Source organism: Patescibacteria group bacterium (assembly GCA_018900835.1).
GTDB lineage: Bacteria > Patescibacteriota > Minisyncoccia > Minisyncoccales > PEYH01 > PEYH01.
This window is the reverse complement of record JAHIFQ010000004.1, coordinates 1-56,895: the sequence shown is the minus strand read 5'-3', so window position 1 is coordinate 56,895 and position 56,895 is coordinate 1. Positions and strand designations below refer to the sequence as shown.

General features: G+C 37.4%; 62 protein-coding genes and 1 tRNA gene (1 of these 63 only partly in view). 17 read left to right on the top strand and 46 right to left on the bottom strand.

Annotation, left to right across the window (positions count from 1 at the left end):
- From KJ562_00605 to KJ562_00565, 9 genes are all read right to left on the bottom strand, one after another.
- On the bottom strand, positions 1–36 hold the start of the coding sequence (locus KJ562_00605) for a Nif3-like dinuclear metal center hexameric protein (protein ID MBU3964226.1). The gene continues 912 nt to the left of window position 1, outside the view; the window shows 36 of its 948 coding nt (coding positions 1–36); the start codon lies at positions 34–36; the stop codon falls past the left edge of the window.
- Complete coding sequence (locus tag KJ562_00600; GenBank protein ID MBU3964225.1) at positions 36–248, bottom strand: hypothetical protein; 213 nt, start codon at positions 246–248, stop codon at positions 36–38. Before KJ562_00600 ends, KJ562_00605 begins: the two co-directional genes overlap by 1 nt.
- 15 nt (positions 249–263) lie before the next feature.
- Positions 264–1,700: an RtcB family protein gene (locus tag KJ562_00595; protein MBU3964224.1), complete on the bottom strand. Its 1,437-nt coding sequence runs from the start codon at positions 1,698–1,700 to the stop codon at positions 264–266.
- Between the two features lie 21 nt (positions 1,701–1,721).
- A complete protein-coding gene (locus KJ562_00590; protein ID MBU3964223.1) occupies positions 1,722–3,032 on the bottom strand; it encodes a UDP-N-acetylmuramoyl-L-alanyl-D-glutamate--2,6-diaminopimelate ligase in 1,311 nt (436 codons plus the stop codon).
- Positions 3,029–3,598 (bottom strand): Holliday junction branch migration protein RuvA, encoded by a 570-nt coding sequence (gene ruvA, locus KJ562_00585; protein ID MBU3964222.1) that lies wholly within the window; start codon positions 3,596–3,598, stop codon positions 3,029–3,031. Before ruvA ends, KJ562_00590 begins: the two co-directional genes overlap by 4 nt.
- Positions 3,599–3,891: 293 nt before the next feature.
- Positions 3,892–4,923, bottom strand: coding sequence for a hypothetical protein (locus tag KJ562_00580; GenBank protein MBU3964221.1), 1,032 nt, complete (start codon positions 4,921–4,923; stop codon positions 3,892–3,894).
- Between the two features lie 397 nt (positions 4,924–5,320).
- A complete protein-coding gene (locus tag KJ562_00575; protein ID MBU3964220.1) occupies positions 5,321–5,521 on the bottom strand; it encodes a hypothetical protein in 201 nt (66 codons plus the stop codon).
- Positions 5,518–6,135: a nucleotidyl transferase AbiEii/AbiGii toxin family protein gene (locus KJ562_00570; GenBank protein MBU3964219.1), complete on the bottom strand. Its 618-nt coding sequence runs from the start codon at positions 6,133–6,135 to the stop codon at positions 5,518–5,520. The genes KJ562_00575 and KJ562_00570 overlap by 4 nt, the downstream gene beginning before the upstream one ends.
- A complete protein-coding gene (locus KJ562_00565; protein ID MBU3964218.1) occupies positions 6,084–6,386 on the bottom strand; it encodes a hypothetical protein in 303 nt (100 codons plus the stop codon). Before KJ562_00565 ends, KJ562_00570 begins: the two co-directional genes overlap by 52 nt.
- A gap of 168 nt (positions 6,387–6,554) precedes the next feature.
- On the opposite strand from KJ562_00565, the gene rpsT reads away from it, so the two are divergent.
- Positions 6,555–6,809, top strand: coding sequence for a 30S ribosomal protein S20 (gene rpsT, locus KJ562_00560; protein MBU3964217.1), 255 nt, complete (start codon positions 6,555–6,557; stop codon positions 6,807–6,809).
- A gap of 6 nt (positions 6,810–6,815) precedes the next feature.
- Here the strand turns inward: rpsT and holA are convergent, their stop codons facing one another.
- The 7 genes from holA to tsaE all read right to left on the bottom strand — a co-directional run bounded on the left by holA (position 6,816) and on the right by tsaE (position 12,704).
- Positions 6,816–7,754, bottom strand: a complete 939-nt coding sequence (gene holA / locus KJ562_00555) for a DNA polymerase III subunit delta (protein ID MBU3964216.1) — start codon at positions 7,752–7,754, stop codon at positions 6,816–6,818.
- A gap of 65 nt (positions 7,755–7,819) precedes the next feature.
- Positions 7,820–8,215: a response regulator gene (locus KJ562_00550; protein ID MBU3964215.1), complete on the bottom strand. Its 396-nt coding sequence runs from the start codon at positions 8,213–8,215 to the stop codon at positions 7,820–7,822.
- Positions 8,216–8,232: 17 nt separating this feature from the next.
- A complete protein-coding gene (locus tag KJ562_00545) occupies positions 8,233–8,616 on the bottom strand; it encodes a response regulator (protein ID MBU3964214.1) in 384 nt (127 codons plus the stop codon).
- Positions 8,617–8,720: 104 nt separating this feature from the next.
- Complete coding sequence (locus tag KJ562_00540) at positions 8,721–10,280, bottom strand: PAS domain-containing protein (protein MBU3964213.1); 1,560 nt, start codon at positions 10,278–10,280, stop codon at positions 8,721–8,723.
- Between the two features lies 1 nt (position 10,281).
- Entirely contained in the window at positions 10,282–11,226 is a 945-nt protein-coding gene (locus KJ562_00535) for a hypothetical protein (GenBank protein MBU3964212.1), read from the bottom strand.
- A gap of 88 nt (positions 11,227–11,314) precedes the next feature.
- A complete protein-coding gene (locus KJ562_00530) occupies positions 11,315–12,241 on the bottom strand; it encodes a hypothetical protein (GenBank protein ID MBU3964211.1) in 927 nt (308 codons plus the stop codon).
- 1 nt (position 12,242) lies between these two features.
- On the bottom strand, positions 12,243–12,704 hold the full coding sequence (gene tsaE, locus KJ562_00525) for a tRNA (adenosine(37)-N6)-threonylcarbamoyltransferase complex ATPase subunit type 1 TsaE (GenBank protein MBU3964210.1): 462 nt from the start codon (positions 12,702–12,704) through the stop codon (positions 12,243–12,245).
- Between the two features lie 34 nt (positions 12,705–12,738).
- On the opposite strand from tsaE, the gene KJ562_00520 reads away from it, so the two are divergent.
- From KJ562_00520 to KJ562_00485, 8 genes are all read left to right on the top strand, one after another.
- A complete protein-coding gene (locus KJ562_00520; GenBank protein ID MBU3964209.1) occupies positions 12,739–13,830 on the top strand; it encodes a hypothetical protein in 1,092 nt (363 codons plus the stop codon).
- A 10-nt stretch (positions 13,831–13,840) separates the two neighbouring features.
- The gene (locus tag KJ562_00515; protein MBU3964208.1) at positions 13,841–15,142 is read left to right on the top strand and encodes a GspE/PulE family protein; all 1,302 of its coding nucleotides are present in this window, start codon (positions 13,841–13,843) and stop codon (positions 15,140–15,142) included.
- 135 nt (positions 15,143–15,277) lie between these two features.
- Positions 15,278–16,333: a Holliday junction branch migration DNA helicase RuvB gene (gene ruvB / locus KJ562_00510; GenBank protein MBU3964207.1), complete on the top strand. Its 1,056-nt coding sequence runs from the start codon at positions 15,278–15,280 to the stop codon at positions 16,331–16,333.
- Between the two features lie 68 nt (positions 16,334–16,401).
- Positions 16,402–17,025 carry a lamin tail domain-containing protein gene (locus tag KJ562_00505; protein MBU3964206.1) on the top strand — a complete coding sequence of 208 codons (624 nt, stop codon included), beginning with the start codon at positions 16,402–16,404 and terminating at the stop codon, positions 17,023–17,025.
- Positions 17,026–17,074: 49 nt separating this feature from the next.
- Complete coding sequence (locus KJ562_00500) at positions 17,075–17,794, top strand: YebC/PmpR family DNA-binding transcriptional regulator (GenBank protein MBU3964205.1); 720 nt, start codon at positions 17,075–17,077, stop codon at positions 17,792–17,794.
- Between the two features lie 9 nt (positions 17,795–17,803).
- Positions 17,804–18,298, top strand: coding sequence for a crossover junction endodeoxyribonuclease RuvC (ruvC, locus tag KJ562_00495; GenBank protein ID MBU3964204.1), 495 nt, complete (start codon positions 17,804–17,806; stop codon positions 18,296–18,298).
- Positions 18,299–18,380: 82 nt separating this feature from the next.
- A complete protein-coding gene (locus KJ562_00490) occupies positions 18,381–18,572 on the top strand; it encodes a hypothetical protein (GenBank protein ID MBU3964203.1) in 192 nt (63 codons plus the stop codon).
- Between the two features lie 39 nt (positions 18,573–18,611).
- A complete protein-coding gene (locus KJ562_00485; protein MBU3964202.1) occupies positions 18,612–20,540 on the top strand; it encodes a PBP1A family penicillin-binding protein in 1,929 nt (642 codons plus the stop codon).
- 20 nt (positions 20,541–20,560) lie between these two features.
- Here KJ562_00485 and KJ562_00480 read toward each other — a convergent pair whose 3' ends face one another.
- From KJ562_00480 to dnaA, 5 genes are all read right to left on the bottom strand, one after another.
- Complete coding sequence (locus KJ562_00480; GenBank protein ID MBU3964201.1) at positions 20,561–21,013, bottom strand: HEPN domain-containing protein; 453 nt, start codon at positions 21,011–21,013, stop codon at positions 20,561–20,563.
- Positions 20,985–21,566: a nucleotidyltransferase domain-containing protein gene (locus KJ562_00475; protein ID MBU3964200.1), complete on the bottom strand. Its 582-nt coding sequence runs from the start codon at positions 21,564–21,566 to the stop codon at positions 20,985–20,987. Before KJ562_00475 ends, KJ562_00480 begins: the two co-directional genes overlap by 29 nt.
- Before the next feature lie 134 nt (positions 21,567–21,700).
- Entirely contained in the window at positions 21,701–21,994 is a 294-nt protein-coding gene (locus KJ562_00470) for a DUF721 domain-containing protein (protein ID MBU3964199.1), read from the bottom strand.
- On the bottom strand, positions 21,994–23,127 hold the full coding sequence (dnaN, locus tag KJ562_00465) for a DNA polymerase III subunit beta (GenBank protein MBU3964198.1): 1,134 nt from the start codon (positions 23,125–23,127) through the stop codon (positions 21,994–21,996). Before dnaN ends, KJ562_00470 begins: the two co-directional genes overlap by 1 nt.
- Positions 23,128–23,388: 261 nt before the next feature.
- The gene (gene dnaA / locus KJ562_00460; GenBank protein ID MBU3964197.1) at positions 23,389–24,744 is read right to left on the bottom strand and encodes a chromosomal replication initiator protein DnaA; all 1,356 of its coding nucleotides are present in this window, start codon (positions 24,742–24,744) and stop codon (positions 23,389–23,391) included.
- A gap of 207 nt (positions 24,745–24,951) precedes the next feature.
- Between dnaA and rpmH the strand changes: the two genes are divergently transcribed.
- Genes rpmH through KJ562_00440 form a run of 4 tightly spaced genes read left to right on the top strand, consistent with a single transcriptional unit; the run spans position 24,952 to position 26,639 of the window.
- Complete coding sequence (gene rpmH / locus KJ562_00455) at positions 24,952–25,086, top strand: 50S ribosomal protein L34 (protein MBU3964196.1); 135 nt, start codon at positions 24,952–24,954, stop codon at positions 25,084–25,086.
- Between the two features lie 9 nt (positions 25,087–25,095).
- Positions 25,096–25,446 carry a ribonuclease P protein component gene (gene rnpA / locus KJ562_00450; GenBank protein MBU3964195.1) on the top strand — a complete coding sequence of 117 codons (351 nt, stop codon included), beginning with the start codon at positions 25,096–25,098 and terminating at the stop codon, positions 25,444–25,446.
- A gap of 4 nt (positions 25,447–25,450) precedes the next feature.
- Positions 25,451–26,179 carry a YidC/Oxa1 family membrane protein insertase gene (locus KJ562_00445; protein ID MBU3964194.1) on the top strand — a complete coding sequence of 243 codons (729 nt, stop codon included), beginning with the start codon at positions 25,451–25,453 and terminating at the stop codon, positions 26,177–26,179.
- A gap of 1 nt (position 26,180) precedes the next feature.
- Entirely contained in the window at positions 26,181–26,639 is a 459-nt protein-coding gene (locus tag KJ562_00440) for a KH domain-containing protein (GenBank protein ID MBU3964193.1), read from the top strand.
- On the opposite strand, the gene KJ562_00435 is transcribed toward KJ562_00440, so the two are convergent.
- From KJ562_00435 to KJ562_00405, 7 genes are read right to left on the bottom strand one after another with little or no spacing between them, the layout of a single operon-like run.
- Positions 26,640–28,184, bottom strand: coding sequence for a pilin (locus KJ562_00435; GenBank protein MBU3964192.1), 1,545 nt, complete (start codon positions 28,182–28,184; stop codon positions 26,640–26,642).
- Positions 28,174–30,738: a pilin gene (locus KJ562_00430; GenBank protein ID MBU3964191.1), complete on the bottom strand. Its 2,565-nt coding sequence runs from the start codon at positions 30,736–30,738 to the stop codon at positions 28,174–28,176. The genes KJ562_00435 and KJ562_00430 overlap by 11 nt, the downstream gene beginning before the upstream one ends.
- Before the next feature lie 4 nt (positions 30,739–30,742).
- Entirely contained in the window at positions 30,743–31,045 is a 303-nt protein-coding gene (locus KJ562_00425) for a hypothetical protein (GenBank protein ID MBU3964190.1), read from the bottom strand.
- Positions 31,038–34,637, bottom strand: a complete 3,600-nt coding sequence (locus tag KJ562_00420) for a hypothetical protein (protein MBU3964189.1) — start codon at positions 34,635–34,637, stop codon at positions 31,038–31,040. The genes KJ562_00425 and KJ562_00420 overlap by 8 nt, the downstream gene beginning before the upstream one ends.
- Before the next feature lie 12 nt (positions 34,638–34,649).
- The gene (locus KJ562_00415; protein ID MBU3964188.1) at positions 34,650–35,288 is read right to left on the bottom strand and encodes a hypothetical protein; all 639 of its coding nucleotides are present in this window, start codon (positions 35,286–35,288) and stop codon (positions 34,650–34,652) included.
- 12 nt (positions 35,289–35,300) lie between these two features.
- Positions 35,301–35,717, bottom strand: a complete 417-nt coding sequence (locus KJ562_00410) for a PrgI family protein (protein MBU3964187.1) — start codon at positions 35,715–35,717, stop codon at positions 35,301–35,303.
- Between the two features lie 38 nt (positions 35,718–35,755).
- On the bottom strand, positions 35,756–36,172 hold the full coding sequence (locus tag KJ562_00405) for a hypothetical protein (GenBank protein MBU3964186.1): 417 nt from the start codon (positions 36,170–36,172) through the stop codon (positions 35,756–35,758).
- A gap of 444 nt (positions 36,173–36,616) precedes the next feature.
- On the opposite strand from KJ562_00405, the gene KJ562_00400 reads away from it, so the two are divergent.
- Complete coding sequence (locus KJ562_00400) at positions 36,617–37,561, top strand: hypothetical protein (GenBank protein ID MBU3964185.1); 945 nt, start codon at positions 36,617–36,619, stop codon at positions 37,559–37,561.
- Between the two features lie 78 nt (positions 37,562–37,639).
- On the opposite strand, the gene KJ562_00395 is transcribed toward KJ562_00400, so the two are convergent.
- Together KJ562_00395 and rsmA are read right to left on the bottom strand one after the other, a co-directional pair.
- The gene (locus KJ562_00395) at positions 37,640–39,988 is read right to left on the bottom strand and encodes a hypothetical protein (protein ID MBU3964184.1); all 2,349 of its coding nucleotides are present in this window, start codon (positions 39,986–39,988) and stop codon (positions 37,640–37,642) included.
- Between the two features lie 35 nt (positions 39,989–40,023).
- Positions 40,024–40,848, bottom strand: a complete 825-nt coding sequence (gene rsmA / locus KJ562_00390) for a ribosomal RNA small subunit methyltransferase A (protein ID MBU3964183.1) — start codon at positions 40,846–40,848, stop codon at positions 40,024–40,026.
- Positions 40,849–40,955: 107 nt separating this feature from the next.
- On the opposite strand from rsmA, the gene KJ562_00385 reads away from it, so the two are divergent.
- Positions 40,956–42,011 (top strand): M23 family metallopeptidase, encoded by a 1,056-nt coding sequence (locus KJ562_00385; protein MBU3964182.1) that lies wholly within the window; start codon positions 40,956–40,958, stop codon positions 42,009–42,011.
- A gap of 41 nt (positions 42,012–42,052) precedes the next feature.
- On the opposite strand, the gene KJ562_00380 is transcribed toward KJ562_00385, so the two are convergent.
- The 3 genes from KJ562_00380 to KJ562_00370 form a co-directional block, all read right to left on the bottom strand.
- Positions 42,053–43,600 carry a YifB family Mg chelatase-like AAA ATPase gene (locus KJ562_00380; GenBank protein ID MBU3964181.1) on the bottom strand — a complete coding sequence of 516 codons (1,548 nt, stop codon included), beginning with the start codon at positions 43,598–43,600 and terminating at the stop codon, positions 42,053–42,055.
- Between the two features lie 195 nt (positions 43,601–43,795).
- On the bottom strand, positions 43,796–44,296 hold the full coding sequence (locus KJ562_00375) for a hypothetical protein (GenBank protein MBU3964180.1): 501 nt from the start codon (positions 44,294–44,296) through the stop codon (positions 43,796–43,798).
- A gap of 216 nt (positions 44,297–44,512) precedes the next feature.
- The gene (locus tag KJ562_00370) at positions 44,513–44,728 is read right to left on the bottom strand and encodes a hypothetical protein (GenBank protein ID MBU3964179.1); all 216 of its coding nucleotides are present in this window, start codon (positions 44,726–44,728) and stop codon (positions 44,513–44,515) included.
- 138 nt (positions 44,729–44,866) lie between these two features.
- Here KJ562_00370 and KJ562_00365 point away from each other — a divergent pair, with 138 nt between their 5' ends.
- Complete coding sequence (locus KJ562_00365; GenBank protein MBU3964178.1) at positions 44,867–45,235, top strand: type II toxin-antitoxin system RelE/ParE family toxin; 369 nt, start codon at positions 44,867–44,869, stop codon at positions 45,233–45,235.
- Positions 45,228–45,512, top strand: a complete 285-nt coding sequence (locus tag KJ562_00360; protein MBU3964177.1) for a helix-turn-helix domain-containing protein — start codon at positions 45,228–45,230, stop codon at positions 45,510–45,512. The genes KJ562_00365 and KJ562_00360 overlap by 8 nt, the downstream gene beginning before the upstream one ends.
- A gap of 124 nt (positions 45,513–45,636) precedes the next feature.
- On the opposite strand, the gene KJ562_00355 is transcribed toward KJ562_00360, so the two are convergent.
- The 13 genes from KJ562_00355 to KJ562_00295 form a co-directional block, all read right to left on the bottom strand.
- The gene (locus tag KJ562_00355) at positions 45,637–46,074 is read right to left on the bottom strand and encodes a hypothetical protein (protein ID MBU3964176.1); all 438 of its coding nucleotides are present in this window, start codon (positions 46,072–46,074) and stop codon (positions 45,637–45,639) included.
- A 136-nt stretch (positions 46,075–46,210) separates the two neighbouring features.
- Positions 46,211–46,405: a hypothetical protein gene (locus KJ562_00350; GenBank protein MBU3964175.1), complete on the bottom strand. Its 195-nt coding sequence runs from the start codon at positions 46,403–46,405 to the stop codon at positions 46,211–46,213.
- A 144-nt stretch (positions 46,406–46,549) separates the two neighbouring features.
- Positions 46,550–47,224, bottom strand: coding sequence for a DUF3800 domain-containing protein (locus KJ562_00345; protein ID MBU3964174.1), 675 nt, complete (start codon positions 47,222–47,224; stop codon positions 46,550–46,552).
- Between the two features lie 78 nt (positions 47,225–47,302).
- Entirely contained in the window at positions 47,303–47,680 is a 378-nt protein-coding gene (locus tag KJ562_00340) for a TraR/DksA C4-type zinc finger protein (protein ID MBU3964173.1), read from the bottom strand.
- Between the two features lie 39 nt (positions 47,681–47,719).
- Positions 47,720–48,088: an N-acetylmuramoyl-L-alanine amidase gene (locus KJ562_00335; protein MBU3964172.1), complete on the bottom strand. Its 369-nt coding sequence runs from the start codon at positions 48,086–48,088 to the stop codon at positions 47,720–47,722.
- A complete protein-coding gene (locus KJ562_00330; GenBank protein MBU3964171.1) occupies positions 48,042–50,726 on the bottom strand; it encodes a hypothetical protein in 2,685 nt (894 codons plus the stop codon). The genes KJ562_00335 and KJ562_00330 overlap by 47 nt, the downstream gene beginning before the upstream one ends.
- Positions 50,727–50,823: 97 nt before the next feature.
- Positions 50,824–52,926 (bottom strand): polyribonucleotide nucleotidyltransferase, encoded by a 2,103-nt coding sequence (locus KJ562_00325; GenBank protein MBU3964170.1) that lies wholly within the window; start codon positions 52,924–52,926, stop codon positions 50,824–50,826.
- Positions 52,927–52,953: 27 nt separating this feature from the next.
- Positions 52,954–53,463: an NYN domain-containing protein gene (locus KJ562_00320; protein ID MBU3964169.1), complete on the bottom strand. Its 510-nt coding sequence runs from the start codon at positions 53,461–53,463 to the stop codon at positions 52,954–52,956.
- Entirely contained in the window at positions 53,460–53,729 is a 270-nt protein-coding gene (gene rpsO, locus KJ562_00315; GenBank protein MBU3964168.1) for a 30S ribosomal protein S15, read from the bottom strand. The genes KJ562_00320 and rpsO overlap by 4 nt, the downstream gene beginning before the upstream one ends.
- 551 nt (positions 53,730–54,280) lie before the next feature.
- Positions 54,281–54,353, bottom strand: a tRNA-Lys gene (locus KJ562_00310).
- A gap of 43 nt (positions 54,354–54,396) precedes the next feature.
- Positions 54,397–55,047 (bottom strand): hypothetical protein, encoded by a 651-nt coding sequence (locus KJ562_00305; GenBank protein ID MBU3964167.1) that lies wholly within the window; start codon positions 55,045–55,047, stop codon positions 54,397–54,399.
- Positions 55,044–55,706 carry a hypothetical protein gene (locus KJ562_00300; protein MBU3964166.1) on the bottom strand — a complete coding sequence of 221 codons (663 nt, stop codon included), beginning with the start codon at positions 55,704–55,706 and terminating at the stop codon, positions 55,044–55,046. Before KJ562_00300 ends, KJ562_00305 begins: the two co-directional genes overlap by 4 nt.
- Positions 55,707–55,973: 267 nt before the next feature.
- A partial coding sequence (locus KJ562_00295; GenBank protein ID MBU3964165.1) for a hypothetical protein occupies positions 55,974–56,895 on the bottom strand: 922 nt, incomplete at its 5' end.

The following is a 56,895-nucleotide window of genomic DNA, read 5'->3' as shown; positions in this document are numbered from 1 at the left end:
CTGAACTGCTAAATCATGAATGTCTTGTATTTTCATTATTCAGAAACTTTTACTGTTTTAGGTTTTTTTAAAGTTTTTGATTTTTTCAATATCTTTGGAGCCACCTCTTTTTGCGCTGTATTATCAAATTTGGCATACAACTGTTTAATCATATCTTCTCTTTTACTAATATCTGAAGTCCCCCGGCGAATACGAGCTTTTTCCTGACGGATATGTTTGCGAGCGCTTTTATTTAATTTTTTATTCATAAAATTTTTCAATTTTTATTCTCCCTTTATAACTGCCAATGGTTTCAATCGAGCAACTTTTCTGGCAAGCCCTGCTCCCTGAACTACATCTACTACATCATTAATATTTTTATAAGCCAAAGGTGCTTCTTCGGCAATATTCCTCGCTGAATGACACTTTACCAAAATTCCCTGTTTTTGCAAGTGATTAACAACATCTTCCCCCCTGATTTGGTTAATTGCCGCATGCCTGGACATTGCTCTCCCTGCCCCGTGATTTACTGTATGCCAGGCCTCTTTTGACTTTTCCGTGCCCACGCAGACATAAGAAGATGTTCCCATAGAACCAGGGATAAGAACCGGCTGTCCAGCCGACTTATATCTTTCCGGAATCCCGGAATGCCCAGCTGGGAAAGCTCTTGTTGCACCTTTGCGATGAACTATTAACTTCATAATTCCGCCATTAACTTCGTGTTCCTCAATTTTAACAATATTATGAGCCACATCATACAAAAGAACAAGGTCATTGGAATTGCCAATTATTTCCTTAAACGCCTTGCGGGCATAATGGGTGACAATCTGCCTATTTGCCCAAGCAAAATTACAAACAGCATACATTGCTTTCAGAAAATTTTGACCTTCTGGAGAATTAAACGGGGTGCAAGCCAATTCCTTGTCTGGCACACTAATCTTATACTTTGGCATTGCTTGTAAAGCAGATTTTAAATAATCAGAACAATTCTGATGTCCCAAACCCCGCGAACCAGTATGAATCATTGCCACTATTTGTCCGGTAAATAATCCAAATGTTTCAGCTACTTGTTTGTCATAAATTTCTTCCACTGTTTGAATTTCTAAAAAATGATTTCCGCTTCCCAAGGTTCCGAGCTGGTCTCTCCCGCGATTTTTTGCTCTGTCTGAAACGAATGCGGAATCAGCATCGCGCATACATCCCCCTTCTTCACAATTTTCAATATCTTGTTCTACGCCATAACCCTGCTCTACTAACCATGGCACACCATTATCAAGCACTTTATTTATTTGGTTAATGCTTAATTTTGTTTTTCTGCCTCTGCCCAATCCCGAAGGAATTTCCTTTTCAATTCTGTCTGCCAACTTTTCTAAATATGGCTCAATCTCCTTTTGATTAAGTTGCGATTTAAGCAAACGCACCCCACAATTTTCGTCAAACCCTACAAATCCAGGAGAAATTACTCCTTGGCTTATCTCCATTGCTCCAACTCCTCCAATCGGCGGACCATAACCAGAATGGATATCAGGCATACCAAAAGCGTAACCAATAATTCCCGGCAAAAAAGCGCAATTCATCAATTGCTCTAAGGACTCTTCTTCTATTTGCGCCCATAATTTATCAGAAGAATAGATTCTAACGCCCACCCTCATTCCTTGCCTAAAAGACGCTGGTAATTCCCATAAATATTGGTCTATTTTTTTGAATGCATCTTTAACCATATTTAGAAATTATTTCAAAAATTACATTTCCTCTCTTGCTACCTGCCTGTCATCCCAGGAAATCTTTTTCCCTCCAGCCGCACAAATCCAGGGCTCGCCCCCTTTGCCTGTAATCGCCACTGTGTCCCCGGGGTTGGCTAAGGACAGCGCCCTCCTAATCGCCTCTCGTCTGTCAAAAATCTTCTCGCAATTAGCGCTCTGGGGAACGCCTGCCTCAACTTCTTCAATAATTTGAATCGGGTCTTCGTCATAAGGGTCTTCATTGGTTAAAATAATCTTATCGCAATATTGGCCTGCTAAAGACCCGAAAGCCGGTCTTTTCCATTTATCCCTACCGCCCCCGCAAGAACCTAAAACACATATTAATTTCTTTTCTGCGTTCTGCTGTTTTCCCATAGAAAGCGTTTTATATACGCTTTCAAGAGCTTTAGGCGTATGGGCATAATCAACCACTACTTTAAACGGCTCTTTTATCACGAATTCCATCCTACCCGGAATAGATTCTGTTTTCTTCAAGGCCTCTGCCATCACATTTAAATCTATACCCTGGGACATCCCGAAAGAAACAGCTGCCAGAGCGTTATAAATATTAAACTCTCCGACCAAAGGAATGAAAAATCCCTGTCCTTTTACAGAAAATTCCGAATGGTCATCAAATAATCTTATTGCTTCTCCGCTTACAATATTTATTCCCTTTGTTTCTGTTTTTGGCTTTTGGCTTTCTGTTTCTAGTTTTTGGCTTTTGGCTTTTGGCTTTATCATATATCCCCATTTCTCCTCAATTGGAAATTTCAGAAAACCATTGGCATACCTGTCGTCTAAATTAACTATAGAGCTCTTAATCCCGCGGACTTGGAACAACTTTTCTTTGGCTTGTTGATATTTTTCAAATGAACCATGGGATTCAATATGTTCTTTCTCTAAATTGGTGAAAATCACCGCGTCAAAATTGATAAACTTATGACGAAACTGCTTGATTCCTTCAGATGTTACCTCCAGCACAGCGTATTGACATCCTTTATTTACCGCTTGTCTTAAAAAATGATGCATCTTAAGCCGGCCCGGCATTGTCATTTTAAGTTTATTCTGTCTTGTTTTATCTCCTATTTGGAAACGAATTGAAGAAAGCGAAGCAACCATAAATCCCGCTTGCCTTAGAATATCCGAAATTAGCTGAATTGTCGTGGATTTTCCATTAGTTCCAGTCACTCCAACCACCACTATTTTTCTTGACGGGAATCTATATAAAACAGCGCCTAATAGAGGAAAAAACTGGTAATACCAGTTCAGAAGAAATTGCGGAAAAATCTTTTTTAGGATTCTTTTTATCATTTCTTTGTGAATTGTCTTAACGCCTGTTGGACTCTTTGACTCGTGTCTTTGACTTCCATTGGCACATTTGATAACGCCTCTTTCGCTTCTTTTTGAGAAAACCCTAATGCTACCAAGCCCCTGAATGCCTCGTCTTGTTGCGGACTTTTATCTTTTATTTCCTCGATTCTTTTTATGCTGCCCCCTAATTCCAAGATAATCTTCTGAATTTTCTTTTTCCCGATTCCTTTAATTTTGGAGAAAAAACCAAAATCCTGGATTTCTATGGCTTCTTTAAGCTCGTCAAATGTTCCCAATGAGGCGATAAGCATTGCTCCTTTGGGCCCGATTCCTGAAACTTTTTCTATAATTTCAAAGACCCTTAATTCTTCCTGCGTCAAAAGCCCGTATAATTCCGGCTTTTCATTGCGAATAGCGAAAAAAATAAAAAACTCTACTATCTCTCCTATATTTAATTTTTCCAAGGTCTTTGGGGAAACAAAAACCTTAAAACCAATATCATTGTTTTCAACAATAACAAATTCTTCATCTTTTGCTTTTATTTTACCCCTGATAAAAGAAATCATTGTTTAATATTACCCTATTCCCCGCCTGTTTTCAACTACCCACTCGCTATCATTTTCAAACAATTATTTTCAAAATTTGACTTTATATCACGCTCAATGTAAAAAAACCGCACACAAGGAGGCGACATAATGTTTTGCGCGGGATGGACCAATTGAAAAAGTTCTAACATCCTACGCCAAATGATTCAAAAACCCTCATGAATAGAGGGTTTTTGGAACAGCTCCCCTTGTTGAACGCATTCAGTAAAATGGGTAAAATGGTACACGTCTCTAATTTGCCTAATTTGCTATAACTATTGACTAATTGTAAACTCGTTAGAGTATACAGCATGGCTATCTTGCATTTCTTCGTTACGTGAATAATAAAAAAAGAGTCTATAGGTGCCAACTTCTATTTCATCTTCCCATTCTGGATTTGTTTCTAATATTTCAATAATTTCTTCCCCAGATTCTATCTTGCTAGGAATCCTTTCGAAGTCTACGCCAGGTGGAGCTTGGGGTGGTGATAGGCATGGTGATATATCTACTACTCTAAATCTTCCATTTATAGTTTTTTGAGCAAAGCAACACTCTGGTTGACAAAGATTGGGCTGATAAAAAATAGGCGTACCTTGATTGTGTATTTTTATTATAATTTCTTCGCCTTGTACATACTCTAATTTATTTGTTGAAACAGTTGGTTGTTTGTTAAAACTCATTTTCTCATCTCCTTCAATCATAAACTCGTTAGAATAAGACACATTGCCGTCTTCTGAAGACGAATAATACCATCTAAATCCAATTCGATAAATGCCAGCTGGAGCTTGAATTCTTGATCCTTCGACTTGTACCAACATGTCCGATTCTATTTGTATTTGTATCTTTGGTTCTAGCAAGAGCCAGCCCTCATTCATTCTTTCTTCTGACGAAGATGGTCCTATTCGTGGCTCAGCAATTGAAGTATAAATACGTTTCCATACATTTTCACTATTCTTTTTATCTATAAAAACACCGCCGCAACATGGCGAGAAACTTGGACTATATTCAATATTTTTCGTTGTTAAATTAGAAATATCAATTTTCACGCTTTCACCTTGAGCATATTCTGTCTTATCTGTGACCAAGGTTACTTTTTCTTCGCCTTGAGAGTGTTCAGTCTTATCCGTGCCCAAGGATACTTCTTCAATTGACGAGTTTATATCAAGAGGCGTTTTATTGCTCAGTACTTTCCATGCTCCTATTGAAATAATTAAAATTAATATAACAATGCCAGTTATCCATACATTTTTTTTATTGCTAGTTAATTTTTTGATTTGTGCTATTAAATAATTTTTAAAATTATTCATATTTATTTTTAACAATTTAAGTAAAATGCTACACGTCCCTAATTTCTCTACTTCTTCCTGTATTTTATTCGGTAGCAGCCCATTAATAAACTCAGGACATCTACCATAGACAGAAGCAAGCAGTATCTCCTCAAGACAACTCGCTCTTGAAAACCGTAGTCGTCAAGATTCTGGTTGTTTTTTCTCTTTCTTTATTGAAGAGAGAGTTCGGCGATAGCAATCCGTAAACTGCTATACATTAGCCTATACTCATTTATCAGTATATCAAATCTATACATATTTTAAAAGAGGAGGAGGGCTGTCCACCATGTGTGGCCAGCCCTCGTTCATGTTTTTCGCTCCGGAGACAAGGAATCAAACCCCCAAAAGGGTTCAAAAGTCTCAAGAGTACAAAGCGCTACTGCGGGAGAAAGCCGGACGCCGACCCACAGTGCTGATAGGCATAGCCGACCCTGTACGCGTCGAACCCGACCTCTCCTATATTTAATTTTTCCAAGGTCTTTGGGGAAACAAAAACCTTAAAACCAATATCATTGTTTTCAACAATAACAAATTCTTCATCTTTTGCTTTTATTTTACCCCTGATAAAAGAAATCATTGACTCGTTTTTACTTTTTCTTGAAAAAATCTCTTAACCTGTTCCCACATAACGGGAACTAACATTTTTGGCATAGGGTCATTGTGAGCATCATCAAAAAAGACCAAACTTTTCAAAATATGCACCATATTATAATCAATGCTCTTATATTTCTTTTCAAACAATACTAATGCCTGTTTTAATGAAATGCCCTGCTGGCAAATAAAGTATAAATCAATAAAGTCCTTCTTGCTTCCACGGGAAGAAATCGCAGAAATTTTCATACAAGCGATATCTTTTATGTCAGCAACATTAATATTGCCAATTTTTTTCAACGGAAAAAGAAGCGGATAATCGTATGTCAAAAAAGCGATTTTTGTGTCATTAAAAACTCCTGTCAAAGTATTTTCTGATTCTTTTGCGATTGAAAATTTACCTAACTTTTTAATCTTCTGAATCATTGATTGGCTGTTGAACTCTTTTTTGCTGAAAAAATCCAAATCAACAGAAATGCGATGCTTTAAATATAAAGCCAACCCTGTGCCGCCAACAAGATAAAAATTTGCAATCAGGCCTGATTTTTTTAATATCTCCAGATTGCTTTGTGTTTTTTTTGAAATGATTTGTTCAAGCATAAAATTTTATTCTTATCTAAATCAAAAATAAGCTGCCAAAAATTGGCTGATTTTTGCGAAAGGTTTTTGGAAATAGAAAGGGTATTTTTAATTTCTTCTGAAGGAAAATTATCTTCCATCCATTTTATTGATTTTTTGTCTCCATATTCTAAAATCCTCTCAATAACAAATTGTGAGTGCTTTTTTATGTCCAGGGTTAAAAATTCCACATCCCAAAAATATTTCTGCAAAAATTGGGGTATTTTTTCCATATCTGCTTTAATATTACCCCATTCCTCGTCTCTTTTCAATCATTTGGACTTGAAACAAAAATCAAGATATGATATTGTATCAATCACAAGAAATTATAAGGAGATATCTTGTTTCTATTTTTCATTTTTCATTTTTCATTTTTCATTTTTAATTTTACTAAAAAGAATATGCCTATTAAAAAAGCAGCCATCAAGTCACTAAGAAAAGAACGCAGGAACAGGGCGTCTAATTTGCGTTATAAAAAAACAATTAAGGACTTGCAGAAACAAATCCTTTCTTTAAAAAAAGAAAACAAAATAAAGGAAGCGTTAGAATTGCTTCCCAAGTATTACAAAGCAGTTGATAAGGCGGCAAAAGAAAATGTCATCAAGAAAAATACTGCTAATAGAAAAAAATCCAGCGTCACCCGGATTCTAAAGTAAAATCCTCTAAATATCTGCAATCAATAATTCCAGAGCTGTCTCTGGTTTTATTTTTCCTGTTTTAACTGCCAAATCCATTTTAAAAATTTTTAAATAAATATCTTTCAGTTGAACCAAAGAAAACTCGTTGGCAAGCCAAGAGCTTTTTTTTACAACAAAAGGATGCATGGGCCTTAAAATCTTCACTTTTTCCTCAAAAGAACTGCTCTCTAATTCTTTGACAATCAATAAATTTCTAAATTGATATATTATCATTGAAAAGATATAGAACGGGGAATCGCCTTTTCCCAAATGTTTGTATAGCAAATCAAGCGCAATTTTTTTGTTTCCCGAAGCAATTGCATCAATGGTCTTAAAAATCACGGCTTCAATGTTCGGTCTTACCAATAATTCCACATCCTTTTTTTCAATGCTCTTTTTTTCCGCCTTATAAGCAACGAGCTTTTTGATTTCTGATGATAATCGCCACAAATCGCCACCTGTTGAATTGACCAATAAAACAAGCGCATCCGGCTTAATGGTCGCTCCAAGTAAAGATAATTCTTCTTTAATCCATTTTTTTGAATCCTCTGCTTTTAAAAGGTCAAATTTATAAACAGTGCCTTGTTTCTTTAAAAGTTTTAGAAAATCCGCATCAATAGACGCATTGCCTTCTTCATAAAAAATTATTGAGACATCTTCGTTCCCTGATAAGCTTTTAATTTCTTTTATAATTCCTTCTTTAAAATTCGCATTGCCAAGAACATTCCTTAGGATAACTATTTTTTTCTTTTCAAACATTGAGCTATGCCTTAACTCGTTTTTTAAATCTTCTATTGTAACAACTTCATCCCCAAGCGAATCCAAAGACAAAGAAATCTTATTTTCCTTTTCAAAAGCGCTAACTATCTCTTTTAGTTTTTGCCATGCCCTATAAGTATCTTTTCCAAAAATTAAAACAAGCATATTGCGCGAAGAAAAGTCCTTGCTCAGGACTTTCCTCGAGATTATTCTTGCCAAGACCAATGGAACTATTCGCTTTTGCTGGGCGCGGATTTCTTCTCAAAAATGTTTTTAATCTTTTCCACTATTTCCTCTGGTGTAAAATGCGCCTTTACCAGGAAATCAACTGCCCCCAATTTCAGCCCCCTCTCTATCTCGTCTCTTTGCCCCAGATTTGAAAGTATAAGCACAGGCACTATATTTGTGCTCGGATTGTCTTTTATCCTCTCTAACACCTCAAAGCCATCAAGTCCCGGCAGAATGAGGTCAAGCAAAACCAAGTCCGGTTTTGCCTCCTCTATTTTTCTCAAGCCCTCTTCTCCGTCTATTGCTTCATCTATTTTAAATCCCTCGCTTAAAAGCTTTCTTGATATAAGCTCTCTTAGGAATTTATCATCTTCTATAACGAGAATATGTTCTTGCATAATTTTACTCAATTAACTTAATTATTGTTGCTGTCTCCGATTTGTTTTATAACTTTTTCCACCACTTCCACTGGGTCAAACTCTGTTTTAACAAGCCAATCATTGGCCCCTAATTGTTTCGCTTTTTCCAATTCCACCGGCTGTCCAGAGTTGGAAATAATAATCACTGGGATATTTTTTATGGAATCGTCTTCCTGTTTTTTCTCCAAAAGCTCAAATCCTCCCATTTTTGGCATAACTATATCCAACAATATTAAATCAGGCACAATTTCTTTAATTCCTTCCAGTCCTTGCAATCCGTCAATAGCCGTAAAAACCTCGTAACCCAATTCACTCAACTTCTTTTTTAATAGATTCAAAAGCAATTCTTCGTCTTCTATAATTAAAATTTTCTTAGCCATATTTTTTGGATTTTAATTCTATATCTATTTTAACCATTTGACAGGGACTGTCAAACGCAAACCCCTTTTTCTTATTTTATAACGAACACATTATTTTTACCATCTTATCCTATGGCTGGCAGAAAAATAGTAAATGTGGTGCCTTTTTTCTCTTCTGAAACGAATAAAATCCTGCCCTTGTGTGATTCTACAACATTCTTTGCAATAAATAAACCTAATCCAGTGCCTTCGGTCTCTTTTCTCACAGCATTATCAGCCCTGAAAAATTTGGTAAAAACTCTGTCGTGTTGGTCTTTGGGAATGCCTATTCCGCTGTCTTTAATAGACAACTCTACTTCGTTTTTCTTTCTGGTCAGGGAAATTTCTACGCTACCTCCCAAATCAGTATAAAATATAGCATTTTCAATAATATTTTTGACAGCAAGGGTCAATTTTTCAATATCCGCCCTAATGACTTTCGGGGCTTTGGTCTTAGAAGTTTTAAAAATAAACTTTACGCCTTTCTTTTGCGCTAATGGCTTCAGCGAGACAATCATTGACTCTACAAGCTCCCCAAAATCTATTATTGTCGGTTTATACATAAATCTTCCTTCTTCTATCCTAGCAACATTTAATAAATCATTAATCAGGCGAATCATTCTTTCATTCGTCTGATTAGCGCGGGACAACATCTCTTTTTGTTCAGAATTAAGAGTTCCCATCTCTCCCTCCAAAATCATAGATAATGACCATTTTATAATTGAAAGAGGTGTCCTTAACTGATGGGCTGCCACTGAAACAAACTGGCTCTTTAAGCGCTCTATAACCTTTTCTCTGGAAATGTCATGAAGAATAACCAAAGTAGAAGCGTCTTCTTCCCCTGGATTCAACGTCTGTGTCGTAACCTCTACAACCAATTCTCCTTCTTTGAAAGGCAATTCTTCCCTAAAAACATCTTTCTTCCTAGCTTCAAGTATTTTTGCCAAATCTTTTGCCTGCGACCAATTTGCTAATTCAGCGATTGTTTTCCCAATAAGAACATCTTGTTTTATTTTTAAAAGTTCCTCTGCCCGCGGGTTCAACAACTCCAATTCTCCCGCAGAATCAAATATCAACAATCCGTCAATAAAATTGTTAAAAATTACCTGACTTCTATTTTTTGTTTTTTCTATTTGCTGTTTAGCTGCTTCGGTATCCTCAAGCATATTAAGCAAGGCGGTTCTTGAGTTCTCTAAATCCTTTGTTCTCGCTTTGATTCTTTCCTCTGTCTTAGTTTGCAGACCCTTCAAAATGGTAATATCTGTAATCCCTACAAAATATCCTGTCAATTCCCCCTTACTGTCTCTCTTCGCTGCGAATGATGCGCTCACCGGTATTTTCCCTTTGCCTTTAACTATCAAAGATAATTCTTTATTCTTGACCACGCTATCTTGTTTTGACGAATTAAGACACTCATTAATATCGCTTTTTTCAGTAAAAAAACTATATAAATATTCTCCAACCACCTCGCTGAAGCGAAAGTTAGTTAGTTTTTCAAATGCCTTGTTAATATTGCTTATCATCCCGGTCGGGCTTACATCGCAAATTGACAAAGGCAAAAAAGCAAGAAAATCATCCAAATAAGCAGTCACCTCATTCAGGTCTTGCTTCAATCTCTTTATCTCTTTTTCTGCCTGTCGAACCATTTTATAATTTTTTCATTAATTGTTCTTTTAGGCCGCTTATCTCTTCCTTGAGTTCAATCATCTTTAATTCCCGGCCAACAGTAAGTTTATGGAATGTCTCTAATTCGTCTATCCTTTCCTGTAATTCTCTGGTTCTCAATTCAATGTTTTCCTCTAATTTTTCGGCAAATTCTTTCAACTCCCTGGTTCTTGCAGCAACCCTGATTTCTAAAACATTTTTCGCCTCACCTAATTCTTCTGATTTTTTCTGCAATTCTATTGTCCTTTCTTTCACTTTTTCTTCAAGTCCAACATTTATGTCCTTGAGTTCAATGTTCGCCCTGCTGAACCGCCCCCAAAATTGGTCTATTGAACTTCTAATTATTAAAAAAACGAATAGCGCAATAGCGACAGGGATAATCGCCACACGCAAATGTTGGAGAGGGCTCTCAAGAATAGGATAGTTAGAATAAGCAGGATACCTACCCGTATATTCCAATATTGACAGGGTGATTAAAATTGCTAATGAAAAAAGGTAGAAAAAATCATTTACCCTCTTGGAAATAAGCAAGGGATGAATCAAAACAGCGTATAATAAGAAAAACGGAATAGAGATAATGGAAATGCGCATTTGATAAAAAACAGCAACCGGCATAAAGAGGTATAGAACTGCGCTCAATGCCATTAACTCTGCGAAGACCATAAGCCCCACAATCAATCTGGCCATCTTTAGTCCTATATTGGGACGGTTGCTTAAGTATGATGTAATTGGGATTATTAAAAAAAGAACTATCAAATAACCGCCAATTATATGATAAAAATAAGGGAATGGTTTGAGTATGATTCTCATTACTAAAAAAAGCGCAATTACCCCCAAAATAATATATTTTCTGCGCTCCTTCTCTTTGCCCAGGTTTTCTAATATAGTTGACTTAATTTGGCTTTCTTTTTTAAGCTCTTTTGCCATCAATATTTTTTTAATTCATTTATTATAACAATTTATTCCATTGAAAGGAATTTTGATTGAGAATATAAAGTGATTTGAACCGTTAAAATCAAAAATCTCCTAATTTTGTCTGATGCGACTCTGGTAATCTTTTAATCAAACTGTAAAATCCAAGCTCCTGAAAAATTTTTATTATTTTTTCTCTATCCAGCGGTCGGCATTGGCATTGCTCAAGAACAAAATCAATCGGAACATCGGTGTTTATCTCCGCCAGCGCCCTTGAAAAAAGCGCTTGCTCTTTATAGGCAATAAGTTTTTCTTTAATGCGAAGCGAGATTAAATCCTTGCTTTCTCCGCTCTCAATCGCTTTGTAGATATTGTCCACAGACCCAAATTCTTTTAACAGCCCTATGGCTGTCTTTGGGCCAATGCCTGTCACGCCAGGTATATTGTCAGATGGGTCTCCCCTCAATGCGCGATAATCTGTCAATTGCTCGGGGGCTAATCCATCGTACCTTTCTCTGACTAATTGCTCATCATAAATCACTGTATCAGAAAGGCCCCTTTTAAGAGTATAAACCTTTGTATTTTTATCAACCAAACGCAAGGCATCCAAATCTCCGGTAACAATAATCACTTCTATCTCTGGGATTATCTGCTTTCTTTTGGCATGCTTTGCTATGGTGCCTATCACATCATCGGCTTCAAATCCTTGTTTCTCAAAAACAGGAACTCCAAACGCCTCAAGCACTCTTTTTATTATCGGAATCTGGTTATAAAGCTCATCCGGCGCTTTTACTCTTTTTGCCTTATATTCCTCGTATATCTTGTCTCTAAAAGTAGGGCCTGGCAAATCAAATGTCGCAGCCACGCAATCAGGCCTCATATCTTTAAGCGCCTTCAAAAAGACCAAGAGAAATCCGTAAACAGCATTTACTAACTCCCCCTTAGGAGAGGTAAGGGGAGGTAGGGCATGAAACGCCCTATGAACCAAGGCATTGCTGTCAATTATAACTAATCGTTTTTTATCCAACATTTTATTTGCTTTTAATAATAATTTCTCGGATATTCTTATGCTTAAACTCAAAATTAATAATTGTAATATATTTTGGCAGGGCTTTTTCAATCTTTTCTGCCCATTCAATAATAATTATATTTTTCGGGTCAGAAATTATTTCTTTGAAGCCCAAGTCCTGAATTTCTCGCGAATCATTTATTCTATAACAATCAATGTGATAAAGATATTGAAATTCAGAGTTTGGAATTTGGAATTTTTTAAGAATTACGAATGTTGGACTCAAAATTTTATCCACAACCCCCAGCCCTTTTGCAAAGCCTTGAGTAAAAGTCGTTTTTCCGCTCCCCAAGTCGCCATGCATAGCAAAAACCATCGCTTGATTATTTTCAAAATCAGGACCAGTTTTAAGGCATTTTTTAGCGATATTCTCCGCTAAATGCTGGGTTTTGATATGGGAATTTGTTTGTATCTTTTTTCTCATTGACTTTTAAATTGATAAAATATAGATTGAATTAATGACTGAAGGCCTATACCAAGCAAAAAAACTTATTGATGGCGCTAAAAATATTTTAGTGCTCACTTCTCAAAATTCGAACATTGATTCATTGGCATCGGCTGTTTCCCTCTCTTATACTTTAAACAATAAAGGCAAGATTGTAAATTTGCATCCTCATGCAATACCCCAAAAATATGCCTTACTGTTTCCTCAAACCGCTAATCCAAATAGGTTTGTTATTTCTATCAAAGGCAAAGAAATCTCCGAGTTGTATTATGAAAAGGAAAAACAGATACTCAAAATATTTTTGAGTCCACGGGGCAAAAAAATTACCAAGGATGATATAATATTTGACGATTTTCAAAAATTGTCAGAAACAGAGCCAGACCTCCTGATAACAATAGGGATAGATAGGTTAGAAAGATTAGGGGACTTCTATGAAAAAAATTTCAAGCTTTTTTATCAGACCACCATACTGAATATAGATAATCAAACGACAAACAACAAGTTTGGCAACATAAATCTAATTTCTGAAAACCTGCCAATGGCCTTAATATCCAACCAACTGCTTGAATTGCTTCAGGGTCAAATAGACCAAAATATTAAAACATGGATTTTGGCTGGAATAATCGCTTTTTCCAAAGACAATGGCTTTAATCAAGAAATAATGGACAATGTTTTAGAGCTGATAACGCCTAATATTCAATATAAAGAATTGCTAAATCTTTTTGCGAACAATGGCAGCGCTCAACAGCTTAAAATCCTAGAAATCGCTTTGAAAAAAATCGAATTCCGCAGAGACAAACGACTTCCTTCTATTTCTTTGATGAAAAAAGATTTTCAAGAATCAGGAGCTAATGCGAGGGACTTAATTTTTATATTAAAAGAACTCACAAGCAATCTCCTGCAATTTCCTTCTCTTCTCCTTCTGTGGGAAAGTCAAGACAACCAAACCACCATAAGTGGCGTTTTTTATTCTTCCAAGCCCTACTCTGGGAGCAAGATACTTGAGGCATTTAATGGAGAACGCAAGGGCAAGGGTATTATATTTAAATCAAAAAATGGTAAGATAAATGATATAAAAGAAAAAATAATGGAAATCATTTTTTAGCATTTTATTTATGGTAAAAATCACTGACAAAATCATAATACCTCTTCAAATATCCGAACAAATGCAAAAAGCGATAAAATCAACGGCTGATTTTAAGGCAGAATTAGAAAAAAATATAAATGAAGAGACAACAAAAATTATTGAAAAGGTTTTGTTAGGCGCAATTTCTTTATCTGCTTCTGATATTCATTTTGAGCCCAGAGAAGAAGATATCCGTCTGCGGATACGGTTAGACGGCATGCTCCATGATGTAATGTTTTTTCCCCCAGAAACATACCGCTTACTTCTTTCCAGAATAAAACTTCTTGCAGGCCTTAAACTAAATGTCCATAATAAGCCGCAAGACGGGAGCTTCTCTATCGCCATACAAACAAAAACAAATAAAGAGCAGGAGATAGAAATCAGAACATCAGCCCTGCCAGCGGATTTCGGAGAATCGGTTGTGATGAGAATTCTAAATCCAGAAAGTTTAAAAAGCATGGAAGAACTTGGGTTAAGGCAGGATTTGTTGGAGTCGTTCAAAAAAGAAATCAAAAAACCAAATGGGATGATAATTGTTACAGGACCGACCGGGTCTGGCAAAACCACCACTCTTTACGCTTTTTTAAAATATATTCAAAATCCAGAAATCAAAATCATCACCATTGAAGACCCTATTGAGTATCGGCTTGACGGCACTTCTCAAACAGAAGTTAATCCTAGCCAAGGATATGATTTTGCGAGCGGACTGCGTTCTATAGTAAGACAAGACCCTGATGTAATCTTGGTCGGAGAAATCAGGGATTTAGAAACAGCAAAAATATCCCTTCAAGCAGCCCTCACTGGACACCTCGTTTTTTCTACCCTGCATACAAACGACGCAGCTGGAGCCATCCCCCGCTTGATATCTTTGGGGTCTGACCCTATTAATATCGGCCCAGCCATAAATATGGTAATCGCCCAGCGATTAGTTAGAAGGGTTTGTAAGAAATGCGCTGGGATAAGAGAGGCAACACCGGAAGAATCAGAAGAAATAAAAAGGGTGATGAAAAATATTCCTAATTCCATTGTTCAGGAGCCGATAAAAATGGCTGTTATAAAAGGATGTAAAGAATGCAGTTTTACCGGATACAAGGGCCGGCAGGGTATATTTGAAGCATTTTTAATCAATGACCAGCTTGAGTCCCTTATTGTGAAAAAACCAGCTGTTCCTGAAATTAAAAAAATCATTGCCGAAAACGGAATGATTACGATGTTCCAAGATGGAATGATAAAAGTTCTCGAACAAATAACCACAATAGAAGAAGTGAAAAGAGTCACTAGTGAAAACTAAATCCCTGACTACATATCTTCGTAGGCAACAAAGACCAGAATTTTTCCGAGGAATAACCCAGCCGGAGCCAGTTTACCCGGGCTAAGAAAAACCCCTAAGCAGCCAGGGATCGCTTTTATTATAACAAATAACAAAATGATTGTCAACCCCTCTCGTGAATTTGCTCAAAAAAAGAAAACATTGCTTAACAATGTTGATTCAAAAGAAGAAGAAACATTAGACCAAACTCTGCGACCAAAACAATGGGGGGACTTTATCGGGCAAGAGAGAATAAAAAAAAATATCCAGATTATCCTGCAAGCAGCCCAAGAAAGAAAAGAAGCGGTTGACCACCTTCTTTTTTGCGGCGGACCTGGTCTTGGAAAATCAACTTTATCGCGCTTAGTTGCCAAAAGTATTGGCTCTAATATAAGAATTATAACCGGCCCTGCGATTCAAAGGCCAGGTGACTTGGCAGCAATTCTAACATCTCTATCTGAAAGAGATGTTCTTTTTGTTGATGAAATTCACCGTTTAAATAAAACATGCGAAGAAATTATCTATCCAGCTATGGAGGACTTTAAGCTGCATATTATAACAGGCACTGGACCAATGGCAAGAACTTTAGAAATAGACCTTCCCCCATTCACTCTTATAGGAGCAACAACAAGGGTTGGACTACTCACTTCTCCATTGAGAGACCGGTTTGGAGCCACTTTTCAGGTTGAGTTCTACTCTGAAGATGATGTCCAAAAAATCATAAAAAGGTCTGCTAATATTTTATGCTTAGAAATAGACGATGAAGCAATAATGCTCATAAGCCAATGCTCAAGATTCACTCCGCGCATAGCCAACCGACTCCTTAAAAGAATCCGGGATTTTGCCCAAGTAGAAGGAATGAAAAGAATCAACAAGGAAATAACTGAATTGGGATTATCAGCATTAGAAATAGATAAAATGGGGCTGGAGCCGCAGGATAGAAAAATTCTTGAAATACTAATTCGGAAATTTGATGGCGGTCCAGTTGGTTTACAGGCATTGGCTGCTTCAACCAACGAAGAACAAGACAATATCTTGGCGGTCTACGAGCCATATTTACTGCAACTCGGCTTGATTATAAGAAGCCCCAAGGGAAGAATAGCCACCCAAAAGGCATACGAGCACCTTGGGATAAATCCAAAATCAAAAATACAAAATACAAAATTATTATAGTTTTTGAATTTCTTTTTCTAACTGCTTGCTTCAGCGCAACCAATTTTGTTTTAGCCAAGGAAAACCCGATGGTTGTTATAAATGAGCTGGCATGGATGGGCACAGAGAACTCTTTTAATGACGAATGGATTGAACTTTATAACCCAGGCGATTATCCTGTAAATCTGGATGCTTGGACTATTCAAACAAAAGATGAATCGCTGAAAATAAAATTATCAGGAAGCATTGGGGCAAAATCATATTTTCTGCTTGAGCGGACAGATGATTCAACAATACCTGAAATCATTGCTGACATCATATACAAGGGCGGATTAAATAATCAGGGAAAACAGCTTTTGCTTTTAGATAATATTGGTCAAGTTGTTGATAATATTGATTGTTCTTTAGGATGGTTTGCTGGAAACAATGAGAATAAAAAAACAATGGAAAGAATTGTTTCTCATGTGTTAGGGTCTGACCCTAACAATTGGAAAACAAGCCAGAGCCCAGGAGGCACGCCAAAATCAGAAAACAGCCCAAATGAAAATATTGTTCCTAAAAAAGAGCTTATTATTTCTGACAAAAATTATAAGAGCTCAAAATTTGCTCCTGTATTGTCAATCAGCATAGGCGCTTCTGCTTGTATTTCTGTTGTTTTTTCTGCAATTTGGTTGAAAATAAGGAAAAAATCAAGTAAGATAAAATATCAATGATTAATCCGCCCGAGGCAGACGAGTGATTAGTAATAAGTAATTAATATTTATGAGTGGGCACAGCCATTGGGCTACAATTAAAAGAGGCAAAGAAGCAGAAGACCGGAAACGGGCGCAGATTTTTTCAAAATTATCCCGGGTTATTTCAGTTGCCGCAAAAATAGGAGGAGACCCTCAAATGAACCCAAGCCTAAGGATTGCTGTTGAACAAGCGAAAAAAGCTAATATGCCAAGCGAGAATATTGAAAGGGCAATCAAAAAAGGCATTGGCGAATTACAGGACGAGATATTGGAAGAATTTTGTTTTGAGGCCTATGGGCCAGCTAAAAGCGCTCTTATAATCACTGGAATTACTAATAACAAGAACAGAACTCTTACTGATATAAAGCAACTTTTATCTCACAATAATGCTAAGTTAGCAAACGAAGGTTCGGTAAAATGGCAGTTTGAAAATATGGGAATTATTATTTTAGAAATCCCTGAAGCAATGGAAGAAAATGATTTGGAAATGGCAATCATTGAAGCAGGCGCCGAGGATATCAAAAAAATAAATGACCTTATTGAGGTTTGCACCAAGCCAGAAGATTTAGAAACCGTAAAAAGGGCTCTTGAAGAAAAGAAATTTAATATAGAATCAGTCAATTTAGGGTGGATAGCAAAAGAAGAGATAGATGTTGATGAAAAAGAAAAGGCATCAATAGGAAGGCTTTTCGAGGCGCTTGATGATAATGATGATGTGCAAGATATTTACTCAAATATAAAATTATAATTTCTACTCATGATTATTTTAGGAATAGACCCCGGAACGGCAAGGACTGGCTACGGGGTTGTTAGAAAATCTCAAAGAGGAATAGATTTTGTTGCATGCGGATGCATTAAGACATCCCCAGATGATTCCCCAGAGAATCGACTGAATCAAATTTTTAACCAAGTTAATGGTTTGATAAAGGATTTTTCTCCAGATGCTTTGTCTGTAGAAAGATTGTTTTTCTTTAAAAATGCCAAGACCGCCATTCCTGTAAGTCAGGCCCGTGGAGTTATATTGTTGGCAGGAGAAAGAAAAAAAATACCTATCTACGAATTCACTCCTTTGGAGGTTAAAATGAATATTGTCGGTTATGGCAGAGCTCAAAAAATGCAAATGCAAAAAATGATTAAAAAACTTTTGGACTTGGATGAGGTGCCCAAATCAGACGACGCTGCCGATGCCTTGGGTCTGGCTATTTGTTGCGTATATCTCCTAGAATCTAAAAGATTTCCGAAAAAAGCTTGACAAACGACTTGATAAAATTATAATGAGCATATCAATTTAAAAAGGTCGTTCATTTTCCAATGTAAATTAAGTTTAATCAATTATGGAATACGAAGATAAAAGCGTTAACATCTTGACCAATCAGGAAGAAGAGGAAGAATTGGGAGGCGTAGAAGAAGGTCTGCCAGTTGAAGAGGGCGTGGAAGAAGGAGCGGAAGTAGAAGAGGCTCCTGTGGAAGAAGAGACCACAGAGGAAGGCGGAACAGAAGAGAATCTTGATGAAGAAGAAGTTTAATTCCTCAAAACCCCTGCCTTCTGGCAGGGGTTTTGTCTTATGATGTTCTTAAAAATTTATCATCACCAAACATATGGAGATAATTCCAGGTCAAAGCGCATTTTAAAGAAAATGGGGCGGATTTTTTTATTTTCAATTATCGGTTTTAGCTTTATTGGATTATCTGTTTTTATTTATTTTGCGAAAGACCTGCCAAGGCCCGAGGTCTTCACAGAAAGAGAACAAGTGATGCCTACACGAATCTATGACCGCACAGGAGAAACATTATTAAGAACAATTTACGGAGAAGAAAAAAGAGAACTCGTGGCTTTAAGCGATGTTCCAGACCATTTGATTAAGGCAGTATTGGCAGCTGAAGATGATAATTTTTATAACCATCACGGAGTGGACTTCGCTGGAATTGCAAGAGCTATACTTATTGATTTAAAGCTTAGAAAGCCAGCACAAGGCGCTTCCACTATAACCCAACAACTTATCCGCTCAACATTTTTATCGCTTGAAAAAAGCGCAAAGAGAAAAATACGAGAATTGGTCCTTACATTAGAGCTTGAGAGGCGTTATTCTAAAGACCAAATCTTGGAATGGTATCTGAACCAGATTCCATTTGGTCCGAATATCTACGGCATAGGCGAAGCAAGCCGTATTTATTTCGGAAAATCAATCCAAGACATCACTCTACCGGAAGCAGCTGTTATCGCCTCCCTTATCCAAGCGCCAAGCTATTATTACCCTTATGGAGAACACCAAGACGCGCTTTTAAGAAGAAAAAACTTTATCCTCAAAAGAATGTTGGATGAAAAATATATTTCAGAAGAGTTATACGATGAGACAATTCAGGCAGTGGTCGAATTTGTGGGCCTTGATTCTGCTTTTAAAGATGCTCCTCATTTTATTCTTTTCGTAGAAAACTATCTATATCAAAAATATGGTGGCGACTTTCTTAAAGAACATGGATTGAAGGTCTACACAACTCTTGATTTGGAACTGCAGGCATCGGCAGAGAAAGCGGTTAAAGAAGGCGTGAAGATAAACGAATCATACGGGTCATATAATGCAGCATTAGTGGCAATAAGCCCGAAAAACGGGGAAATAATGGCAATGGTCGGGTCAAAAGATTATTTTGGAGAGTCATATCCAAAAGCATGTGTCCCTGGGCTTAATTGCAAGTTTGAGCCAAAGGTAAATGTAGCAACATATGGGGAAGGACAACAACCTGGTTCTGCTTTTAAGCCATTTGCTTATGCCACTGCTTTTAAAAAGGGCTATACTCCTGACGATGTCGTAGTTGATGAAAAAACAAATTTTGGAAAATGGGGAGACCAGGATTATGTCCCTGAAAACTATGATGGGTTGTACAGGGGCTCGGTTACCCTTAGACAGGCGTTAGCTCAATCATTGAATATTCCGTCAATTAAGGTGCTCTTGGCAGCTGGTATTGCTGATACAATAGCCACTGCCCATAACATGGGCATCACAACCCTTAATCAGGGCTCCAGTTTTTACGGTCCATCGCTGGTCTTAGGGTCAGGAGAGGTAAAATTGATAGATATGGTCTCTGCTTATGGAGTATTTGCCAATAATGGGTTGCGGGTACAACCTACTGCGATATTAAAAATAGAAGATAATGATGGAAATATTATTGAAGAAAACAAAAGCGCAACCAGAAGAGTGATAAGCGAGGAGGTCTGTCAGATGATAACCAACGTTCTTTCTGATAATGTCGCCCGAACTCCTATGTTTGGGCCGCGCTCACTTTTATATTTCCCTGGCTACGAAGTTTCCGCAAAAACAGGAACAACTGACCAATATAGGGACGCCTGGACCATTGGCTATACTTCTGACTTAGCTGTTGGTGTTTGGACGGGGAATAACAACAATAGCGCTATAGCAAAAATGCCCGGTATTGTGATAGCCGGACCAATTTGGCGCAACTTTTTCCAAAAAGCCCTTACACTAATTAACTACTAATAATATTTTTGTCTTGGTGCTTAAACTAACTTTTTCTGAGGATTTTTTGCTTGAATAAATTTTGAGATTTTATCAACAAATTCTTTCGCGGTTTTGAGCGCATTCTCTGCTTCAGTCTTGGAAACGATTAACCCGATGCCATAAATCAAATAGTTTCTTTTCTTCTTCATTTTTCTAAACTTTTCGGTCAATGTCTTAAAATCATTTCCTAAATAATCGGAGCAGAAATCAATGGTTATGGTGTGCGATCCAATGGTACGCGGCTTTAACCCTAAAGAAAACATTAACGCCCGCCCAGCTAAAATCATAGAGTCATAAGCTTCTTTAAAAACCGACTCATCTACATCTTTTGCCAATAGCAACTCTGCCGCCCTAAGACATTTCTCCGCCTTTACTAAAACCCCTCCCACTTCTTGGAAGCTGATTCTTTTTTTCTGTAAGCTTTTATTTTCCAATAATTTCTTCCAGTTCATTTTGGTCTCCGATAATGAATGCCTTGGGTCTTTCCATTATTTCTTTTAGGAAAATTTCATTATTTAATAAATTATTCCTAATATCTGTTGGTGAAAAAATATTATAATTAATTTCTCTGTCTATTTTTCTTTCCAGTAAAGAAATTTTTCTGATTAAAACATCTTCATCGGGATTTCCGATTATCATCAAATCAATATCTGAAAAAGCATCTTCTTTTCCGGTAGCAAATGAGCCATAGATAAAAGCTACTTTAATATTTTCAATATTTTTCAAAATTAATTTCAGTTGTCCTTCCGCGCCAATTGTTTTGAAAAAAATGCTTTTGTACTCTTTATATAGGGGATGCAGCTTATTTAACGCAAAAAAGCGGCTTTTTGCGCGATATTCGCTGGTCAAAATGCCGCTCTCAACCAATTTGTTAATATCTTTTTGAAAAACACCCGGTTCTTTCCCTACCAACCTGCCTATTTCTCTTAAATAATAGGATTTTTCTGGATGATTAAAAAGGATTCCAAGAATTAATGTTTGATTTTTAGTAAAATTTAGAGACATATCAAATGTTTGCTCACTACATACAATTGTATGTCTGCAGCATACAGTTGTCAATGACTACATATCCCCATCGCCACTTATTCCAACCTATACTTCTGAACTAAATATATTACACTGATTAGCAATTCTCTGCTTCACATCTTATAAATAATTTTCTGGATAATGTTTTTTCTGGCTTCCCTGTTCAGGGAAGCGATTATATTTTCATTCTCTATTTGGAACTCCTGCATCAATGCCGGGCTCTGGACTCTCACAATTAAAACCCCATCTCTAAAAGACAGGGCTTTAGTGTAATCAACTGTTTCTTTGTTAAATAATCGCGCTATGATTTTTGGCCATATCTGGCAAACCTCTACTGCCAAAATTTCCCTTTTAAAAGAGAAGCGGTCTGCCCTCTTGCTTATAATTCTTGATATTGGCTCAAACATCAAGATGCCTTAATCGGCATTATTACATAAATATAAGTTGAATCGTCACTGGATTTTAAAACACCAGGTCCGTCTTGACCATTAAGCTCAAGAACGATTTTTTCTGATTTTATTTGATTCAATCCTTCAGACAAAAACTTGTAATTAAAGCTTATCTCCACATCATCTCCGCTTGCGTCTATCGCCATTTTGGATTCTGTTTCCCCCAAATCAACGCTTTGCGAAGATATCAAAACATTTCCTTTTTTAGGGCTTATTTCCAATTTTACTTCATTCGTTCTTCCGCTGAATAAACTGGCAATTTTAATCTGGTTTGAGAATTCTTCCCTGGAAAGAGTGAGCCGTGTTTTAAACTCTTTTGGAATCACTGCTTCATAATCAGGGTATTCACCTTCAATCAAACGGGAAACTAAGCGCGCTTGTGGGTTTTTGGTTTCGTCAACATAGCTTTCAACCATAATTTGACTCGGAGATAAATAAAACTTGATTTTTCCATTGTGCTCTGAAAAAATATTGACTAATTCCCTGGCAGCATTTCTTGGAAGAATAAATGACTGTGGACCGTCTATTCCTTGAGTAGCCCCATCTAAAGCAATGCTTTTTTCCGCTAAACGAAAACTGTCGGTAGCCACGATTTTAGCCGAATTTTTTTGAAAAACAAAATATAAGCCAGAGAGTTCAGGCCTTACTTGAGTGAGTGCGCAAAAATCCATTACAAGCATTATCCCTTTACAAAATGTAGTTGCGTCAAATTCAATCCATTTATCTGAAACAACTTCCGGGATAATTGGAAAATCCTTTGCTTCAAGCCCCTTTATCTGTGTCTTATAATTTTCTCCCTTTAAATAAAGTGTTTTTTCCTTGCTCTCTATTGTCACTTTCTCTTCTCCAATAAGAGAGACAAAACTAGAAAGGGTTTTCACTGGGATAGTGATTTCTCCTTTTTCTTCTACCTTCGCAAGTCCCCAATAGCTAATCCCTAATTCAAGGTCAGTGGTTGATAATTTCAATGAGTTATCTTCAGCAGAAATCAAAACATTATTTAAAATCGGAAGAGTAAAGTTTCTTCCAGTTATTTTCTCAACCATACTTAATCCTTTAGCCAATTTTTCTTTAAGTATTATTATCTTCATATTATTTAATTAATACATTAATTATTACTACTATGCGTCTAGTTTACGACTCTATTTTAATTGTTTCTTTAAGTTGCGCAAGGGTTAGTTTTGGGGAGAAAAAGTTGATAACTTAGTTGATATATCAGTTGATAACCCCTTAATTAGATTTGGATAATTTTTTAGGTTTTTAAAGGTCTTGTTTTGTCCACTTGTTATCCAATCGCTTATCCCATGGTTTTTCAGTGTTTCTTAACAGATTATTCACATCAGTTAATTCTCCTAATAAGAGTAAATCTTTTCCTTGATAAGAATTATTTCTTCTGCGAATTGTTCATTTTCAATTATTTCTTTTGAAATTTTTTCACAGGCATAAATGGCTGTGGTGTGGTCCTTGCCCCCGAATTTTTTACCAATAAACGGAAAAGAACTCTTCAATTCTTCCCTCAAAAAATACATAGCTATCTGTCGTGGTCTAACGATTTCTTTTTTTCTTGAGCTAACATACAAGTCCTTATCTTTCATATTATAGAACTCCGCCACTGTGTTGATTATTTTCTGAAAATTAAGTCCTTTGGGTTGCGGGTTTATAGTTCTTTTCAAAACCTTTTTTGCCAAATCAAGGTCAATGTCTTGGTTGTGGAGCTGTTTCCATGCAGCTAAGGATTTCAAGGCGCCCTCAAGTTCCCTTACATTCTTTTGTATGTTTGAGGCGATATACTCTAAAACCTCTCCGCTTATACCTGCCTTTTTTTCTTGAATTTTCTGTTTTAAAATCGCGATTCTGCTTTCAAAATCAGGAGTTCCTATATCTGTTATCATCCCGCCTTCAAATCTCGAACGCAATCGCTCTTCCAGCGCTGAAATCGCTTTAGGTGGCCTGTCGGATGAGATGATGATTTGTTTATTGGATTCATATAGGATATTGAAAAGATGAAAGAATTCTTCTTGGGTCTTTTCTTTGCCTGCCAGAAATTGGATATCATCAATTATCAGCATATCAAAATCACGGTAAGTGTTTTTAAATTCATCAATAGTTTGATTTCTTATAGAATTAATAATGCCGGATATGAATCTTTCAGAAGAAACATATTTAATTTTCTTTTTGGCGGACTGTCCATAGACCTTATTCCCTATTGCTTGAAGCAGATGGGTCTTACCAAGTCCTACTCCGCCATAAACAAAAAATGGATTATATACCAATCCCGGCTTTTGGCTCACTGCCCACCCAGCGGCATGCGCTAATTCATTAAATGGGCCGACTACAAAATTATCAAAAGTGTATCTAGGATTAAGATTAGTATATTTATCAAGCGCCAGTTCCTCCAATTCTAACTGGTTTATATCAGCTATTTCTGCTTTCACAGATTTTTTTGGCATCTGGGGGGCAGGGACATTCACTACCCTATATTCTATTACCTTAACTCTTTCATTTAATTCCTCTAACCCATTTAAAATAAGCTTGTTATATTTTCTTTCCAACCATTCTTTTGAAAAATTGTTTGGCACAGCTATTATTATTGTCCCGTTATCGTTTGAAAGAATGTATGTGTTCTTAAACCAGGTGCTAAAATTCGCCTGGGATATATTGAACTGGATTTGGGACAGGATAGCTTGCCAGAGCTCTTCTTTGTTCATAATGTTTGGGAGGGTTAATCTCAATTCTCATACTATGCTATATTTTTTTAAAAGGCAAATCAATGGTTTACCGCATAAATCAAAGCATGGTGTTGAAAAGATGGGGATAAAATGGGGATTATGGGTGGAAGAAATCGGTTGACTTATGTGTCTTTAATGATTATACTGGTTAAACAAAATACAAATTAATTTTAATGAAACTAATTTATGGCGATTACTTACAAACAAAACAAAAAGAAAAGGAAGAAAAAACATGGCTTTTTGAAGCGGTCAGCGACAAGCGACGGCAGGAAAATTCTGCAAAATAGAAGGAAAAAAGGAAGAAAAAGAATCACCGTATAACTGTATAAAATGTTGCCAAGAATCCATCGTCTTAAAAAGAAAAATGATTTTGAAAGGGTTTATAAAAAAGGCAAGGGCTTTAAGCAGGATTTTTTATTTTTAAAATTTACAACAAATGATTCCAATGTTTCACGGATAGGGATTGTGGTGAGTAAAAAGATTGCTTCAAAAGCAACGGAAAGAAATTTGATTAAAAGAAGAATCAGGGGAGCAATTAAAGAAATGCTTTCAGCCATAAGCCCGGGGCAAGATATTATTATCAGCGCCTTGAACGGAGTTAACAAGACAATTGATTTTCAGACAATAAAAAAAACCATCGGAGAACTATTATTAAAATCAGGGATTATTAAAAAGAAATAAACCAATGAATGCTTTTACCAATTTTTTTCATGTAATATTGTGGCAGCCCTTGTTTAATCTCTTGATTTTGCTTTGTTATTATTTGCCTGGCCATAATCTTGGAGTGGCAATTATCACCTTAACCCTGCTTATCAGGATTATTTTATATCCTTTGCAAGATAAGGCAAGCAAGTCCCAGTTGGCAATGCAGGCATTACAGCCAAAACTGAAAGAGATTCAGGCAAAATACAAAAACAATAAAGAGGAGCAGGCAAAAGCAATGATGGGGCTTTATAAGACCGAAAAAATTAATCCTTTTTCAGCGTTTTTTGTTACCCTTGTTCAGTTGCCGATTTTATTTATTCTTTACAGGATGTTTTGGCAGGGCATACAGGAAGAAAGTTTTGTTTATCTTTATAGTTTTGTCCAGAGGCCAGAAGTGATTAATCCTATGTTTCTCGGAATTAATTTGAACGAGCCGTCCCCGATTTTGGCTGTGATAGCAGGGATAACCTTTTTTCTCCAAAGCAAATTTGCTATGCCTAAAAAAGACAAATCAGAAGAGCAGTCCTCCAAAAAACCGGGTTTCGCAGATATGTTCCAGAAACAAATGTTATTCCTGTTCCCTATCCTGATTACTGTTATTCTTTTTCGTTTGCCATCTGCGCTCGGGCTTTATTTACTCGTGGCAGGGATATTTATGGCAGGCCAGCAGTTTTTCATAAGAAAAAAATATTATTTAACGAAAAAATAATATGTTTGAAAGGAAACTAAGCCAAAAAGTGAGAAAAGCAGTTCAGGAATTTTTTAAAAAAACCACCCTTGAAACAAAAGTAGAGGTTGAGGAAATGACTGACTCATCAATGCCGGTTTTGATTCAAATGGAAGAACCGCAAATCCTGATTGGCGAAAATGGCAGGACTCTTTTTGAAATCCAGAACCTGTTGAACAAGTTTTTAAGAAAAAAATTTAAAGAAGAGTTTTATATTGATTTGGATATCAATGATTACAAGAAAAAGAAACTTGATTATTTAAAAGATACTGCTAAAAGTTATGCTGATGATGTCGCTCTTTCCAGACAAGAAAAAGAGCTGAAACCAATGTCAGCTTATGAAAGAAGAATTGTTCATATAGAACTCAAAGATAGGAGCGATGTCAAAACCGAAAGCATTGGCGCAGACCCTTACCGTAAAATCATCATCAAACCAGTTTAATTAATCTTCTGTCCCCACTCGGATAACTATAATTGTCCCAACTCTACCATCCATTTGAATTGTTCTCAAAGATGGCATAGAAATATTGATAATGGCTGCGTCAGCCGAAGTGTTAGTATTAATATTGGAAAAATCAAGATATTCGTCGTAAAGGAGCGTCAGATAACGGGCTCCTTCATCTATTTCAATAGCTGAAACCCCGTCTGCCTGATTCCTGCCAAGAACAATAGGATTGCCAGTATCCCAATTTTCACCATTAAGATTTTTACCATACACTATTCCGCTTCCGAGGTTATAGGGAGACACCGCTCCTCCGAAAACACTGGTTCTTTCTTGAAGTCCGCTTCCCGGAAAATATTCTTTATAAACATCAAAGAAGTCATCTCCGACTCTCTGCGGCTCGCATCTGTCATTTCGGCAAACCTTTATTGCCTTAGTGGCTGTTCCTTCTTTGGGCATATTGAATATTGTTAACGAAGAAATATCAGAAGAATTATTTTCAAATGGTCCGCACTTAGTTATCTCTCCAGATAATCGGCAACCCGAAGCAGAACCGTTTCCCGGCAGATAAATATGGGCCCAACCTTTTTCTTTGAGCATGGGTCCGGGGATATTGTGGGCGATTACGCCGTAGTTTTTCCCCAATCCTTCCTCGGACTCTTTACTGGGCACGATTACCAGAGCCACAATTTGGTCGTGGAAGTTGTTTGGTAAAGATTCTTGATTGCTCTGGAATACTATATATTCTTTTCCTTCTTCCCATCCAAGAGGCAGGTCACCGGGGTCAGGCACATTAGCTCCATTTTCTAATTGGTTGAAGACCCAGACCCCGGGCTTGTACCAAATGAACTTTATGCACTTAAGATTAGAAGCGCTGATATCTAAACATTGGTTAGAATTAAGTTGTGGCGCTGGAACCGTGTTTCCTTCGCATTTGTCATTGGAATAAAATTGTATTATTAAATCTTTTGAATCCTGAAAAGAAAACAGAGACACAGGAAGAAAACTGTTTCCGTCTTGATCTGTTATTGATCCGCTGCTGTTCATTGCTTTGTAAAGCAGGCCGTCAGGGATATCAGCAACCTCGGGCATAGAAGCGTCATCATCGCTCAATCCACCGCAACCGGCCTGACTATATAAAATTATTCCCTTTCTGTTTGCGTCAATCCCCGGGATTCTCAATGACACTAAGTCAGGATTCAGTTCGTTTAGTATTATATATGAACCCAAAATAACAACCAATCCCAAAAGTCCTGCTAAGATTTGTTCTCTTGCGTCTGTGATAGCGCTTGGATTGCCAGCTGAAGTCAAAAATCTGAATCCGCCGTAAATTAAAGCCAATAAAGCAATCAGTCCTCCGCTTATAATGGCAAAGTTATAGATATAACGGATATAGGTTGTTAATTTGACTCCAGTATCCTGTGGGCCCTGCATACCGCCTACAGTTGGATATTCTACTTCAAGGGCGTATATTAGTCCTGCGCAAGAGAGGACAACCAAAACACTTATTATTAATATGATTTTTTTCATCTCTTTATTCTTCATAATTTTTAATACAGCAAAAATAATTATTGCCGAATCCGGAGAAATGATTGAGGTCTATACGGGCATTTTGCCATTGTTGCGCCAAATCATGCAGGGCATCAGTGTCTAAATCTTCTATATCAGCCATAAAACTGGGAACAATAATGCTTATACTTTGGTAGAGTTCAGGGAAATCCTTTTTATTATAGTATTTTTTGTCAGCATCCTCGTCATAGCAATAACAACTGATAGGCCTTAACTTGCGGGCTTCGGGTTTTAAATAATAATTGGCGTCAAGATAAGGATTAGGACTGCAAATGTCTTCATTATAGAAATCTATCAAGTCCAGGAGCTTGGCATCTCGGCAATTCATCAATGATGTGCTGTAATTCTCTCCCTCTATTTTCTTGATGGTTCCGGATATTATGTGGCAGTCCTGAAGGTCGGTTCTTTCAATAGCGTCAATCCTCCTTATATATTTTAACAAATCTTCATAATATTTGCCAAAACCGAGGGCAATGTAATCCTCTAACAAGATTTCGTAAACGCTTTTTTCTTTGTCCTGGCCGACGAGCTCCCTAGACCTATTAAGCAGAAGTTGAACCTCCATTAATTTTTCTTTTAAAGTATATTCCCTTTCTTCTACTTTACTATTATTAATTGTTCCGTTCCTTTTTCGACAATTTCCTTTTTCGTCTTTACACACGCGGTCTATCAAAATCGGTTCCTGGGAGTCCAATTTTTTGAATGAAGTTTCAATATCATCTATGGCAATGTTCATACCCGGGATAGTTGTTAATTCAATAAGGAATATGGCAATATCACTTTGAGCATTCAAGAATATTGTTTCGAGAGTCGGCATACAGAGGAATGGTGGAACGCATAATGCGAGAGGTGGTTCGCCGACACATGTTGGCTTGATGCAGGCATCGACGCATTTCAGGTCAATGAATTTTTCTGCTGCTTTTATCAGCATATTGGCGCCGATTATTTCTATATGTCCTTTGACGAATATATTAAATAATTCTTTATTGATTGCTTGGGCGAGATTGATTGCCTCATCTAATGCTCTGCCGATAGGGATTTCCAATATATAATTACAGGTTCCGCCCGTGCTTGGAGGGGTGTCAAAATCAAATTGCACATTTGGGGGAACGAATGGTACGGCTGCGAAAGCAATGTTTTTTTGATAGGACATTTTTCTTTCTCCTGGATAATAAGGCAGAAAATCGGGTTCCGGAGCATCTTGATTATACGGTCTATCGTCTGGCATCCCATATGGAAAAGGAAGAGTGGCTGCTGAATAAAAAGTGGCAGGGTCGTTTTTTTCGTCAATTTTTTCCAGCCCAGCTGGAAGGGCGGCGAAATAATTATAAATAGTGGAGCTTACATCCATATTGGCTTCCAGCGTGGTGGCTTCGGCGAATGTAAGCAAGCTTAAATAGCCCACATCCTGGTCATAGGGGTTGAGCATTCTTTTCATCTTATTCATTTCATTTATAAAAGCAGTCATTTCAAGCAGATTTCTCCCAATATCTCTTTCATGCGGGTCGTTTTTCGGACTATAACCGCCCTTATTCTCTACCTCTATCATCATCTGGATAAGGTCTTTTATTTCATCATCATCCAAGCCGTCAATATCTGATTGATTATTGTTATAATAATCCTCTACAAGGGAATTGGGATTTAAGAAGGCCTTAAAAGCGTCTTTTAAGGATTCGATTTCCCCTATTCTTTTTTCCATTTTGTCTTTTGTGTCATCACTGCACAAATATCCTGTGTCGCATCCGCAATCTGTAGATACGGCGCATATTAATAGGATATTCCCATGACATCCGAACATGCAAGTGCATTTATTTATTAAATCATGGAGCCCGTTGCTCAAATCGTGTAATTTTTTTGCCACTGGCACAGTGGTGCTGGCAACTTCGTGTATTCGCCTTAGGCGCGCTCCGAAAAGAGCGCCCTGAAAATCAGTATCATAGGTGCTAGTGCTTGTGATTGTAGGCGGCCATTCGGTATTAGCGTAGTCAATATCTGGACTAGTGGTTGCCAAAAAAGAGGAAGCTCCGAATTCAGAGGTGATGATTGAGCCGATAGGAATCTCGTAAAGTCCGACATCCATTGAACTTGGATTATCGCTTGATGGGATAAAGGTATCGGTAAAAGTAATGGGCAGAATTGTTATTAATTTAGTAAAGTCAGGATTTATGGTGTTTACTATCATATATGAAGCGAAAATCAGCATCATGCCTACTAATCCGAGCGTGATTTGTTCCTTGGCGTCTGCCAATTTTCCTGGCCTTGGTCCAGCTAAAATATATTTCACACCTCCCCAAACCATGACTACAAATGCTATAAAGCCGGCCAAGATAATAGAAAGATTATAAATATATTTTAATAATACAGGCAGAGGCGTTTCAGTGGTTGTTGGCGTTATTGCTCCAGGAACATCTGGGTATATGTTTTCCAAATCAGCAGCGCTTACTCTTGAAAAATGGACTATTGTTAACAAAAAAACAGCCAATAAGATTGACCCCATAAACAGAATAAATTTTTTCGTGTTATTCGTCATTTTTTTATTTAGGGTCAGATGGAGTATATCCTTTCCCAAGCAGAACATATGCTGTCCAAAAAGGAAGAGCTCCCAATCCAGGAATAATTTCAGCCACGAAAGAAAGGTAGAATTCCCTATCCTTTTTTCTGTTCATTCCGCCTATAAAAATGAATCCTAAGCCGTCTGGAATAAGCGAAAGCGCTCCGCCTATAAACATTCCTGGTAGCCCGAGAAGGGAAATGGCTGAACAAAGGAAACCAAAGATATCAAGAATGATAGCGATTATCAATCTCATAATTCCTCTTGCTGACAATGTTTCAGGCATTTTCTTTTATCTTTTTAAGCTTTTTTATTTTAGACATTTCTTCAGGCGAGGTTGTTATGATTTGGTCCTCTGTGTAGGAAGCAACAATCCTGATAGAAACATGTTTTTCTCCGGCAAAAAATATTCCTTCGCCAATAGGCGCTTCCAAAAGCAGGTATTTTTCTTGGTCAGTAAGATTGAAGGTCTCTTTTACAACCTGAATAGTGGCTGGAGATTGTTTCATCAAGAGTTGCAAAGATGAATTTGTGATTATGGGCTGGCCATAGTCTGATTTCATAAAATCGTTCACATCCTGTGTGATTGTGGTTGTGCCAAGCCAATATTTTCTTCCTCTTTTTACAATTCCATAAAGGAAAGAAGCGCTGTCTTCTGTTTGCATCAGCCACCACGCTTCGTCAATCACCAAGATTCTCTTTTTTAAATCACCTTTAATGGCGTTCCAAATGTAGCGCATAACAATAAACATTGCCAATGGCCTTAATTCTGTTTCAAGATTTTTAATGCCAAAAACAACCAAAGCATTATCCATTACTACATTTGTTGGATAATTAAAGAATCCCGCGTAAACGCCTTTGGTGAATTTTCTTAATCGTTTAACCAGCGATTCAGCGCCTTCCATTGTTTCCAGCACTGATTCTAAATCAGACATCAATGGCACCCTTTCTTTCCATAGACCAGGGTCTGTGTCTGCGGTGATGTCGCGGGCAGCATATGTTTCGTTAATAGCTTGGTCAATAACAGAGTCCTCTTCAGGCGTGAGCCCGCCAAGCATTATTCTCATAAGCCCAACCAAGTTGATAATGTTGGAGCGCAAAACATCTTTTGGCTCTTCATCATCAACTGGTTCTGGCAGGTCAAAAGGGTTTATATGGCTTTCTGATGCCAAAGAAATATTATAGAACTTCCCGCCCACTGCGTCAGAAAGGAATCTATATTCGTTTTCAGGGTCAATAATAATTGATTCAATTCCAAGCATCAAAGACCTTAAAATCTCCAACTTAATTGCGTACGAATTGTGAACAAACATTCCACCGTTTCCGCAGAGAAATACTTCGTTGTCCACTGTTAAATCATAAACATATTGTTCATCTTTGTTGGCTATTTTTTCAATATTTACGATTTCGTCAAAAAATAAATCAGAGTTTGCTAGATTTTTTAGGCGTTTGATAATATTTTCAATTTTTGGAATACCATTTCTTAAAATTTCTTGGTATTCCTGCCAAATAAGTCGGTCGGTTTGCTTTGCTTGCTCGGTCATTATGACTTGTGGACTATAATTATAATCAAGATTGTCTTCTGTTTCTTTGTCTATGTTTTCTCCGTATTCAATTAATTCCTGAATTTCTGGCAATCCTGACAGGACTTTTATTTGTTCTCCTCTATCTTTAAAATAAGTAATCCGTTTTTCTATTTTTTCTATTATGTTTTTTAAATTATCTGGTGAAGGATTATATATCCCGCGCTTTAGAGCAGAGACCGTTTGCATGCCCATAAGGAGCGGAGGACAGGTGTTGTAGATTTCTTCAAACAACGGAGCTAAGCCCGGGATTATATCAACATTTGTATTCCCATTTTCTTTAATAATGCTATTTAGTTTGTTTATTTTCCTGTGAGAAATGAATCCAATTTCTTGGGCAAACTTTTCTAAATCATTCTTCCCTGATACAGAAATTTGCCAATATGTTTGTTTTCTTTTTTCTTCTGTATTGGTGGCGCATTTAATTTTCTTTTGGATTCTGGCAATGATTCCAAAATAGTAAAGCAGATAAGAAATTTCAGAAGATAGCTGTTTTGATTTGGTTGTGGCGCATATTTTATCATGTTCTACCCCGCCGTCTCCCTCAAAATAAGCGGAAAGGAATTGCGCAATTTTTTCTTTTTCAGCATTAAATATAAATGGCAAAACCGTCTTATCTCCGGACTTCTGTTTTCCGCCTAATGCCTTGATGATTTCTGTGAAAATACGGCTTGCGCAAATAATAGCTTTGTCTGCTTGATAGCACGGAACCCCAATATTCTTGAAAGAGTCCATACACTCTTTGATGAATTCTTCGTCTTGGTTACTGATATTTATAAAGTTTTCGCCAACTGTTCCTTCTGATGCTATAAATCCGATTATTTTTAACAGATTATTTGAAATAGGCAAGATTATATTTAAGCCATTGGCAATATCTCCATTTTTGGAAACAATTTTTAAATCATTAAGCTCGGCTTCTGAAATTTTTAAAGAATCAATAATTTCAAGGAAGTATTTAATAGGAATCCTTCTACCATCTTTGTATTTATAGAGATATTTTTTTAAAGAGGAACCACTATCAAGATTTTTTATCTGATGATAATATTTTTTGATGATTTTTTCAGCGTTGAAAACATAAACCAAGTGGGAATTTTTTAGTAATTCAAGCAAGTTTATGAATTTATCTGGAGAGGAGTTTTCAGAAATCCTTCTGGACAACGGGATAAATTCTCCTTCATTAATTTCAGAGCTTTTTTCTGCGGTTATTTGTCCATTTTTAAGGATTAACATATTGTGGTCTCCTGTTGTGCTCACCTCTCTTCCGCTTCGGGTTCTGAATTTATAAAATATTTCAGGAGCTTTTTTTCTTGCAGCAACAGTCACCGTTGACCAACTGCCTTTAAGATTTTTATCAAAACTCCAAACTTTGATATATGGATTTATTGCTCCCTCTAATTCCTCGTCAATTTTATGGCACCCGTGTTTTTCTATTGCTCTTTCTACAACTTTGCCGATGTTCTCAATCTTGGTTTGTCCGTTCTCGCTTATCAGAACTGGTTCAGATGATAAAATGCTTTTGCCTCCGCCACTCTTACCGAAAACGACTGAGTTTGCATTTTCCAAGCTAAACCTGTCAAACAACACTAGTGAGCTGTTGTGCTGGTTTATCCCGTAAAGGATTCCTTCGTTTGAACTCAAATCAAAAGACACAAATGGGAAAATTGTTGAGAGAGGACTAGTATTGATAGATGTATGCACTTGAAGTCGGTCTATACCAGCGGGATACGCTGAAATCATTGCCTTATCCTGTTGGTAGAGGGCTGGTTTTACATAAACCAATTTTGATTCAAGGATTGAGCGAACAGTGCCCTCTATTTTTTCCAACTCCTTTTTGTCATCAGCATATATGGTCAGATACATTCCAACCCTGAACATTCTTTCCTGCGCTGTTTGGAGCCGGTCTCTTAATACCTCAATGTCTTTGTAAGCGGTCTCAAGGATAGGGTCCCTTATTAAACCCTTTTCTTCCTTTTCCATTATTTCCGACTGAACTTCAGTAACCTTTTTACTTAATTTTTTCAGAATAAGCCCAGTATCAATCGGATGAAAGAAAATAGAAATGTCCAATGGAATGTCCAAGTTTATAATTGGCGCCAACCACCCAGTGCTCAAATATCTCGGGTAAGAGAAAATAAAGTATGATTTAGCGAATTTTTCGCCTATCTGGAAATAGTCAGACCCGATTGTAATCGCTGGAGGAGCTATAAAATCAAGCAAGTTCATTGCTTGCGGTTCTGCACCAGCCTCATATTCTGTCTTTTTTCCTAATAATCCATCTAAAAAGGAAAGTTTCATTTTATTTATTCGCTATTGTATTAATTCGGGCGGGATTTCTGGATAATAACCGATAGACGATTCTTTTGGATGAGACATGCTCCAGAAAAGCTCTATCAGCTCTTCGCTTTGTAATGCAACGCTCCAAACCCCGCACCTTCTCAATCCCAAAGACAAGAATTCCATTCTTTGGTAAAGTTGGGACTTTGCTCTTTGGAACATTTCTTCGGTTAATGTTGGGATTGCTTTTAAAGATATCAGTCCGCCCTTGGTAGCGCTTCCATACATTTCTGAAAGATAAAATGGCACGATTATATAGAAATTTTTATTCATAATAGCGCCACCTGCCACTATTTTTTCAATAAATTTTCGGTATTCCCTTGTCTGTGTTGCCATTAATTCATTTTCATGTTTTTCTTCAACTTCTTTCAGTTTTTCCAGATAGCCGGTGATGTTCACTTTTCTTGAAGCAATAAAAATTTGGCAGGAAAAATCCAAAGCATTTAAAAATGTTTGGAATTGATAGATAATTGCTTCTTGTTCTTCGGTTGCTTTAAGAGCAAAGTTTAAAGAGGATGCCATCATTACGCCCCTTAAGCTATGGTCTTTCAATATCATAATGCCCTCTTTTATCTGTTCCAATGGCAGGAATTGTTGTGATGATAGATTCATAATATAGGAAATTTACTTGGAATGGATTTCAATTAATCGTCCGATTTCTTTTAAACGGCTCTGCCCGGAAATTTTTAAACTAATTGCTTTGTCGTCTTTTGGTTCTACGGGTTTTGCCTTGGTTGCTTTTGGAAGCATAATCGCTGGAGTGTCAATTTTTTTCCAAAGATATCTTTTGCTGGCAAAAATGAACGAAAAAGAACGGACTATTATTGTTGGAATTGGGAAGCCCTTTCTTTTGCCAAAAGCCAAAATAAAAGCAACAATCATAATCGGAATGCCGATTAAAACAAAAGTCATAAGAGGAGCAGTGAAATAGAAAATTATTGATACTAATGCTCCGCCAACAATCCAAAGTAATTGCGCCAGATTAAACGGCCCGGCAACCTTTGGTTTTATTGATAAAAATTGTGGTAAGGGATACTCCATGCTTCGCAAATGTAAAATGTAAAATTAAAAACTAAAAATTATTGTATTGGTTCTCTATAATCATCTTCTTTCTCCAATTCCTCCAAGGGTTGTTCTTTTATATCGCCTGCTGGCTTTTCTTTTTTTTCTTGAACCTCTTGATACAGAGCATCTAATTCTTTTTTCACTGGATTTAAAATAAAATGCTCTATCTCCATTGTTGTTTTCTTCGCAATGTCTTCGTTTATTCCTGTTTCCTCTTGAAGCGTGTCTTTCAAGAATTCCGGAGGCAAAAGACCCATCAGGATTCTGCCCACTATTTTTGCCACTTCCGAGTTTTTATCTATTTCATAGAGTTTACAGATATTAAAAATAGCATCAGCAGTATCTTCTGAAAATATCGCATCTTTTAGAGTGTCAGACAGGGTATTATAAATTGCCCAAAGTTGGTCTCGGGATAATTCTTCCATAAACATTTAGTTCTATAATTTTATCATACTAATTTATCTTAATCCATTTTAACACAGCAATTAAGAGAAAGAAATTAACAGGTAGCAAAGAACACGAATCGGAACCTGTAAAAAAGTTGACAGAGCAAGTATTTATTGGTATAATATGGACATAAGAAACAAAGGAGATTCATTGGAATCCTCCGTTTCTACATATAGTAGAGTCGTACCTTCACAAAAGAATAAAAAAAGAGATACAAGGAGATGAGAGATATGATAAGTAAAAGAACAGTATTGTGGATAGCGTTGGCAGTGGTTGGAGTGGCTCTTTTCATTTCGTTTCTTGTGAGACCTGTCCCGACCTTGGTGTTTATTCTTGTTGTTGCAGCGATTCTCGCTGGGATACTCGCTTTGGTCTACTTCGTGCTCGCCCAGCGCAACAAGTTCTTCACATTTATGCCCGAAGGCACGGTGAAGTTCATTGTCAAAGGCGATCAGGTTGCGAAAGCGCTAATTCAGTGGAAAGGACATGGCCTTGATGCGGACTACAATGTTATCAGTATTGGCCCGGACCAAGAAAAAAAGCGTTTCTTGGGCGGTTTGCGCTGGTATGGATTTTGGCCCATTTTAGACCTGTTCATATACACCTTTGAGTGGACAGGGGTGAAGGCAGATGGGACTATCCAACATCACCCCCGCGAGTGGATGGATTACATCATCCTTAAGGATGACCAGTACCATTTCAGCGTGGAAGGCGCGGAAGACATGAATAAGCTTCCGCTATCGCTCCACTTCATCCTCAAGCTCCGAGTGGTGAACCCATACAAGGCCTTATTCGTGGCACAGAATTGGTTGGAGTTGACTATTCAGCCCTTGCGAGCCGCTGTCCGCGACAAGGTCACAGGAAAAACCTACGACGAGCACATCAAGAAGGCGAGTGACATCGGAAAGGACATTTTCAACGAGCTCTCTATTCTTGGCGGTCCGATTCCAGAGATAGAAAATGAGTATGGAATTAAGGTTATCAGCTTGGGGGTTATAAGCATTGACCCACCTGCTGATTATCGGGCTGCTACGCTCAAGAAGTTCAATGCTGAGATGGACAAAGAAGCAACTATCGTAACTGCTGAAGCGACGCGAGAAAAGGCGTCAATTGAGGCGGATGGAGAAGTTGCTCGCCTTGAAAAGGTTTATGAAGTGATTCAACGCTTCGGAGACCTTGGAAAGCTCGTTAGAACGCTTGAAGCGGTCGAAAAATCGCCTTTGGCAGCGAGCTTGACGATTCAATCAGTCCCAGGTCTTTCGGAGATTCTGAAAGGCGTGTTTGGAAAAACACAAGATAAAACAACCCCCGAAGAGATCAGCCAACTCAAGGCTGATATTCAGAAGATACTAGAGTTGTTGGAACAGCGTTGATAGCGGAGAAATCCACTAGAGACACAAGAGGTCAGGGCAAGCCCTGACCTCTCTTATTTTTACAATGCGCTTCACCTACTACCCTGGTCTACCTCCGGGACGACCACTTCCTCCTCCATATCCTGGTCTACCTCCTGGACGATTTGGATCAGATTCTTCTCCGCCACCGCCACGGTCGCCTTTATCACCAGTCTCCCTGCTCTTTCTCCTGCGCTCTTCTTCCATTTCTGCTCTCTGTCTTTCGTCCATCTTTGGTTGACTAGTTGTTTTCACATGAGTAGTTGGGGAAGGTGTTAAAATTGTCCCACCACCTCCTCCTCCTCCTCCTGTACCTCCTCCTGTAGTTGGCATTCTATATCCTGCTGCAATAGCCCCAGGATTAGTGTCTAAATATCTTTTTATAGGATGAGGACGGTCAGGCGCGATATCAGCCATCCATCTACCAGTTGGATTTATCCTGTCAGAAGTATCGTTATACAAATCAACCGCAGATGTTCCGTACTCTTCTGCTATTTTTGATAGATGGTTTCCACTCAATGCATTTTTGCCTTGGTGGCTGGCATCTTGGGCGATTTCCATAAATCTATTTGTCTTTACATAATTTTTTCTTAGCTTTCCAATATCTTTTGCTTTTGTTGTGAGTACTGTTTTCGCCTCAAAAGTTCCATAGTGCTGTATGTCTTCTGGCGACATCCATAACCCTCGACTATCTGCTGGTTGTTTAACTCTATCCATTTGTCTTTCTAATTTTTCGGCTAATGGTTGATTCCCAGCAGCGTTAGCAGTTGTTAATTGTGTGTTTAAGTTGTTATATTCAGTCATTATATTCGGATTATCAGCATGATAATCATCATAAATCTCTTGCGCTAAATTAGGAGTTGCTTGTATTATATCTTCTGCTAATTTTTTATTAATTTGTCCAGCGTCTTTTATTGCAGATTGAATTTCTCCATCTGAATATCCATCCAATTCTCCTTTTTCTATTGCTTGCACGACAACTCCAAGTTGCTTTTCTCTATTCTTTTCCCTTTTTGCTTTATTGTATTGAGCTCGACGTCCTTCTTTTGTTTTTAGTTTTCCAGCTTCATCTTTTGCTTTTTCGACATTAGAAACACCTCTTTCAGCTAGACCAGGTTTTAATTTTGCAGCACCCCATTCTCTAATTGAATAAGGAATTGCTCCTCTTGCTATTGTTTTACCAACCTTAGCAATGCCATGAGATTGCTTGTAGCGTTCTGCTCTTTCCCCTGGCGCCTTGTTTGCTATTCTTTCTCCCACCTTTTGTCCTGCTCTCTTATAAGGGTCTACAATATCTTTTCTCAATCTGTTTATTGCCATACCTCCAGCTTTGCTCTTGCCCCAGGCAAGGCCTTTTTTGCCAAAATTAGTGATGGCGCCTGCTCCCATTGCTGAACTGGAAACAGTAACAAAATATCCTATGCCAAGGAAAACCAAAGGCACAGCCATTACCATTAAGCCGGTTATTATATTCCCGCCAGCATCGGACGCATGTGTTGCGGGCAGATTGTTATTAAGAAGCGTTTTTGTTCCCATTCTCATCATCAATTGGGCTAGATATAAGAAGAATGAGCCAGTAACCCCAACAAAAGTCCATTTTACGAATTGGTCTCGCCACATACCAAAAGGAGTGGCTTTTTTAGTAACAGGATTTTTGGGGAATATGGAAGAAAGGAATGCTAGAGGAGATAAGATTACTAAAATCCACAAAGCAAGATTTCTGACTATGAAAAGTATGCCCATTAGGAATAAGACAAAAGTTCCGAATAAATTGAAAACTAACACAGCTATTGCCTTGAAGAAAAGTTCGCCTGTTCTTATCTGCGCCCAGACGCCGGAGATACTGGAGAGTTCTCTTACCAACCAACCTTTTGAACTTTGCGCAATAGTAATGACGTCGCTGAATCCCCCGGCTCCTGCAGTGAAAAAGAAATTAGCAATGATATTAGCAGCGTCTATGAAGACCCCGCAGATTACAGGAGAAAAGTTTATCAATACAGCGACAATAATCAGGCGAGGAAGGGTTTTCCTTACCTCATATTGTTTTACTCTCAAAGCAGTCGCTATTCCGATTGCCACGATAATCAGGATAAAAAAGAGATTGCTGAAATCCCTAATCGTTGCCCAGCCCGCCAGGACAAAAGGATTATTGGTAACTCCGCCAACTAGAGCAGGATTGGCAGCCCAAGTCAGAAATATTTGAGCTATATCGAGGCACCAAAAAGATACCGGAACCCCAACAATACACAACGTCACGAGTTTTGCCAGCAGAACAAATGGGGCGGTAAGGATTTCAATACCCCACTGCGCTCTTATGGGATGCAATGGGATAAAAATCATTGTAAAAGCAAAAACCAGCCAAAGTAGTATTTTTCGTTTTGATATAATGAGGAAATTTTTTAACTTCATTTTTGGATTCGATTATTTGATAATTTTAACACGAATTAAAAATCAAAACCATCAACAAGCTTTATCCACTCTTTTAAATTAATGTCTTGAGGCCTTTTTTCACAGGGAATATTTGTCTTTTCCAGCCATTTGGCTGTATCGTTCCTGGATATATTTAATTTTTTTGACAGATTATTTAAAATTGTTTTTCTGGGATGAGAAAATCCAGCTTTTACAATTCTGAAAAGCAATTCCATATTAACATTTGGGATATTTTTTTGTATTTCAGAAACTTTAATCACTGCGCCATCAACTTTGGGGGCTGGAAAGAAAGATTCTTTTGGAACAAAAAATAATATTTCGGATTTAGCGAACAGTTCAACAGCGATTTTTGGTAGGCATGATTTTTCTCCGCATATTTTCTGCGCTACTTCTTTTTGAATCATTAAAATCATTAATTCAGGAGGATTTGTCGCTTCTATGAATTTTCTGATTACAGGCAAGGCAATATTATATGGCAAGTTCGCCGCAACCTTATACGAATTTTGAATTTTGAATTTTGAATTTTGAATATTAAGAATATCTCCCAAAACAATCCTTACATTTTTGAACTCCTTGAGATTATTTTTCAATATTTCTATCATCCGTCTATCTTTTTCAATTGCAATCACTTTTTTTGCTTTTTGCCCCAATGCTTGAGTAAGACAGCCAAGCCCTGGCCCTATTTCCAATACTATGTCTTGATTATTTAAATCAGCTGATTCGATTATTTTTTCAATAATCCCTTGGTCAATTAAAAAATTCTGTCCCAATTTTTTGGATGGAAAAATATTGCTATTTTTCAATAAGGACTTGATTGTTTGTTTTGAGCACAAATCCATTTTTGTGGATAAAAAGCTTGACTAAATTGGCTTTTTGGGATTAAATGATAAGTAGATAGATTTGATAGTTTAGACAACAGGCGACAGCTGAACAAAGATTCAGTTGTTTGCCAAAAGCTATTCCTACGATCAGAAAAAATTTAAAATTCCCCCTTTGGCTTAAGAAATACACTAAGCCCTGTTTTTTCTTATTCTTGTTTCTTATAGTAATCCTTATTGCTAATGCAGGCAATAAGGATTTTTCTGTTATTATTCCAAGTATTTCAAATCAAGACAACTCCTCGCAATCCTCTTGTTCCACTCTTTGCCAAGGAGAGGAGAAAAAACACTATCCTGATTTATTCTCTATCCAAGATAACAGCTTATTGGCTATTTCTGCTTCCACTGTTTTGGATTACAAGGCATTAGCATCATTAGGAACAGGCGGCGGCACGAGCCATGACGAAACAGGGGTTGAAGAATATGTTATTCAGAAAGGCGATACAATAAAGAGCATTGCCCAACAATTTGATATTAGCGCAGAAACAATACTTTGGGCAAATAATTTAACCACAAAGTCAACTCTCACTGTGGGTAAAACATTGATTATTCTGCCTGTAACAGGCGCTATGCATATTACGCAGAATGGTGACACGATAAGCGAGATAGCAAGGGATTACAAGGCGTCAAAAGACACTATTATTGTGTTTAACAATTTATCAGAAAATGGGGCAATTGTGGTTGGAGACATTTTGATTATTCCGGGGGGAACAAGGCCAGCGCCGAAAATATATTCAGCCCCAACAACTACGGCTATACCAAATTCATACTTTATTGTTCCAGTTCCTTCTCCGTGGAAGATTACTCAAGGACTCCACTGGTATAATGCAGTTGATTTTGCAACAGGCGAATGCGACTCCCCTATTTTCGCTGCTGCGCAAGGAGAAATCCAGAGAACTGGATGGGACACAAGAGCAGGCAGATATGTAAGAATTTTACATCCTAATGGAGTAGTTACCTTTTATGGACATATGTCAAAGATTGCTGTTTCCGCTGGGCAGAAAGTTTCTCAAGGCCAGATAATCGGATATATTGGTTATTCGGGACACACTATTCCTGCTGGTCCAGGAGGATGTCATCTTCATTTTGATGTAAGGGGAGGCAAAAACCCTTTTGCGAAATAATCAATCATCAATCATCAATAATCAATAATTATTGTCAGTGATTAGTGAGAAATATCAGCGAGGCGATACATTAATGCCTCGTGTAGATTCTCAAGCAAAATCTCATCTGTTCCTGCTAAGTCCGCAATAGTGCGGGCTATTTTTAATACCCGATGATAACCGCGGGCAGAGAGTTTGCCAGAGTTAACATAGCTCCTCAAGATATTGTTTGATGATGAATTTATCTGGCAGTGCTTTTTTATTTCCGGCACCTCCATTTCGCTGTTAGTTATCATCTTACTCTCTTGAAATCGCTCGTTCTGAATCTTTCTTGCTTTTTCTATTTCTCCCCTTGCTTCAATTGTTTCCTGATTGCTGTCAGGAGCTGTCAGTTTTTCAAACTCTACTTGGGGCAATTCAACCACCATGTCAATTCTGTCAATTATCGGACCCGAGAGTTTGCGTTTGTATTTTGCTATTTGCGAGGGAGTGCATGAGCACGGATTGTTCGGGTCGTTTAAGTGTCCGCAAGGGCATGGATTGGCAGCAGCAATCAAACTGAAATGGCAAGGAAATGTGATTCTTTGAACTGCCCGCATTACAGTTATAGTCCCGTCTTCCAATGGTTGCCTAAGCGCTTCCAGCACATCTTTATTGAATTCCGGGAATTCGTCTAAGAATAAAATTCCTCTGTGGGCAAGAGTAATCTCGCCAGGCCGAATCGGAGTGCCACCCCCTATTATTGAAACCTTGGAAGCAGTGTGGTGGGCTGCGCGAAAAGGCCTCTTTGTTACAATCGGTTCTTCTTTTGAAAGCAGTCCGGAAATGCTGTAGATTTTGGTGAGTTCAAGCATTTCTTCCGCTGATAAGTCTGGCAAGATTGAAGGCAAGGACTTTGCCAATAAGCTTTTTCCTCCGCCCGGTGGCCCGACAAGTAAGAGATTGTGGCCCCCGGCAGCAGCGATTATTAAAGCTCTTTTAGCATGGTTTTGTCCTTTTACCCAATCCAATCCAATCCTGTAATCATTATTTTTAACAACCTCGTTCATATCCAGTATCGCTGGCTCAATGATTATTTTTCCTTCTAGATAATTTATCGCAGCTTGCAAAGAATCAACTCCGATTATCCTTAAATTATTTTTATTGGTATTGATTTGGCACAGAGTTGCTTCTTTCATATTTTCAATTGGCAGGATTATTTCAGGAAAATCTGCTTCGTTGGCTTTAAGAGCAAAAGCAAGAGCTCCCTTTATGGGACGCAGAGTTCCATCTAATGATAATTCTCCGGCAAACATCTTTCCTTCACAATTTGCATTGATTTGTTTGCTTTTTACAAGATAAGCAATGGCAATGGGTAAATCATAAAGCGAACCTTCTTTTTTCAAATCAGCAGGCGCTAAGTTAATCAAGATTCTTTCTGGCTTTAAAAAAGGCGGACGAAGACCGCATGACTTTATGGCTGATTTTATTCTTTCTTTTGATTCCTCTACCGCTTTGTCGGGCAAGCCCACAATCTCAAAACTCCTTAATCCATAGGAGATATCTGATTCCACTTCAATAATTTGAGTTTCCAGACCGACAACAGCTCCGGAGAATATTTTGGAAGACATAATATTTATTATAATTCATAATATTCTATTATGTATCTTTCTTCAAACACAAAAACCCAGTGATGGGTTTTAGGGTTGTTGTTTGAGAGAGAAAAATAGACCTGATGTCGTTTTCAACACTATTATATTGAAGCGCGTCCAATGTCTGTGTGCCTACTTTTTTATACCAATTGCGATTGCGGATTTTAACAGAATTTATTGGGGATTTATGTATCTATAACAAAGATTTTCTTTTATCTTCTGCTCCTGTATCATCTCACAAATAGATATATCTTGCTTGGCTCGAGCAATGCGCAAATAACAAAGATCTTTTTTGTTCTGTCCATGCATTCCCTCACAAAGAGATATGTCTTCCTTGACTTGAGCTACATTTAAATAACAGTCATCTTTCCTCTCTTGATCCTGTATATTCTCACAAATTGAGATATCTTGCTTGGCTTGAGCTACATTTAAATAACAGTCATTTTTTACCCACTGCTCCTGTATCATCTCACAAATAGACATGTCTTGCTTGGCTTGAGCGGCACCCAAATAACAATAATCTTTCAATTTCTGTCCCTGTATTTCGTCGCAAGCTTTCTCGTCCGTCGGGAACATTACGGGAGCTGTTTTATTCTTAATAAGAAGTATTAAAAAAATTAAAATTGCCAATACTACAATGGCGACTATCGCGATCAATAATGTTTTATTTTTCATAAATATATTTTATTAATTTTATTCCTCTAATTTTTTATAGTATATCATGTTTGTTTCTGCCAGTCATCAAATGAAAAAAACGGTGATGAGAAAATGATGAAATAGAAAAATGGTGTCAGGTCTATTTTCCAATTAATTTTACTTCAGTCCTATAAAAGTGGTGTCAATTCTATTTTTCAATCAATTTTGCTTCATCCTTATGCCCGATTATTTCCGCTATAGGAAGAAGTTGTGTTTTAGAGAACACTTTGAATGTTTTGTGACGACAGTTGATTCCTCTACCGCTTTGTCGGGCAAGCCCACAATCTCAAAACTCCTTAATCCATAAGAAATATCTGATTCAACCTCAATGATTTGGGTTTCCAAACCGACAACAGCTCCGGAGAATATTTTGGAAGACATATTGTTGTTTATTGATTTATCTTGTTTCATATTATCTTAATTCTCCAAATTTAAAAACCCAGAAATGGGTTTTGGGAAAATAATAAGGATAATACTATACCTTAAATATTAGTTGAGTTATCCACAGCAGATACTTGACGCATATAGCATATATGCTATAAAGAGAATATGACATATTTAGGGGACCATAGGATCTATTACTATATTGATTCTAAAGGAAAGGAAGTCGTGAAAGAATACATTGATAAACTGTCTAAAAAAGAACAGGTAAAAGTTTTTACATATTTAGAATTATTAAAAGATAAGAAGGGATATTTGGATGAACCGTATTCAAAACACATTAAAGGGAAAATTAGAGAGTTGAGAGTTGGTTTTTCCAAAAATCATCATAGAATATTTTATTTTACATTTGTTAGCAAAAAAATTATTCTTTTACACGCGTTTTTAAAGAAAACAAGCAAAACACCAAAAAAAGAAATTATTAAAGCCGAAAAAAATTATAGAGATTTTTTAATAAATAATAATAAATATGACTAAATTAACTAATTACGAAAAACATTTTAGGGCCAAGATGAAAGATAAGAATTTCAACAAGGGATATAAACAAGAATGTCATCGTCTTGAAGTTGCTTATAAGATTGTCCAATTGAGAGCGAAGAAACACTTATCACAACAGGGATTAGCTAAAAAGATTGGCACAACTCAAAGCGTTATTGCTAGAATGGAAGCAGGGCGGCAGAATTTTACTACTGATAATCTTCAGAGAATTGCCTCAGTATTTAACAAAAGGATTAAAATAGAATTTGTTAGCTAAAAAAGTCGCTATAACAAAAAAAAGAGAAACCGCCTTTCTTAAACACAAAAACCCAGTGATGGGTTTTTGGTTGTTGACAAGAGAGAGAAAGTGGAATTAGCGCTATTTTCCACTATGCCTTTTTTTATTTTTTCCAATTTAATAAGCTCTTACCGCTTTCTACTCTGGGCATGAGTTTTTTAGTAAACCAATAAAATAAAAGGGTGGTTATTCCTGAACTCACTAAGAAAATTGCAAATGTTTTGGCAAGGTCAGTGGCACTTGCGCCTGTCCTCATTATCCAAACTATCAAAATAGTATACATTACTGGAACACTAAAATTTATCAAGAAAAACCAAATTGCCGACAAGCGAAGAAATTTTTGTTTTTCTTCGATGACATATCCTCTCTTTTTGAAATACCATAAAGAGCCAGACACTGATAATAGAATAATAAATATGGTAAATATGAGCTTTAATAAATATGGCCAGGAGGGAAAAATAATCTGCGTCCCTAACATATAAAGAAAAAAGGAATAAGAGATGTGCATTGATGCTAATTTGCCAGTGGGTATTTTTGGCATATATACAGTTTATTAATATTTGTTCCATTTTGACAAAAAAGACGCATATTGTCAAAGTTGCGTTAAGTTTATTTTTCAATCAATTCTACTTCAACCCTATGCCCGATTATTTCTTCTACCGGGAGGAGTTTTGTTTTCAAGAACACTTTGAATGTTTTGTGATGACAGTCGACTCCTCTACCGCTTTGTCGGGCAAGCCCACAATCTCAAAACTCCTTAATCCATAAGAAATATCTGATTCAACCTCAATGATTTGGGTTTCCAGACCGACAACTGCTCCGGAGAATATTTTGGAAGACATATTGTTGTTTATTGATTTATCTTGTTTCATATTATCTTAATTCTCCAAATTTAAAAACCCAGCAGGGGTTTTTGTGTGGTATTTTGCGTGGGGACTTGACAATTATTTTGAGATTGCTATTATCATATTGAAGCGTGTCCCAGGTCTGGGCGCCCGCTTCTTTTTTTATTTAACCTAATATATCTTTTTCAACAACCTTTTTTCCATTATCTTTTTAAGATATGGATTCTTTTTGGTAAAACTATCTTTTATTGCACCACTAACTAAATCAGATAACTGCATTGCATTTACATATTCCGAATTAACATGAGTGACATGTTTTATCCTTTCGATTGTTTTAGTATTTATTTTGCCCTTGAGATAATCATTGAAATTCTCGAAGTTACCATCCAGTAGCCTTCTGTCGGTTCTATCTATAACTACTTCTACTCCGGTCATATCACACTTCTTAACAGCAAAACAGACTAATTTTGCAAGATTATATTCATCAAAGACATTGTGTAGCCTTTTATCACCCTTAACGGCAAATGTTCCCTTATATTTCCTTTTATCTATTAATCTATAAAATATTTTTATATCTAATTTGTTAATCATTTTAAGGAGGTCTTTGTATAGAATTAAAGGAATAATGGTGCTTTTTATTTCGTTCCTAAATCCATGTTTATTTTTAATTTCTAAAATCTTATTTTCTAGCAAAAATAATTCTCTTGAATTCAAACAAACTGCGGAGAGAATATAAAATAAACTCGCGCCAGTATAAATTTTATTCCCAGAGGAATCAATCTTATGAATCTTGCCTGGGTCTCCTGATTCGTCAACGAATATATAATTTCTTATATTAGTAGACATATATAATCATTGTATATTATTTTTTTCAAACACAAAAACCCATCGCTGGGTTTTTGTGTTTGGGAGATATATTTGTTTTTACGCCTTGCCTTTGCAGTCCACGCAAAATTGCGCTTCTGGGCAGGCCTCAAGCCGGTCCATGGAAATTCTTTTTCCGCATTTATTGCATTTTGCGTAAGTGCCTTTCTTTACTTTTGCCAACGCTAAATCTATGTTTTGAAGTTTGATTTCCATAGAATGCTCCACTGGAAGACGGTTCAAATATTCCTCCACTTCATCTTGGGCTATTTCCAGTTTTCCTCCTCCGGTTTCAGAACTGTCAAAATCAGGAAAAGAGGACTTCCAGTTGCCTTTTATTTTTTCATCTTTTTCAGCAAAAAGACTTAGCTCCTTTTGGAGAGCTTTTTTGTTTTCTTCTAACCGCACCCTTTGCTTTTCTATAAACTCTTTTTTCATTTTTCTATTTTTATTCTAAAGATTTAAATGTTTTTAATTTTATGAAATTTTGTTCCAATCAAAATTAGCAGGATCGTCTTGTCTATTGGCAGGAGATATGTCTTCGTGCCCGACGATATTTTTTAATGGAATCTTGTATTTATCAACCAAATAATCAACCAATTTAGACAGGGAATCATATTGGACTTCCGTTGGCGTATCATTTTTAGCGTATATCAACTCAACGCCGATAGAAAAATTATTTACGTTAGTTCTCCCATCAGGCATTTTACTGTTTCCTGCATGATATGCGACGGCCTTATCGGTGACTAGTTGGTATATGTCCCCATTACGGGCAATTAAATAGTGCGGAGCTACCCCGTTATGTTTTGTATTCTGCGATAACCCCCGATGTACTGTATGGATCACTTCCTATCGCGTCATATGAAGAATGGATGACGATTGTATCTATTGAGCGGGCGTTTTTGGGCGTATGGTAACCCCAAGAAACAATATTTTGGATAATTTTAGGGGCAGAGACAGAAGGCGGTTTATCCGAATTGATTGTGTTTGTTGGGGATAAAGATTTGTCGTCTATAATTTTAGTAATTACATTACAGCAAGTACTAAAGACAAGATGGCTGTCTATCGCTGCATAGCAGGCGCCGAAGCAGTCCGGAGCCGGGCTTAATGTCAAATACCGCAGGACATTATTCTTATAATTGTTTTCCTGAAAGTTTGCAATAGGCACCATATTTGTTTTAGCAAGAGAACTCCCAAACTGCCTGCTGTCTGTGATTAAAGTCGGTTCCCATGATTTCATTGTCGCCATAATTTCATTATCGCTTATATCTGTGGCGCTCTTGGCAACAAACCCAAAGACCGAATAATTTTCAGTTGGAAAAACAAAAAATGTGGCGTCTGATTCTATCTGGTCGTAGAGAGTGGAAGGAGGATTAAGTTGGAGCGCAGTGAGCATTTCAGAGACAGATAAGTATTTTTTCTCAACAGTATTTTCTATTAAAATCCTTGAAAATACATTTTTTTCAATAATTGTATTTTTAAGAATCTGCGAGACAAGCAATGCTACATCTGTTTGTTCAGATACTTTCAAAGGAAATGTTGTGTTTACAGGAATTAAGCTTGAGGATGGGACAAGTGGCTCGGTTGTTGTTCCATTAGAAGGTGTTGTGGTTGCTGGCGGAGTAGGCGTTTCTATCTGTGGCGGCATAGGCGCTTCTGGTTTTTCTCTCACCTTGGCATACCAATACCAAAAACCGATAATGCTGATTATAACAACAACAGCAATTCCAATAAGCAATAATCTTAATTTGGATTTTTTAACATCTCTTTCAGAAGGGAGATTCATCAAAGGCGGGTGTTGTGATGAGATTTGTGGAGTCGGGCCTTGTTGTTCGGTAGGCGGTTCAGGGATAGTCGCTCCCTGCCTGATTCTTTGGAGCAGTTGTTTTTCCTTGTTTTGGGTTTCTCTTTCCCTTACGGTCCTTAATTTTTTAAGCAATTCTTCCCTTCTTTGTTTTGCCTCAATTTTTGCTAACTCTTCCTTGGCTTGTTCCTGCTCTGTTAATTGCCCTGGGGCTGTCTTTTTCTCGCTTGGCTCTTCTATCGGAGCTTGCTTTTGGTCTTCATCTGTTTTTATGGGGGTCGGCGATTTATCTTCTTTTAATCTTTCGGATGCTGGTTTTTCTTCTAGATAGTCATCTTTTTCTATTTGCTCTTCCTGTGGCTTGATAGTCGGTTCTGGCCTATCTCTCGGGTCAAGAACTTCTTTTGGAACAATAATTCCTAATATCTGATTAATATCCTGGATTCTTTTTCTGTACTGATTTTCCTGTTCTAATATTTTCTGATATCTTACATTGATTCGGTTTTCTTCAAGGCGGATTTTGGTCTTGTCTTCTTCTACTATCCATCTTTCTTTTTCAATGCCTGAACGCATTTTTTCCAATTTCCATCTCTCCTGCTCTACTCTTTGTTTTTCCGTTTCGCTCGCTAATCGCTCTTCTTCTTGGATATAACTTAATTCTTTTTCCAGCTTTTGTTCTCTTATTATCACTTCTGCCAATTTTTCTTCTATTGCTTTTCTTTGCGATAAAATCTTTGCCTTAATAACATCATGCTCTACCTTTTCTTTTGCTAATTGGCTGATTTTTATTTCTATTTCTCTTTTTTCTTTGGCTTTCTCAATTTTTTCTATTTCTTGATTGACCAAGCCAATTTCCTGTTTAATCTTGGCTTCTTTTTGGGCGAGTTGATGGAAGCCGAATTCTATTTCTTTTAATTGTTTCTCAATTTGAAATTTTTTCTGCTCATAGTCCCACCTTTGTTTTTCTATGGTTTCTCTCTCTTGTTCTGCTAATTGTCTTTCCTGCTCCGCTTTTTTCTTTTGGCGTGGAGTAATCGCAGTTTTTTCAATGCCCTCAATAAATTTTATATTCTCCTCTATTTTCTTTTCGCTTTCTAAAATTGGCTCCAAGTCCTTTTCTATTTTTGCTTGGTCTTTGAGGTAATAACTTTGGTTTTCTTCAAGAGGGATTTTTTCATTTGGGATTTCTTTAAGCGCCTCCTGCAATCGCTCCAATTTTTCACGAAGCTCTTTCTCTGTTCTTTCTTTTGTCTGGGCATCTGCTTTTTCTTCTTGTTCAAGCGCTTTTTTAAAGTCCTCTTTTTCCATGCTCTGATTCACCATTTCTTCCCTTTTCTTTGCCCGTTTCTTGATTTCCTCCGCAATTATTTTTTCTTGGTCTGAAGCGCTTATTTCTTTCTTTTTTGGTTCTTCGGGCGCTTCCTCCACTGGTTCTTCGGGCTTTTTTTCTTCCTTTTTTTCTTTTGGCTCTTCTTTTTGTGGTTTTAGATTTTGTTGTTCCATGAGCTTCTGCGCCTCTGCTTGTTTTTGTCTTTCGCGGAACTGTTGAAGCAACTCTTGAATTTCCGCTTCAGCCAAAGCCAAATCCCACTCTCCTCGAGTGATGCCAGCTAAGTCCTTTTTCATTGTCCGGATTGCTTCAGGCGGGATATCTAGTTTTTCGTGGTTTGTTTCTGCCATGGGAATAAAAAATCACCAAACTTTTAACAAAGAAGGCACGGGTTTCCTAAATGAGATTTGGGGCTTTGAGTAAATAACATCTCGTGCCCAATATAAATTATATTTTTCCTCCTTTTTGAGCTTGGGCTTGCTTTTTGGAGAGATTGATTCTTCCTTGGTCGTCAACAGAAATCACTTTTACAGGTATTATGTCGCCAAGCTTCACCACATCATCTACTTTGTTGACGCGGGATTGTTCTAACTCTGATATATGAACCAAGCCGTCTTTGCCTGGCAGAATCTCCACAAACGCGCCGAAGTCAAGAATTTTTACAACCTTTCCCTGAAATATCTCGCCAACAACAACTTCGCGAGTGAGTCCTTCTACCCAGTCAATGGCTTTTTTTGCTGCCTCTTCTGATTCAGCAGAGATAAAGACATTGCCGTCATCTTCTATATCAATAGTCACTCCGCACACATCAATAATTTCGTTGATTACCTTTCCGCCTGTTCCGATTACAGCGCCTATTTTTTCTGGATTGATTTTAATTCTGAAAATCTTTGGAGCGTAAGGAGATAGATTCGGCTTTGGTTTGGCGATGGTCTTGTGAATAGCTTTTATTATCTGCTCTCTGGCATGTTTTGCTTTTTCAAGCGCTTCTTTTATTATGTTTAAATCTATACCATTTATTTTAACATCCATTTGAATTGCTGTAATCCCCTCAAGCGTCCCAGCAACCTTAAAGTCCATATCGCCAGAATGGTCCTCTGGTCCCTGTATGTCTGTTAACAAGCGATAATCATTGTCAGATTTAATCAAGCCAATCGCAATCCCTGCAGCTGTATTTTTAATCGGTACTCCAGCATCCATTAATGCCAACGAAGCAGCGCTTACCGAAGCCATTGAAGTGGACCCATTCGAAGAAAGAATTTCTGTTACTATTCTTATAGTATAGGGAAAATCTTCAAATTTGGGAATAAGTGGAAGCAGAGCTTTCTCCGCAAGCATTCCGTGTCCTATTTCTCTTCTGCCAGGACCTCTTAATGGTTTGACTTCTCCAGAGCAATAAGGTGGGAAATTATAGTGATGCATAAATCTTTGCTTTCCACTGATTTCCATTCCCTCAATCAACCGTTGGTCGCCCGGAGGACCGAGAGTAACGCTGGATAGCGCTTTGGTTGTTCCCCTTATGAAAACAGCTGAACCATGAGCCCTTGGCAGAATTTCAATCATAGAATCAATTTTTCGCACTTCGTCCAGTTTTCTGCCATCAGGCCTTTTTCCTTTTTCAAGAACGAGATTGTGGAGAATTTCGGTAAGTTCCTTTTCAATGAATCTCTTGGCTATTTCTATTTTCTCCTCTCCGAAATTTTCTTTTGTGAATTCAATAATTTCGTTTTCAAGAATCTGCATAGCCCTTTTGCTTTCAAGTGATAAGGGTTGGGTCATTGCGTCTTCTAATTTTTGAGAAAACGATTCCTTTAACTTTGCTGCTATTTCTAGATTAGATTCTTTTTCAATTTGAATTTTTTCTTTGCCTGCCTTAGCGATAATCTCTTTTTGAAAATCCAATATTTCTCCAAGATGCTTTTCAGCAAATTCAGTTGCTTCAAAAATTTCGTTTTCTTTTGCTTCGTTTGCTTGGGCTTCAATCATATTGATTACAGCATTCTTTCCTTGTTGAACTCCGCTTAGCATTATTTCCAAATGTCCCTTGCCCCTATCTTCGTAATTTGGATTTAAGATAAGGTTATTATCAACCTTCGCCACTCTTATTGGGGCGATTGGTCCATTCCATGGAATATCAGATATCCCGAGGGCCAATGAAGCAGCCATAACTCCAGGGATATCAGGGTCGTTTTCCTTGTCAAAAGAATAGCAGCTTACAATTATTTGAACTTCTCTTTTTAAATCATCTGGGAATAATGGTCTTATACACCTGTCAATCAGGCGGGATGTAAGGATTGATTCTTCAGATGGTCTGCCTTCTCTCCTCATAAATCTTGAACCTAATATTTTTCCAGTAGCGTAAAATTTTTCCTGGAACTCAACTGTCAAAGGAAAAAAATTAAGACCCTCCAAATCTTGGGGGGACATTGTGGCAGTTGCCATAACGAGCGTATCGCCCATTCTTACAAAAATACTACCATTTGCCTGCTCTGCTAAAGTATCTATCTCTACTTCAAAATTTTTGCCTCCTATTTCTTTATTAAATTTCATATTAGTCAAATTTTATTTTTAATCGATTCAAATTTTCTTAAGAAGATATTTTTTATAGTCCTTTTCAATGTCTATAAATTCGTCTGCTTCTTCTTTGATTTTTGAAGAAGTAGACCGGCCGAAAGCGATTACCTCAACCCTTTTTCCTTGGTTTTTCAGATATTCCAGAAAAGGAATAAAATCGCCGTCTCCAGAAACCAATATTATTACATCCGCAGAAGTAGATGCCCTGATGCCGTCAACCACTATTCCAACATCCCAGTCCGCTTTTTTGAGTCCTCCGTAATATTCCTGCAATTGTTTGACCCTGGTTTCAATACCTAAACCAGTGAGCGCCTCAAAGAATGGTTTTTCCTCTCCTGTCTTGGTTTGAACCACATAAGCAAAAGCGCGGACAAGCCGCCTTCCACTTATTGCCAATTTCAAAATTTCTTCAAAATTTACCTTAGAATGGTATAAGTTTTTTGCCGAGTAATACAAGTTTTGAGTGTCTATCAACACAACCACTCTTTGGTCTGGATGTTTTTGGCTTTTCATCGTTTCTTAAGGCCTATTTTTTTAATAAGGGCATTGTATCTCCTGACATTTTTTTGCTGGAGATACTTTAATAATCTCCGCCTTCTTGCAACCATCTGCAAAAGCCCTCTCTTAGAATGCAGGTCTTTTGGGTGCTTTTTAAGATGCGAAAGCAGGCGCTTGATTTCTGTGGTCAAAAGAGCGCACTGGACTTCTGGTGAGCCAGTGTCGGTCTTGTGCACCTCGTGCTCCTTGATAATTTTTTCTTTGTCTTTTTGTGTAAGCATAGTTTTTATATTGTATACGAAAATTTTTTAAAAAGCAACAGTTTAAAGAAAAAGTCCTCCGAAGAGGACTTAACAAAAGAGCAATTGGTTCTTTGCGAGAGACGCCACTGCTGACAGGTAAACAGTTGGCAGAACTGAAAGGGATTGCCAGCAGGGCGTCTTTGGTAAGGAGGTCGCACAAGGTCCACAAAGAACCTCTTGGAACCCTATGTCTAATTGTATTATATGGCTTGGTGTTTTTCGTGTCAAGGATTATTAAAAGGGAAAACGTTCTTAGCAGTGCTAAGAGCGTGTAAAACGAAATCAATTGACAATGAACAACTCCTTTTCTTTCTCGCCAACAAGTTGAGAGCTGGGGAGGGATTGACGCCTCCCCAAGCTACTCCGGGTGGTGAAAAAGATGAGGGGGTAATGCACGATGTTTAATACATTGTAATAATATATCAACTCAACGATTTTGTCAACAGCAAACCAGAAAATTACGAGACCCGGTCTCGTAATTTTTGTTTTTTATTTTTAACTTTTAATTTTTAACTTGAGCGTAGCGAATATGCCCCCACCAGGACTCGAACCTGGAACAACCCGCTTAAGAGGCGGACACTCTACCTGTTGAGTTACGGGGGCGGTTACAAAATGCAGGATTATTCTGGCAATTAAGAACTATCCCTCAAGTAAAATTAAATTGTTCAATCCAGGAAAGTATTCTATGCTTTAAATTTTCATTTAGAACTTGAATCTTTATTGTGCCCTTATATTTGTCTTGACTATATTTACGACTAGCCGAACCCTCCTTTTTTAAAATAGTTTTATTAAATTGATTTAAGGGGATATTTGTTACTCTCGACCAGTATTTTTGCATTTTTTTCTCATTTTGTCCAGTATGCAGATAAAGATACGCTCTTATTTTTTTGTTTGGCACTTCGCAAGTTTCTTGAAACCACTTCATCATAAATTTCACTAATTCAGGATCAGAATTACTGAACGCCAAGCCATGAGATTTATTTCCTTCGCCCCAATATAGGGCTGCGCCAGCTATCTTAAGTTCATAAGGAGTAAGAATATGAATTTCGTTCTCTGCCTTTTTCTGAATTCTTATTATTTCTTTTTGCCTTTTAAGGCAATTGGCTTTTGCGCCTTTCAGACGATTAGCATACCTCCCTCCATGGGATTTAATTTGTCGAGAGGTTAGTTCAATATCTCGGCACCATTTGCTAAGTGTAATTTTGTGAACAGGCACTTTCTTCTGAATTTCAGAATAAGCCCAACCTAACCTCCTTAGCTTTATAGCATTTTCTCTTAGTTGCCATAATTTTTTCATAACGATTGATATAATACTTTAATCCAAGTCATAATTCTGTGGCGCAAATCCTCGCTTCCAAATCTTATTCTAATTACTCCATTATCTAGAATATTTTTCCTATGACCCGTGCCTTCTGGTTTAATGTAACTTTTACCAAATTGAGATATGGGGATATTTGTAATTTCAGACCAATATTTTTTTATCTTTTTATCATTTTGATTGGCGTGGATGTTTAATCGTGCCTTTAATCTTTCAGGTTGTGCCTCACAAACCTGTTTAAGCCAGCGAACCATAAATTTTATTAGTTTTGGGTCTGAGTTGGTAATTTCTACGCCACCACTCTTACTGCCTTCGGCCCAATATAGCATTGCGCCGACTATCTTAAATTCATAAGGGGCAAGGGAGTGAATTTCTTTTTTTGCCTCAATTTTTATCTTGTGAATTTCTTTTTTTCTTTTCTTGGCTATGGCTTTTGGTCCAAGGATTATGATCCTTTGCAAATTTCTTTCTCGTTTTTTGTTTAACCTTTCTTTTTGTTCAGGTGTTAATTCAACACCCTGACACCAAAAACTAATGCTACTTTTAGTCACTGGCACCTTTTGCAGAATTTCATTATAGCTCAATCCTTGCTTCCTGAGGCACTGTACTATTCTTTTTTCGTTTGGTTTCGGTTTCATGCGAACGGGCTAATATATCTTTCTGTGCCCTTATATCTATTATAAGATTTTTAATGTGCAGAAGTCAATATGAACAGAAGCTTAAGAGTAGTGCGTCCCAGACATTTTTGCTCTGCCAATTGAGCTACGGGGGCAAAAAGAAAACAACAAAAATGCCTATTTTTTTTATCTTGATTTTAATTGAAAGTCAAATCTATCAAAGGATCAAGGGACTTAGTAGTCAATCCACAGCAGTCAATCCACACAATCCGCGCGAAACAATCCTTGTCATGGCTTACAAGTTATTTTTATTGTACCGTCTGCGGTGCACCAACCATTACACTCAAATTCACAAAACCAACCTCTGCTTCCAGTTTGCCAATTGGAGATAATTTTATCATTATTATCATCTGGGACACAATCCCCGCTTACAATAAGGTGATCTGAATCGCAAAATAGATAACCACTTATATAATCGTCGGAGTTATTAAATCCTTCTGTAATATACAGCTCTTTATTATACTGCGAACAAGCAGAGTTATTCCATCCAGATTCTGCGCAAACCGATTGTGAGCATCCCTTATTCGTGTCTGCGTTTAGATATGTACAGCCGCCAATGCCGCAACCGCGGAGAGAATAGCAAGTGTTGCCGGAAGTTTTGGTGATAGGGCAAGAGTTAATTGAACAGACCAAAGAGCTATACAATTTTATCCAGCCATTGCTACCACAGCTTACACTACAGCCATAGTAGCAGTCATCATTTATTAATTTGTATGCTTCGGGTTTCTGAGTGTCTATGCTGTAATTACAGCCATTTCCACAGCCATTGCAAGTGTTGCCGGACGATGTCCAGCTGGAATTGCGTTCTTTTTCATCGCATTGAGAATCAGCCCCACAATCTTTTTCGCATTTAGGAGGAGTTTCGCATCTGTCAGTATTATTAGCGTGACAATCTGGACAATTTTGGCCAATGCTAATATTTACTGGCTCTCCTTCTTTAGCATTGCCATCATTATCAAGACATCTCGCTAATACTGAATAAGACCCTCTTGAAGTAAAAGTATAATCCACAGAAGCAGTGCAGTCGTTGCATGGCGACTCGGAAAAATTCATATACTCAACAGGCGTATTATTAATTTTTAGAGCGCAAGCCAAAACTTCGCCATCATCTGAAACCATTGTAGAGAATCTTTTTCTTACATTTAACTGC

Excerpts from the sequence above, each read along its gene's own strand:
- KJ562_00305 (MBU3964167.1), bottom strand. The coding sequence starts at position 55,047 with ATGAAAAAATTATGGCAACTAAGAGAAAATGCTATAAAGCTAAGGAGG.
- KJ562_00590 (MBU3964223.1), bottom strand. The coding sequence starts at position 3,032 with ATGATAAAAAGAATCCTAAAAAAGATTTTTCCGCAATTTCTTCTGAAC.
- KJ562_00520 (MBU3964209.1), top strand. The coding sequence starts at position 12,739 with ATGACTGAAGGCCTATACCAAGCAAAAAAACTTATTGATGGCGCTAAA.
- KJ562_00480 (MBU3964201.1), bottom strand. The coding sequence starts at position 21,013 with ATGAACTGGAAGAAATTATTGGAAAATAAAAGCTTACAGAAAAAAAGA.
- dnaN (MBU3964198.1), bottom strand. The coding sequence starts at position 23,127 with ATGAAGATAATAATACTTAAAGAAAAATTGGCTAAAGGATTAAGTATG.
- KJ562_00360 (MBU3964177.1), top strand. The coding sequence starts at position 45,228 with ATGACTAAATTAACTAATTACGAAAAACATTTTAGGGCCAAGATGAAA.
- KJ562_00535 (MBU3964212.1), bottom strand. The coding sequence starts at position 11,226 with ATGGCAAAAGAGCTTAAAAAAGAAAGCCAAATTAAGTCAACTATATTA.
- KJ562_00530 (MBU3964211.1), bottom strand. The coding sequence starts at position 12,241 with ATGTTGGATAAAAAACGATTAGTTATAATTGACAGCAATGCCTTGGTT.
- KJ562_00580 (MBU3964221.1), bottom strand. The coding sequence starts at position 4,923 with ATGAATAATTTTAAAAATTATTTAATAGCACAAATCAAAAAATTAACT.
- KJ562_00410 (MBU3964187.1), bottom strand. The coding sequence starts at position 35,717 with ATGGAGTATCCCTTACCACAATTTTTATCAATAAAACCAAAGGTTGCC.
- KJ562_00430 (MBU3964191.1), bottom strand. The coding sequence starts at position 30,738 with ATGACGAATAACACGAAAAAATTTATTCTGTTTATGGGGTCAATCTTA.
- KJ562_00500 (MBU3964205.1), top strand. The coding sequence starts at position 17,075 with ATGAGTGGGCACAGCCATTGGGCTACAATTAAAAGAGGCAAAGAAGCA.
- KJ562_00340 (MBU3964173.1), bottom strand. The coding sequence starts at position 47,680 with ATGAAAAAAGAGTTTATAGAAAAGCAAAGGGTGCGGTTAGAAGAAAAC.
- KJ562_00565 (MBU3964218.1), bottom strand. The coding sequence starts at position 6,386 with ATGGAAAAAATACCCCAATTTTTGCAGAAATATTTTTGGGATGTGGAA.
- KJ562_00355 (MBU3964176.1), bottom strand. The coding sequence starts at position 46,074 with ATGCCAAAAATACCCACTGGCAAATTAGCATCAATGCACATCTCTTAT.
- KJ562_00415 (MBU3964188.1), bottom strand. The coding sequence starts at position 35,288 with ATGAATCTATCATCACAACAATTCCTGCCATTGGAACAGATAAAAGAG.
- rsmA (MBU3964183.1), bottom strand. The coding sequence starts at position 40,848 with ATGGATTTGTGCTCAAAACAAACAATCAAGTCCTTATTGAAAAATAGC.
- KJ562_00445 (MBU3964194.1), top strand. The coding sequence starts at position 25,451 with ATGAATGCTTTTACCAATTTTTTTCATGTAATATTGTGGCAGCCCTTG.
- KJ562_00395 (MBU3964184.1), bottom strand. The coding sequence starts at position 39,988 with ATGAAGTTAAAAAATTTCCTCATTATATCAAAACGAAAAATACTACTT.
- KJ562_00540 (MBU3964213.1), bottom strand. The coding sequence starts at position 10,280 with ATGGTTCGACAGGCAGAAAAAGAGATAAAGAGATTGAAGCAAGACCTG.
- KJ562_00320 (MBU3964169.1), bottom strand. The coding sequence starts at position 53,463 with ATGAAAAGCCAAAAACATCCAGACCAAAGAGTGGTTGTGTTGATAGAC.
- KJ562_00490 (MBU3964203.1), top strand. The coding sequence starts at position 18,381 with ATGGAATACGAAGATAAAAGCGTTAACATCTTGACCAATCAGGAAGAA.
- KJ562_00425 (MBU3964190.1), bottom strand. The coding sequence starts at position 31,045 with ATGCCTGAAACATTGTCAGCAAGAGGAATTATGAGATTGATAATCGCT.
- ruvB (MBU3964207.1), top strand. The coding sequence starts at position 15,278 with ATGATTGTCAACCCCTCTCGTGAATTTGCTCAAAAAAAGAAAACATTG.
- KJ562_00570 (MBU3964219.1), bottom strand. The coding sequence starts at position 6,135 with ATGCTTGAACAAATCATTTCAAAAAAAACACAAAGCAATCTGGAGATA.
- KJ562_00550 (MBU3964215.1), bottom strand. The coding sequence starts at position 8,215 with ATGCAAGAACATATTCTCGTTATAGAAGATGATAAATTCCTAAGAGAG.
- tsaE (MBU3964210.1), bottom strand. The coding sequence starts at position 12,704 with ATGAGAAAAAAGATACAAACAAATTCCCATATCAAAACCCAGCATTTA.
- rnpA (MBU3964195.1), top strand. The coding sequence starts at position 25,096 with ATGTTGCCAAGAATCCATCGTCTTAAAAAGAAAAATGATTTTGAAAGG.
- KJ562_00345 (MBU3964174.1), bottom strand. The coding sequence starts at position 47,224 with ATGTCTACTAATATAAGAAATTATATATTCGTTGACGAATCAGGAGAC.
- holA (MBU3964216.1), bottom strand. The coding sequence starts at position 7,754 with ATGCTTGTTTTAATTTTTGGAAAAGATACTTATAGGGCATGGCAAAAA.
- KJ562_00325 (MBU3964170.1), bottom strand. The coding sequence starts at position 52,926 with ATGAAATTTAATAAAGAAATAGGAGGCAAAAATTTTGAAGTAGAGATA.
- KJ562_00405 (MBU3964186.1), bottom strand. The coding sequence starts at position 36,172 with ATGTTTATGGAAGAATTATCCCGAGACCAACTTTGGGCAATTTATAAT.
- KJ562_00595 (MBU3964224.1), bottom strand. The coding sequence starts at position 1,700 with ATGGTTAAAGATGCATTCAAAAAAATAGACCAATATTTATGGGAATTA.
- dnaA (MBU3964197.1), bottom strand. The coding sequence starts at position 24,744 with ATGAACAAAGAAGAGCTCTGGCAAGCTATCCTGTCCCAAATCCAGTTC.
- KJ562_00435 (MBU3964192.1), bottom strand. The coding sequence starts at position 28,184 with ATGAAGAATAAAGAGATGAAAAAAATCATATTAATAATAAGTGTTTTG.
- KJ562_00365 (MBU3964178.1), top strand. The coding sequence starts at position 44,867 with ATGACATATTTAGGGGACCATAGGATCTATTACTATATTGATTCTAAA.
- ruvC (MBU3964204.1), top strand. The coding sequence starts at position 17,804 with ATGATTATTTTAGGAATAGACCCCGGAACGGCAAGGACTGGCTACGGG.
- rpsT (MBU3964217.1), top strand. The coding sequence starts at position 6,555 with ATGCCTATTAAAAAAGCAGCCATCAAGTCACTAAGAAAAGAACGCAGG.
- KJ562_00370 (MBU3964179.1), bottom strand. The coding sequence starts at position 44,728 with ATGAAACAAGATAAATCAATAAACAACAATATGTCTTCCAAAATATTC.
- KJ562_00440 (MBU3964193.1), top strand. The coding sequence starts at position 26,181 with ATGTTTGAAAGGAAACTAAGCCAAAAAGTGAGAAAAGCAGTTCAGGAA.
- rpsO (MBU3964168.1), bottom strand. The coding sequence starts at position 53,729 with ATGCTTACACAAAAAGACAAAGAAAAAATTATCAAGGAGCACGAGGTG.
- KJ562_00380 (MBU3964181.1), bottom strand. The coding sequence starts at position 43,600 with ATGTCTTCCAAAATATTCTCCGGAGCTGTTGTCGGTCTGGAAACTCAA.
- rpmH (MBU3964196.1), top strand. The coding sequence starts at position 24,952 with ATGGCGATTACTTACAAACAAAACAAAAAGAAAAGGAAGAAAAAACAT.
- KJ562_00420 (MBU3964189.1), bottom strand. The coding sequence starts at position 34,637 with ATGAAACTTTCCTTTTTAGATGGATTATTAGGAAAAAAGACAGAATAT.
- KJ562_00600 (MBU3964225.1), bottom strand. The coding sequence starts at position 248 with ATGAATAAAAAATTAAATAAAAGCGCTCGCAAACATATCCGTCAGGAA.
- KJ562_00545 (MBU3964214.1), bottom strand. The coding sequence starts at position 8,616 with ATGGCTAAGAAAATTTTAATTATAGAAGACGAAGAATTGCTTTTGAAT.
- KJ562_00475 (MBU3964200.1), bottom strand. The coding sequence starts at position 21,566 with ATGTCTCTAAATTTTACTAAAAATCAAACATTAATTCTTGGAATCCTT.
- KJ562_00575 (MBU3964220.1), bottom strand. The coding sequence starts at position 5,521 with ATGATTTCTTTTATCAGGGGTAAAATAAAAGCAAAAGATGAAGAATTT.
- KJ562_00330 (MBU3964171.1), bottom strand. The coding sequence starts at position 50,726 with ATGGCAGAAACAAACCACGAAAAACTAGATATCCCGCCTGAAGCAATC.
- KJ562_00485 (MBU3964202.1), top strand. The coding sequence starts at position 18,612 with ATGATGTTCTTAAAAATTTATCATCACCAAACATATGGAGATAATTCC.
- KJ562_00350 (MBU3964175.1), bottom strand. The coding sequence starts at position 46,405 with ATGAAACAAGATAAATCAATAAACAACAATATGTCTTCCAAAATATTC.
- KJ562_00505 (MBU3964206.1), top strand. The coding sequence starts at position 16,402 with ATGGTTGTTATAAATGAGCTGGCATGGATGGGCACAGAGAACTCTTTT.
- KJ562_00300 (MBU3964166.1), bottom strand. The coding sequence starts at position 55,706 with ATGAAACCGAAACCAAACGAAAAAAGAATAGTACAGTGCCTCAGGAAG.
- KJ562_00470 (MBU3964199.1), bottom strand. The coding sequence starts at position 21,994 with ATGTTTGAGCCAATATCAAGAATTATAAGCAAGAGGGCAGACCGCTTC.
- KJ562_00515 (MBU3964208.1), top strand. The coding sequence starts at position 13,841 with ATGGTAAAAATCACTGACAAAATCATAATACCTCTTCAAATATCCGAA.
- KJ562_00375 (MBU3964180.1), bottom strand. The coding sequence starts at position 44,296 with ATGAAAAATAAAACATTATTGATCGCGATAGTCGCCATTGTAGTATTG.
- ruvA (MBU3964222.1), bottom strand. The coding sequence starts at position 3,598 with ATGATTTCTTTTATCAGGGGTAAAATAAAAGCAAAAGATGAAGAATTT.